The organism is Pseudomonas sp. B8(2017) (genome assembly GCF_002113575.1).
Lineage (GTDB): Bacteria > Pseudomonadota > Gammaproteobacteria > Pseudomonadales > Pseudomonadaceae > Aquipseudomonas > Aquipseudomonas putida_Z.
In genome coordinates, this window is the sequence record NZ_NEIO01000012.1 from 114962 (window position 1) to 164974 (window position 50013).

The following is a 50013-nucleotide window of genomic DNA, read 5'->3' on the forward strand; positions in this document are numbered from 1 at the left end:
CCCGATTCCGCCACCAGGAAGCGCCCTGGCTCGATCTCCATGCGCACGGGGTGGCCCAGCATCGCTTCGATCTCCTTGCGGGCCACGGCCCAGGTCCGGGCGTAGCGTTGCAGGTCGACCGGCTTGTCGCTGCTGCGGTACGGGGTGGAAAGGCCGCCGCCAATGGAGAACGCCTCGATGTCCACGCCCAGGCGGCCGATCAGCTCGATCATCGAGCGCGCCACTTGCTCCAGATGCTGGTAGTCCACCCCCGAGCCGATGTGCATGTGCACCCCTACCAGGTGCAGGCCATGGGTTTTCACGCAGGCCAGCGCTTCACCCAGCTCTTCGTGCCAGATGCCGTGCTTGCTGTTCTCGCCGCCGGTGTTGGTCTTGCGGCTGTGGCCATGGCCGAAGCCGGGGTTGATGCGGATCCACACGCGGTGGCCGGGCGAGCGTTCACCCAGTTGGCGCAGCATGTCGATGGAACCGGCGTTGACTTCGATCTTCGAGGCCACCACCCGCTCCAGGGTCGGCCGGTCCAGCGCGTCGCAGGTCAGCACCACGCCGGCAGGGTCGCCATCCACGCTGGCGCCCGCGGCAAAAGCCCGCTCCATTTCGCCCAGCGACACTGCGTCCAGCACCAGGCCGTGGGCGCGCATCAGGCGCAGCACATGCAGGTTGGGGTTGGCCTTCTGGGCGAAGCGCACGGTGTCGAACACCTTCAGCTGTTCGACACGCTCGGCGATGGTGCCGGCGTCGTAGGCCCACAGCGGCGAGCCGTGCTGGCGGACAGCATCGGCCAGAAGAGTGAAGGGTGCAGTCATGGGTGGCGCTACTCATATAAGGAAGACCACGAGAATGAGCCAAAGCAGGAATTCAGAAAAATAGCTATTTTTCTGTCAGCCATTCATATCTGATATGACCATTGCCGACTTGCCAGGTGTTGCCCGTGAAACTGTCCGTCCGCCATATCGAAGTGTTCCGCGCCATCATGGCCGCTGGCAGCGTCACCGGTGCGGCGCGCCTGCTGTTCACCTCGCAGCCCACCGTCAGCCGCGAACTGGCGCGGCTGGAGCAGGTAACCGGGCTGAACCTGTTCGAGCGCGAAGGTGGCCGCCTGGTGGCGACGGCTCAGGCGCTGCTGTTGATCGAGGAGGTTGAGCGGGCCTACGTAGGGCTGGAGCGCATAGACCGCTTTGCCCAGGCCATCCGCAATTTCGAGCAGGGCCGGCTGGCCATTACCTGCCTGCCGCTGTTTTCCCAGACCTTGCTGCCCAAGGCTTGCCAGCGCTTTCACCAGCAGCACCGGGGCGTGAGCGTGAGTATCTTGGCACAGGAGTCGCCGTTGCTGGAGGAGTCGCTGGTTGCCCAGCAGCATGACCTGGGCCTGACCGAGGTAGAACAGATACCGCGTGGCGCCTACGGCGAATTGCTGTTCAGCGCCAACATGGTGTGCGTGCTGCCCGACGGGCACCCGTTGCAGGCCAGGGCCGAGCTGGAGCTGAGCGATTTCCACGAGGTCGACTTCATCAACCTGGCCAGCCTGGACACCTACCGGCAGCGCCTGGACCAGCACTTTCGCGCGGCAGGGGTGAATCGCCGCACGGTCATCGAGACCACCAGTGCTGCCTCGGTGTGCGCCATGGTCAGGCAAGGCCTGGGGGTGGCGATCATCAACCCGCTGAGCGGGCTGGAGGCGGCGCAGGGCGGGTTGCCGATCCGGCGGTTGCGGGTGTCGGTGCCGTACCAGGTGATGCTGATCAGGCCGGACCACCGGCCGGCGTCGGCGGCAGTGGAGCCGTTTTGCCAGGCGTTGCGGGTGCAGGCTCGGGAGATGCAGCAGGCGCTGGCATGATCGTTGTGGGGGAACTGCCTTGCACAAAACCTAAAAACTGGCGCGATCACTGTGGGAGCGGGCAAGCCCGCGAAGCAGGCGACGCGATGGATGGCACCGGCTGTGCCGGTGTTCGCGGGCATGCCCGCTCCCACAGGGGCAGCGCCGGTATTCAGTCCGTCACAGCTCGCAGACGAAGGTGCCGGTCCCGGCCAGGATGTTCTCCAGGGTTTCCTTCACTTCATCCATGTCACTCAACTCGCTGGTCAGGTTGATCTCCAGCACTTCATCCCCCTTCAGCGCATCCCGGTCGCCGGCCGCCACTTCGATCAGCAGGCGCTTGGCGCTCAGGGTCACTTTCAGGCCATCCAGCGTCGACGGCTCGTCATCCAGGGTCAGGTCGACGGTGTCTTCGTCCGGGTAGCGGGTCAGCAGGAACATCTGACCCTTGTCGCTGTGGCAGCACAGGGTCGCCATGTTGTCTTCCTCGTCATCGCAAGGGGTGGCGAACAGCAGGGCAGTATTGATTTGCATGGACAAGGCTCGGATCAAAGGAAACGGAAGGGAATTCTGACAGTCTTGCCGACAGGCATAAACGTAAAGTTACCCCCCCTTGACCGAAATTGTCGCAGCGCTGCAAGCCTTGATGACCGATCAGTCGTTAAGCTTCGGCGAGCCCTGGGCGTGCCTGCGCACGTTCAACGCCTGGTTTTACCGTCCGCCTTGCCACGGGTTGGCTATCGTTGATCCGTACACGGCGCACGCAGCGACGCTTCAATTATTACAAAGCCCAAGCGGAGTACCACAGATGGCGTTCTTCACCGCAGCCAGCAAAGCCGACTTCCAGCATCAACTGCAAGCGGCCCTGGCGCAGCACATCAGCGAACAGTCCCTGCCACAAGTCGCGCTGTTCGCCGAGCAGTTCTTCGGCATCATCTCTCTGGACGAACTCACCCAACGCAGGCTTTCCGACCTGGCCGGCTGCACCCTGTCAGCCTGGCGCATCATCGAGCGTTTCGACCCCGAATACCCGCAAGTACGGGTGTACAACCCCGATTACGAACGCAATGGCTGGCAATCGACCCACAGCGTGGTCGAAGTGCTGCACCACGACCTGCCGTTCCTGGTCGACTCGGTACGCACCGAGCTCAACCGCCGCGGCTACAGCATCCACACCTTGCAGACCACCGTGCTCAGCGTGCGCCGCGGCGCCAAGGGCGAGCTGCTTGAACTGCTGCCCAAGGGCACCCAGGGCGAGGGCGTACGCCATGAGTCGCTGATGTACCTGGAGATCGACCGTTGCGCCAACGCCGCCGAGCTGACGGTCCTGGCCCGCGAGATCGAGCAGGTGCTGGCCGAGGTGCGGGTGGTGGTTGCCGACTTCGAACCGATGAAGGCCAAGCTGCGTGAAGTGGTGGCGGAGGTGGAGCAGACCGCCTTTGGCCCGGCGCAGCACGAAAAGGGCGAGGTGAAGGCTTTTCTCGAGTGGCTGCTGGACAACCACTTCACCTTCCTGGGCTATGAAGAATTCACCGTAAAGGGCGACGCCGATGGCGGCCAGATGGTCTACGACGAGCAGTCGTTCCTCGGCCTGCCGCGCCGCCTGCGCGTGGGCCTGACGAGCGACGAGCTGCGCATCGAAGACTATGCCGTGGCCTACCTCAACGAACCGTTGCTGCTGTCGTTCGCCAAGGCCGCGCTGCCAAGCCGCGTACACCGCCCGGCCTACCCGGACTACGTGTCGATCCGCCAGCTGGACGCCGATGGCAAGGTGATCAAGGAACACCGCTTCATGGGCCTGTACACCTCGTCGGTGTACGGCGAAAGCGTGCATGCCATCCCTTATATCCGGCAGAAGGTCACCGAAGTCGAGCGCCGCTCGGGCTTCGATCCCAAGGCCCACCTGGGCAAGGAACTGGCCCAGGTGCTGGAAGTGCTGCCGCGCGACGACCTGTTCCAGACCCCGGTCGACGAGCTGTTCAGCACCGTCATGTCGATCGTGCAGATCCAGGAACGCAACAAGATCCGCGTGTTCCTGCGCAAGGACCCGTACGGCCGCTTCTGCTACTGCCTGGCCTATGTACCGCGGGAAATCTACTCCACCGAAGTGCGGCAGAAGATCCAGCAGGTGCTGATGGAGCGCCTGAAGGCCAGCGACTGCGAGTTCTGGACCTTCTTCTCCGAGTCGGTGCTGGCCCGTGTGCAGCTGATTTTGCGGGTAGACCCGAAAAACCGCATCGACATCGACCCGCAGCAGCTGGAACGCGAAGTGATCCAGGCCTGCCGTTCGTGGCATGACGACTACTCGGCACTGGTGATCGAGAACTTCGGCGAAGCCCAGGGCACCAACATCCTCGCCGACTTCCCCAAAGGTTTCCCGGCCGGCTACCGCGAGCGCTTCGCCGCGCACTCGGCAGTGGTCGACCTGCAGCACGTGCTGAACCTGTCGGAAAGCAAGCCGCTGGCGATGAGCTTCTACCAGCCGCTGACCCAGGTCGGCGAGCGCACCCTGCACTGCAAGCTGTACCACGCCGACACGCCGCTGGCGCTGTCCGACGTGCTGCCGATCCTGGAGAACCTTGGCCTGCGCGTGCTCGGCGAGTTCCCGTACCGCCTGCGCCATGCCAGTGGCCGCGGCTACTGGATCCACGACTTCGCCTTCACATACAGCGAAGGCCTGAGCCTGGACATCCAGCAGCTCAACGACACCCTGCAGGATGCCTTCATCCACATCGTCCGCGGCGATGCCGAGAACGACGCCTTCAACCGCCTGGTGCTGACCGCCGGCCTGCCATGGCGCGACGTGGCGCTGCTGCGCGCCTACGCCCGTTACCTGAAGCAGATTCGCCTGGGCTTCGACCTGGGCTACATCGCCAGCACCCTGAACAACCACACCGACATCGCCCGCGAGCTGACCCGGTTGTTCAAGACCCGCTTCTACCTGGCGCGCAAGCTCACCCAGGAGGACCTGGATGACAAGCAACTGCGCCTGGAGCAAGCCATCCTGACCGCGCTGGACGACGTGCAGGTGCTCAACGAAGACCGCATCCTGCGCCGCTACCTGGACCTGATCAAGGCCACTCTGCGCACCAACTTCTACCAGCCGGACGCCAACGGCCACAACAAGTCGTACTTCAGCTTCAAGTTCAACCCCAAGCTGATCCCCGAACTGCCTAAACCAGTGCCCAAGTTCGAGATCTTCGTCTACTCGCCACGGGTCGAAGGCGTGCACCTGCGCTTTGGCAACGTCGCCCGCGGCGGCCTGCGCTGGTCCGACCGTGAGGAAGACTTCCGCACCGAGGTGCTGGGCCTGGTGAAAGCCCAGCAGGTGAAGAACTCGGTCATCGTGCCGGTCGGTGCCAAGGGCGGCTTCCTGCCGCGCCGCCTGCCGCTGGGCGGCAGCCGTGACGAGATCGCCGCCGAAGGCGTGGCGTGCTACCGCATCTTCATTTCCGGCCTGCTCGACATCACCGACAACCTCAAGGACGGTGGCGTGGTACCGCCGGCCAACGTGGTGCGCCATGACGATGACGACCCGTACCTGGTGGTGGCGGCCGACAAGGGCACCGCAACCTTCTCGGACATCGCCAACGGCATCGCCATCGACTACGGCTTCTGGCTGGGCGACGCCTTCGCCTCGGGCGGCTCGGCCGGTTACGACCACAAGAAGATGGGTATTACCGCGCGCGGCGCCTGGGTGGGCGTGCAGCGCCACTTCCGCGAGCGCGGCATCAATGTGCAGGAAGACCCGATCACCGTCATTGGCGTCGGCGACATGGCCGGCGACGTGTTCGGCAACGGCCTGCTGATGTCCGACAAGCTGCAACTGGTGGCGGCGTTCAACCACCTGCACATCTTCATCGACCCGAACCCGGAGCCAGCCGCAAGCTTTGCCGAACGCAAGCGCCTGTTCGACCTGCCGCGCTCGGCCTGGAGCGACTACGACACCAGCATCATGTCCGAAGGCGGCGGGATCTTCCCGCGCAGTGCCAAGAGCATCGCCATCAGCCCGCAGATGAAAGAGCGCTTCGCCATCGAAGCCGACCGCCTGACCCCGACCGAGCTGCTCAATGCGCTGCTCAAGGCACCGGTAGACCTGCTGTGGAACGGTGGCATCGGTACCTACGTCAAGGCCAGCACCGAGAGCCACGCCGACGTCGGCGACAAGGCCAACGACGCGCTGCGGGTCAATGGCAACGAACTGCGCTGCAAGGTGGTGGGCGAGGGCGGCAACCTGGGCATGACCCAGCTTGGCCGGGTCGAGTTCGGCCTGCATGGCGGCGCCACCAACACCGACTTCATCGACAACGCCGGCGGCGTGGACTGCTCCGACCACGAGGTCAACATCAAGATCCTGCTCAACGAAGTGGTGCAGGGCGGCGATATGACCGAGAAGCAGCGCAACCAGCTGCTGGGCAGCATGACCGACGAAGTGGCCGGCCTGGTGCTGGGCAACAACTACAAGCAGACCCAGGCGTTGTCGCTGGCGGCCCGCCGTGCCCGCGAGCGGATTGCCGAGTACAAGCGCCTGATGGCCGACCTGGAGGCCCGAGGCAAGCTGGACCGCGCCATCGAGTTCCTGCCGTCCGAAGAGCAGTTGGCCGAGCGCCTGGCCGCCGGCCAGGGCCTGACCCGCGCCGAGCTGTCGGTGCTGATCTCGTACAGCAAGATCGACCTCAAGGAACAGCTGCTCAAGTCGCTGGTGCCGGACGACGACTACCTGACCCGCGACATGGAAACCGCCTTCCCGCCGTCGCTGGTCAGCAAATTTGCCGAATCCATGCGCCGCCACCGCCTGAAGCGCGAAATCGTCAGCACCCAGATCGCCAACGACCTGGTCAACAACATGGGCATCACCTTCGTCCAGCGCCTGAAGGAGTCGACCGGCATGAGCCCGGCCAACGTGGCCGGGGCCTATGTGATCGTGCGCGACATCTTCCACCTGCCGCACTGGTTCCGCCAGATCGAGGCACTGGACTACCAGGTGCCGGCGGAAATCCAGCTGACCCTGATGGACGAGCTGATGCGCCTGGGCCGCCGTGCCACCCGCTGGTTCCTGCGCAGCCGCCGCAACGAGCAGGACGCCGGGCGCGACACCGCGCACTTCGGGCCGAAGATCGCGCAACTGGGGCTCAAGCTCGACGAGTTGCTCGAAGGCCCGACCCGCGAGCGCTGGATGGTGCGCTACCAGGGCTTCGTCGAGGCTGGTGTGCCGGAGTTGCTGGCGCGCATGGTGGCTGGCACTACCCACCTGTACACCCTGTTGCCGATCATCGAGGCCTCGGATGTTACCGGCCATGACCCGGCGCAGGTGGCCAAGGCGTTCTTCGCCGTGGGCAGCGCACTGGACCTGACCTGGTACCTGCAGGAAATCAGCAACCTGCCGGTGGAGAACAACTGGCAGGCGCTGGCCCGCGAGGCGTTCCGCGACGACATCGACCTGCAGCAGCGGGCGATCACCATCTCGGTACTGCAGATGGCCGATGCGCCGGAAGACATGGACGCCCGCGTGGCGCTGTGGGCCGAGCAGCACCGGGTGATGGTGGAGCGCTGGCGCGCCATGCTGGATGACCTGCGCAATGCCACCGGTACCGACTATGCGATGTACGCGGTGGCCAACCGCGAGCTGGTCGACCTGGCCATGAGCGGGCAGGCGGCAGTGGTGCCGTCCTGAGCCATGAGCTGAAATGAAAAGCCCCGGCAGTGATGCCGGGGCTTTTTTGTATGCCTGTGCTGGCCTCTTCGCGGGCATGCCCGCTCCTACAGGTCCCCACCAACCTTGAGTCTTGTGCGATACCTGTGGGAGCGGGCGCGCCCGCGAAGAGGCCGGTACAGGCTTACTTGAACCTGCGCTCCACCCCTTTTTCCACCAGAATCTTCGCCGAAATCTCCTCCACCGAAAAATGCGTGGAATTGATGTTGGGAATGTTTTCCCGGCGGAACAGGTTTTCCACCTCGCGCACTTCGAACTCGCACTGGGCAAAGCTGGAATAGCGGCTGTTGGGCTTGCGCTCGTGGCGGATGGCGGTGAGGCGGTCGGGGTCGATGGTCAGGCCGAACAGCTTGTTGTGGTGCTTTTTCAGCACCGCCGGCAGCTGCAGGCGCTCCATGTCGTCCTCGGTCAGCGGGTAGTTGGCGGCGCGGATGCCGAACTGCATGGCCATGTACAGGCAGGTGGGGGTCTTGCCGCAGCGCGATACGCCTACCAGGATCAGGTCGGCCTTGTCGTAGTAGTGAGTGCGCGCGCCATCGTCGTTGTCCAGGGCGAAATTCACCGCCTCGATGCGTTCCATGTAGTTGGAATTGCCGCCAATGGAGTGCGACTTGCCGACGGAATACGACGAATGGGCAGTCAATTCCTGTTCAAGCGGGGACAAAAACGAAGAAAAGATGTCGATCATGAAGCCATTCGAGGTAGCCAGGATCTCACGGATGTCCTGATTGACGATGGTGTCGAAGATGATCGGGCGTACACCATCACGCTCGGCCGCGGCGTTGATCTGCTGGACCATGGTCCGCGCCTTTTCCGGCGAATCGATGTAGGGACGGGTGAATTTATTGAACGGAATGCTCTCGAATTGAGCGAGCAGACTCTGGCCCAGGGTTTCGGCAGTGATGCCGGTGCCGTCGGAGATGAAGAACGCGGTTCGTTTCATTTGCGATCTGGGCCTTAAGCTGATGACGTTTCTTGGATATGATAAGTTCGGTTTGCCGAATGCGGCTGTCGGCATTCTCACTTATTTTCCAGGTACAGGCCACAAGCGTCCGGCCAAGTCAACGAAGGCAGGCGGGCGCCCTTGAGCTTTTCCAATACAGTTAGTGGAGAGATCACCTTGGTAGAGTACGTAGTTTCCCTCGATAAGCTCGGCGTCCATGATGTGGAGCATGTGGGGGGCAAGAACGCATCCCTGGGCGAGATGATCAGCAACCTCGCAGGTGCTGGTGTATCGGTGCCGGGCGGCTTTGCCACTACGGCGCAGGCGTACCGCGATTTTCTCGAACAGAGTGGTCTCAACGACCGTATCCACGCCGCGCTCGACGCACTCGACGTGGATGACATCAACGCCCTGACCAAGACCGGCGCGCAGATTCGCCAGTGGGTCATGGAAGCCGACTTCCCGGCCCGCCTGGATTCGGAAATCCGTACGGCCTTCGCCGAAATGGCTGCCGGCAACGACAACATGGCAGTTGCCGTGCGCTCCTCGGCCACCGCCGAAGACCTGCCGGACGCCTCGTTCGCCGGCCAGCAGGAAACCTTCCTCAACATCCGCGGCGTCGACAACGTGATCCGCGCGGCCAAGGAAGTGTTCGCCTCGCTGTTCAACGACCGTGCCATCGCCTACCGCGTGCACCAGGGCTTCGACCACAAGCTGGTGGCCCTGTCCGCCGGCGTGCAGCGCATGGTCCGCTCCGAAACCGGCACCGCCGGCGTCATGTTCACCCTCGACACCGAGTCGGGCTTCCGCGACGTGGTGTTCATCACCGGCGCCTACGGCCTGGGCGAAACCGTCGTGCAGGGTGCGGTCAACCCTGACGAATTCTACGTGCACAAACAAACCCTGGAGGCCGGCCGCCCGGCCATCCTGCGCCGCAACCTGGGCAGCAAGGCGATCAAGATGGTCTACGGCGAAGAAGCCAAGGCCGGCCGTTCGGTCAAGACCGTCGAAGTGGACCGCGCCGAGCGCGCGCGCTTCTGCCTGACCGATGCCGAGGTCAGCGAGCTGGCCAAGCAGGCCATGATCATCGAGAAGCACTACCAGCGCCCGATGGACATCGAATGGGCCAAGGACGGTGACGACGGCAAGCTGTACATCGTCCAGGCGCGCCCCGAGACGGTGAAGAGCCGCTCCAGCGCCAACGTCATGGAACGCTACCTGCTGAAAGAGAAGGGCACCGTACTGGTCGAAGGCCGCGCCATTGGCCAGCGCATCGGCGCCGGCAAGGTCCGCGTGATCAACGACGTATCGGAAATGGACAAGGTCCAGCCGGGCGACGTGCTGGTCTCCGACATGACCGACCCGGACTGGGAACCGGTGATGAAGCGCGCCAGCGCCATCGTCACCAACCGTGGCGGGCGTACCTGCCACGCGGCGATCATCGCCCGTGAGCTGGGCATTCCGGCTGTGGTCGGCTGCGGCAACGCCACCCAGGTGCTGAAAGACGGCCAGGGCGTGACCGTATCCTGCGCCGAAGGCGATACCGGCTTCATCTTCGAGGGCGAGCTGGGCTTCGACGTCAAGCAGAACTCGGTCGACGCCATGCCTGACCTGCCGTTCAAGATCATGATGAACGTCGGCAACCCGGACCGTGCGTTCGATTTCGCCCAGTTGCCCAACGCCGGTGTCGGCCTGGCGCGCCTGGAGTTCATCATCAACCGCATGATCGGCGTGCACCCCAAGGCACTGCTGAACTACGCAGGCCTGCCAGCCGACCTGAAGGACAGCGTCGACAAGCGCATCGCCGGCTACAACGACCCGGTCGGCTTCTACGTCGAGAAGCTGGTCGAAGGCATCAGCACCCTGGCTGCGGCCTTCTACCCGAAAAAGGTCATCGTGCGCCTGTCGGACTTCAAGTCCAACGAGTACGCCAACCTGATCGGCGGCAAGCTGTACGAGCCGGAAGAAGAAAACCCGATGCTGGGCTTCCGTGGCGCTTCGCGCTACATCAGCGAATCGTTCCGTGACTGCTTCGAGCTCGAGTGCCGTGCGCTCAAGCGCGTGCGCAACGAGATGGGCCTGACCAACGTCGAGATCATGGTGCCGTTCGTACGCACCCTGGGTGAAGCCAGCCAGGTCGTCGACCTGCTTGCCGAAAACGGCCTGGCCCGCGGCGAAAACGGCCTGCGCGTGATCATGATGTGCGAACTGCCGTCCAACGCCATCCTCGCCGAAGAGTTCCTGGAATACTTCGACGGCTTCTCGATCGGCTCCAACGACCTGACCCAGCTGACCCTGGGCCTGGACCGTGACTCCGGCATCATCGCCCACCTGTTCGACGAGCGTAACCCTGCGGTGAAGAAGCTGCTGGCCAACGCCATTGCCGCGTGCAACAAGGCTGGCAAGTACATCGGCATCTGCGGCCAGGGCCCGTCGGACCACCCGGACCTGGCCAAGTGGCTGATGGAACAGGGCATCGACAGCGTGTCGCTGAACCCGGACTCGGTACTCGAAACCTGGTTCTACCTGGCCGAAGGGCAGGGCGCGGTCTGATGCAGTAAAACGCGGGGGTACGTCTGGCGCACCCCCGCCTGGTTTTTTCCAGGGCGAGCTCCAGCAATGGATCCCGCCCTTTTTTGTGCACCAAGCAACCTTATGCAAAGCAGCAGCACTCTATTCCCCGTGGCCCTGCTCAGTGCCGAACGCCGCGGCGACCTCAGCGAAGACGTGTACCGGATCAAGGCCGGCAACAGCCCTGACCCCAGCGTCGAGCTGGCTGTCACCCGCCTGGGGCTGGCCGATCAGGGCCAGGCCCAGGGCGTGCCGGTCATTCTCCTGCACGGCAGCTTCTCCAACCGCCGCTTCTGGTACTCGCCCAAAGGGGTTGGCCTGGGGGCCTATCTCGCCCGCGCCGGCTTCGATGTGTGGATCCCGGAAATGCGCGGCCACGGCCTGTCGCCGCGTAACCATGACTGGAAGCACAACAGCGTTGCCGCCTATGCCCGCGATGACCTGCCGCTGATTGCCGCGTTCGTGCGCGAGCAATCGGGCCAGGCGCCGCACTGGGTCGGCCATTCCCTGGGTGGTACGACCCTGGCGGCAGCGCTGGGCGGTGGTTTTCTGCCTGCCGAGCAGGTGGCCAGCGTGGCGCTGTTCGGTACCCAGATCAGCCGCGTGTACTGGCCGTTGAAGGTGCCGCCGCTGGCCTGGGGGGCGAAGCTGCTGCTCAAGCGCTGGGGGCAGATTTCCGGGCCGCGTTTCAAGCGTGGGCCGGAGGATGAGCCGATCGGCCTGGCCCTGGAGAGCATGCGCTGGCATGGCCTGTTCGGGCGCTTTGGCGACAGGCAGAGCGACTGGTGGGCGGGGCTGGCCGAGGTGGATGTGCCGCTGCTGGCGGTGGCTGGTGCGGGGGACTTCCAGGACCCGGTGTGGGCCTGCCGCAAGCTGTTCGAGCAATTGGGCGGTGAGCGCAAGCAGTTTTTGCGGCTGGGGCTCGAGGAAGGCTTCGAGGCTTTCGGGCATGTCGACATGCTGGTGAGCAAGGCCGCGCAGGTGCAGGTGTGGCCGCTGGTGGAGCGTTGGCTGCGGGATCCGCTGGTGCCGGTGCATGAATCCACGGTGGCGGCGGAGCCTGTGCCCATCAGTTGATTCTGCTGTGTCTGGACTGGCCCTATCGCCGGCAAGCCAGCTCCCACAGGAGTACCACTAGCCTGAAGCCAGCGGGGTCCTGTGGGAGCTGGCTTGCCGGCGATAGGGCCGGTACAGGCAAAACACAACTGACTGCTTGGTCCCGGATGACTGCAATGGGCTCTACGGTGTAGCCTTGGCCGATACCCGCTTTCGTTGTGACTGACAGGAGCTTCCCATGCAGCATTACGTTACGCCCGACCTGTGTGATGCCTACCCGGACCTGGTGCAGGTGCTGGAACCGATGTTCAGCAATTTCGGCGGCCGCGATTCGTTCGGCGGCCAGATCGTCACCATCAAGTGCTTCGAAGACAACTCGCTGGTCAAGGAGCAGGTCGAACTCGATGGCAAGGGCAAGGTCCTGGTCGTCGATGGTGGTGGCTCGCTGCGCCGCGCACTGCTCGGCGACATGCTCGCCGAAAAGGCTGCCAAGAACGGCTGGGAAGGCCTGGTGATCTACGGCTGCGTGCGTGACGTCGACGTGCTGATCCAGACCGACGTCGGCGTGCAGGCCCTGGCCAGCCACCCGATGAAAACCGACAAGCGCGGCATCGGCGACCTCAACGTGGCAGTGACCTTCGCCGGGGTGACCTTCCGCCCGGGCGAGTACGTGTATGCCGACAACAATGGCGTGCTGGTCTCGCCAAGCCCGCTGAAAATGCCGGAGTGATGCGCCGCCCGCGCTGATGGAGCTTTGATGTTCGAGGAAGACAACGCGCAGTGGGGGCTGGTACACGCCCTGGTGCTCGATGGCAAAGGCGGCGCGCGCTCGATTGCCCGTACCGAGCTGGATGACCTGCAGCTGCAACCCGAGCAGAGCCTGTGGCTGCACTGGGACCGCAGCCATCCGCAAACCCGCACCTGGCTGCTGCACGACAGCGGCCTGAGCGCATTCGCCTGCGAGCTGCTGCTGGAAGAAAATACCCGGCCGCGCCTGCTGCCCATGGCCGATGAACAGTTGTTGCTGTTCCTGCGTGGGGTCAACCTCAACCCGGGTGCAGAGCCTGAAGACATGGTCTCGGTGCGCATCTTCGCCGAGGCGCAGCGGGTCATCTCGCTGCGCCTGCGGCCGTTGCGCGCCAGTGACGAGATTCTCCAGCAGCTCGAAGAGGGCAGGGGCCCGAAATCGGCTTCCGAGCTGTTGCTGCTGATGGGCGAACTGCTGACCGAAAAGGTCCAGGGCCTGGTCAGCGACCTGTCCGAACTGGTCGACCTGGAAGAAGAAAAGGTCGAATCCGACGAACGGTATACCCCAGAGAATGGCTGCCTGCAGCAGATCCGCCGGCGTGCCGCCGGTCTGCGGCGTTTCCTGGCGCCGCAGCGGGAGATCTACGCCCAGCTGTCGCGTAGCAAATGGAGCTGGTTCGTCGATGCCGACGCCGATTACTGGAACGAGCTGAACAACAGCCTGATCCGCTACCTCGAAGAGCTGGAACTGACCCGCGAGCGGGCCGCCCTGGTGCTGGAAAGCCAGGATCGCCGGCGCAGCGAGCGCATGAACCGCACCATGTACCGCTTCGGCATCATCACCTGCATCTTCCTGCCCATGAGCTTCATCACCGGGCTGCTGGGCATCAATGTCGGCGGCATCCCGGGGGCGGAAAACCCCTATGGCTTCCTGTTTGCCTGCATCGTCGTGCTGGGGCTGGCGGTGGGGCAGTGGTGGCTGTTCCGGCGGTTGCGGTGGGTATAGATGCTCATTGACCTGCACCGGCCCTATCGCCGGCAAGCCAGCTCCCACAGGTACACCACAGGTTTCAAGGCTTGTGGTACCCCTGTGGGAGCTGGCTTGCCGGCGATAGGGCCAGTGCAGGCAAGCGCCATTCATTTTGAAACACTCGTCCCAATGCGATGTGTGACCCATCGACCGGCCATCTCGTCTCTGACTGACACTGCGCGAGGTGCCCATGCACGATCCGTTTGAAGAATCCCTGCGCGACCTGCTCAAGGCGTCACCCTCCGGCAATGACCGGGACGACCGGGACGACGCCGCTTGCCTGGGTCGCGTGCTGAAAACCGCCAACCGCCAGGTTGGCGCGGGCGATCTGTTCAGCCTGCTTGGCCGCTGGAGCCAGGCGCTGCTGATCGCCGTGAACAATGGCGCGGCGCATGTTGCGCCGGTGCGTCGACACTCTTCCCGCAACGCTGCCAACGGCAGCAAAGCAGATAAGGCCGATTGAATATGGAACTCGATCTCTGGACCCAGAGCCTGGTCACCGCCATGACTGCCCTTTGGACCAAGGTAGCGAACTTCATCCCCAACCTGTTCGGCGCGCTGGTCGTGGTGCTGCTCGGTTTCGTGGTGGCCAAGCTGCTCGACACGCTGCTGTCCAAACTGCTGGCCAAGTTCGGCCTGGACCGCCTGATGGCCGGCACCGGCCTGACCAAGATGCTCGGCCGGGTCGGCATCCAGGTACCCATCTCCACCCTGATCGGCAAGATCGTCTACTGGTTCGTGCTGCTCATCTTCCTGGTCTCGGCCGCCGAGTCGCTGGGCCTGGAGCGGGTCTCGGCAACCCTCGACATGCTTGCCCTGTACCTGCCGAAGGTGTTCGGCGCAGCCCTGGTGCTGCTGGCCGGCGTGCTGCTGGCCCAGGTGGCAAACGGCCTGGTACGCGGCGCTGCCGAAGGCATCGGCCTGGAATACTCGGCAGGCCTGGGGCGTATCACCCAGGGCCTGGTGATCATCATCAGCATCTCGGTGGCCATCAGCCAGCTGGAGGTGAAAACCGACCTGCTGAACCATGTGATCGTGATCGGGCTGATTACCGTTGGTCTGGCCGTTGCGTTGGCAATGGGCCTGGGCAGCCGCGAAATCGCCGGGCAGATCCTGGCCGGCATCTACGTGCGCGAGCTGTACCAGGTGGGCCAGCAGGTGCGGATTGGCGAGGTCGAAGGGCATATCGAGGAGATCGGTACGGTCAAGACGACGCTGCTGACCGATGATGGCGAACTGGTATCACTGTCCAATCGTGAGCTGCTTGAACAGCGAGTCAATAGCCGCTAACCGCACAAAGCTGTTAATGTATGCCGCCGCGAAAATCGACCCACGGGGTCGCGCGGCGACATTGACCTGACTGTCGGCCAGATCCGTTTTGAATAAAGTTCATTCGCCGCCCATGCGTTATGACCCCCGCGAGCTCACCGACGAAGAGTTGGTGGCGCGTTCGCATGAGGAGCTGTACCACGTTACCCGCGCCTATGAAGAGCTCATGCGGCGCTACCAACGGACCCTGTTCAACGTCTGTGCGCGTTATCTGGGGAACGACCGTGACGCGGACGATGTCTGTCAGGAAGTCATGTTGAAAGTGCTGTACGGGCTGAAGAACTTCGAGGGTAAGTCCAAGTTCAAGACCTGGCTCTACAGCATCACCTACAACGAATGCATTACCCAGTACCGCAAGGAGCGCCGTAAACGTCGGTTGATGGATGCCTTGAGTCTGGACCCTGTTGAAGAGGCGTCCGAAGACAAGGCTCCGAAGCCGGAAGAAAAAGGCGGGCTGGACAAGTGGCTGGTGCATGTGAACCCGATTGACCGGGAAATCCTGGTGCTGCGTTTTGTCGCAGAGCTGGAATTTCAGGAAATTGCAGACATCATGCACATGGGCCTGAGCGCGACAAAAATGCGCTACAAGCGCGCGCTAGACAAGCTTCGGGAGAAATTTGCCGGCCTCGATGAAACTTAGTGGCGTGCAAATATCTCTAACGAACCGGCGAGTTCTGCTAGACTTGCCGTCGAGTTGTCCCCCTTGTTTGTGGTGGGACTGCTTAACTATCACCAGATGGGGATTTAACGGATGAAATTGAAAAACACCTTGGGCTTGGCCATTGGCTCGCTCGTCGCTGCTACTTCGTTCGGCGTTCTGGCTCAAGGCCAAGGCGCTGTGGAAATCGAAGGCAACGTTACCAAGCAGTACTACGACAGCGAACGTAACTTCAAGAACGACGGCACCAATCCTGGTGTTCGCCTGGGCTACTTCCTGACCGACGACGTTTCCCTGGACCTCGGCTACAACGAGACCCACAACGCTCGTGGTGAAGTCTTCAACAAAGACATCAAAGGTTCCAAGGCCAAGCTCGACGCCACCTACCACTTCGGTACCGTGGGCGACGCTCTGCGTCCGTACGTTTCCGCCGGTTTCGCTCACGAGAGCCTGGGCCAGGCCACTCGTAGCGGCCGCGACCACTCCACCTTCGCCAACGTTGGCGCTGGCGCCAAGTGGTACATCACCGACATGTTCTTCGCCCGTGCTGGCGTAGAAGCCATGTACAACATCGACAACGGCAACACCGAGTGGGGCCCGACCGTTGGTGTTGGTCTGAACTTCGGCGGTAGCCCGAAGCAAGCTGAAGTCGCTCCGGCTCCAGTTGCTGAAGTGTGCTCCGACTCCGACAACGACGGCGTTTGCGACAACGTCGACAAGTGCCCAGACACCCCGGCCAACGTTACCGTTGACGCTGATGGCTGCCCGGCTGTTGCCGAAGTCGTTCGCGTTGAGCTGGACGTCAAGTTCGACTTCGACAAGTCGGTCGTCAAGCCAAACAGCTACGGCGACATCAAGAACCTGGCTGACTTCATGAAGCAGTACCCACAGACCACCACCACCGTGGAAGGTCACACTGACTCCGTCGGCCCAGACGCTTACAACCAGAAGCTGTCCGAGCGTCGTGCCAACGCTGTCAAGCAGGTCCTGACCCAGCAGTACGGCGTGGAATCCAGCCGTGTTGACTCGGTTGGCTACGGCGAAACCCGTCCGGTTGCCGACAACGCCACCGAAGAAGGCCGTGCTGTCAACCGTCGCGTTGAAGCTCAGGTAGAAGCCCAGGCCAAGTAATTGGTTTGAAGCTTCATGAAAAACCCGGCCTCGGCCGGGTTTTTCTTTGCCTGGGATTTGTGTGGCGTGTGCCGGCCCCTTCGCGGGCTTGCCCGCTCCCACAGGCTCGTCGTATGCCGCAGGCTGTGTGCAATCTCTGTGGGAGCGGGCAAGCCCGCGAAGGGGCCTTTACAGGCACTGCATCATCCTGCTATTGCCACCAATTCCTGAACCACCTGTTCCCCAACCACCTCCCCAATCACCAAAATCGCCGGGCTACGCAAACCAAACCCCCGCGCATCCTCGACCATCCCCCGCACATCGCTCCTGCACTCCCGCTGCTGCGGCAACGAGGCATTCTCGATCATCGCCACCGGCGTCGCCGGTGCCATGCCCCCGTCCAGCAACCCTTGGCGCACCTGCTCCAGCCTGGCCACGCCCATGTACACCACCAGCGTCGTCCCGCCCTGGGCCAAGGCCGCCCAGTTCAGTTCGCTGTCGTCCTGGGTATGTGCCGTGACCAGCGTCACGCCCCGGCTCACACCCCGTGAGGTCAGGGAAATCCCGCATTGCGTGGCGCCAGCCAGGCCGGCGGTGATCCCGTTGACCACTTCCACCTCGATGCCATGCCCCTGCAACCACAGCGCCTCTTCACCACCACGGCCGAAGATGCACGGGTCGCCGCCCTTGAGCCGGACCACGCAGCGCCCTTGTCGCGCATGGCGCAGCATCAGGCGCTGGATGAACGCCTGCGGCGTGGAGCGGCAGCCGCCGCGCTTGCCCACGGCAATCACCCGGGCCTGCGGGCAATGCTCCAGCACCGCCGGGTTGACCAGGTCGTCGATCATCACCACAGCGGCTTGCTGCAATGCGCGTACAGCCTTGAGGGTGAGCAGTTCGGGGTCGCCAGGACCAGCACCAACCAGCCAGACTTTCGCATTCATCAGGGTTTCCTCATCGGCAAGGTGCGTTCAGCCCTTGAGCAGGGTGAGCAGCAATATCAGGTTGAACAGCAAGGACAGCAGGGCCAGGGTGCGCCAGACCTTCAACGGTTCGCGCTCCAGCAACGGCCGTGGCCGGCTGGGCAGTTCCTGGCGGTCGCCACGTTCGAGCAGCAGCAACCAGTGTTCGGCGGTTTCGAAGCGCTGCGCAGGGTCCGCTGCCAGTGCCTGCTGCAGGTTGTGCTGCAGCCATTCCGGCAGGTCGGGGCGGTAGCGCGCGGCGTTGACCGGTTGGCCGAAGCGCGGGCGCTGGAAAGCCTCCACCTCGCCGTAGGGGTAATGCCCGGTCAGCAGGTGATACAGCGTCACGCCCACGGCATACAGGTCCTGGCGTGGGCTGGGCGGCTGGCCGTCGAACGCTTCCGGGGCAATATATGACGGCGTGCCCGGCAACTCGTGCAGCGGGTCTTCGGACAGCCCCGGGCAGTAGGCCAGGCCGAAGTCCAGCAGGCGCAGCTGGCCATCGCTGCCCAGGTGCAGGTTCTCTGGCTTGATGTCGCGGTGCAGCAGGTTGCGCCGGTGCAGTACGCCGACCGCCTGCAGCAGCTGCCGGGCCAGCTCCAGCCACTGCGGCATGGGTAGCGGGCCGTGCTGGGCCAGCAGCGCTGCCAGGCTCTGGCCGGGGTATTCGCGCATCACGTAGTACAGGTGCTGGCGCTGGCTGGCGGTGTGCAGTTCGGGGAAGTGCCGGCCAGCGACCCGGCGCAGGAACCATTCTTCCAGCAACAGCCCTTGCGCCGCGCCGGGCTCCTGCTCGCGTGCGGCGGGCAGGGTCTTCAGCAGCCAGGCATGGCCCTGGGCATCGCGCACCCGGTACAGCAGCGACTGGCGGCTTTGCGAAAGCAGCTTTTCGGCTTGCCAGCCATCGATTACCTGGCCTTCACGCAGCGGGCCGGGCACTGGCCATTGCTGCAGTTGCGCCAAGGTGTCGCCCAGGTTGGCCGTGCCCAGTTGCTCGACCTGCACCAGCAAGGCACTGGCGTTGTCCTGGCTGCCGTTCAGGTGCGCGCTGGCGACCAGGGTGTCGACGGCCAGTTGCAGGTCGGGTTGCTCGCGCAGCACCGCCTGGATGTGCTGGTCGCCCAGGCTGGCCCATACGCCATCGCTCAACAGCAGGAAGCTCTCGCCCGGCTGCAGCTCACCTTCCAGATAATCCACCAGCAGGTGCTGGTCCAGGCCCAGCGCGCGCTTCAGTACATGCTGCATGCCTGGCTGGTCCCATACATGGTCTTCGCTCAGGCATTGCAGGCGCCCAGCGTGCCAGCGGTACACGCGGCAGTCACCCACGTGGGCCAGGGTAAAACGCCGGCCGCGCAGCACCAGCGCGCTGAGGGTGGTCAGCAGTGGCTGGCCACTGCCTTGGGCGCGCAACCAGCGGTTCTGCGCCAGCAGCAGGCGGTCGAGGGCCTGGGCCACGCTCCAGGTCGCGGGGGTGGCGTAGTAGTCCAGGGCCAGCGCCTGCAGGCTGGCACGGGCTGCCAGGCCGCCATCGGCACATTGACTGACGCCGTCGGCGAGGGCGAACAGGTAGCCTTTGCTGGCGGCCAGCTCCGGCGCCGGGGTAACCAGGCGCAGGGCGTCCTGGTTTTCCTCGCGCGGCCCGGTGGCGCTGGCCTGGGCAAAGTTCAGTTGCAGGCTCATGGCTGTGCCTCAGACCCGTGCCGCGGTAACCGCAGCCGAGCCCCAGGTGGTGCGCCAGCGCTGTTTCACGCCGTGCAGGCCGAACCAGGCCAGCAAGCCCAGGCTGGCGAACAGCCACAGCCCCAGCTGGTAGTCACCGGTGTGCTGCTTGATGGTGCCAAGCCCGGCGGCCAGCAGGAAGCCTCCGATGCCGCCGGCCATGCCGATCAGCCCGGTCATCACGCCGATCTCCTGGCGGAAGCGTTGCGGTACCAGCTGGAACACCGCGCCATTGCCGGCCCCCAGGCCGAGCATGGCGCTGACGAACAGGGCCAGTGCGGCGGCGGCGCTAGGCAGGTTGAAGCCGACTGCAGCGATGCAGATGGCCGCCACACTGTACATGCCCAGCAGGGTGCGGATGCCGCCGAAGCGGTCGGCCAGGGCGCCGCCGAGCGGGCGCATCAGGCTGCCGGCGAACACGCAGGCAGCGGTGTAGTAGCCGGCGGTGACCGGGCTCAGGCCATACTGGTCGCTGAAATAGCCGGGCAGGGCGCTGGCCAGGCCGATGAAGCCGCCGAAGGTGACGCTGTAGAAGAACATGAACCACCAGCTGTCACGGTCGCCCAGGGCCTTGAGGTAGTCAGCCATGGCTTTTGGCTTGGGCCGCTGCGGAGCATTGCGTGCCAGCAGGGCGAACACCAACAGGGCCAGCGACAGCGGGACCAGCGCGAAGCCGAACACATTGTTCCAGCCAAAGCCCGCAGCCAGCGCCGGGGCCAGCAGGGCGGCGAACACAGTGCCGGAGTTGCCGGCACCGGCAATGCCCATGGCTTTGCCTTGGTGCTGTGGCGGGTACCACTGCGAGGCCAGCGGCAGTGACACGGCAAACGAAGCACCGGCAAAGCCGAGGAACACGCCCAGCAGCAGCGCTTGTTCATAGCTGTGCACGCCCAGGTGCCAGGCAGCGGCGAGGGCGACGATGACCACCACCTGGCCGATCAGCCCGGCGGTCTTGGGCGACAGGCGGTCGACCAGCACGCCCATGGCAAAGCGCAGGATCGCCCCGGCCAGGATCGGCGTGGCCACCATCAGGCCCCGTTGTTGTGCACTCAGCTGCAGATCGGCAGCAATCTGCACCGCCAGTGGGCCAAGCAGGTACCAGACCATGAAGCTGAGGTCGAAGTACAGGAACGCGGCGAACAGCGTGGGCACATGCCCGGATTTCCAGAAGCTGGTACTCATCGAACACCTCACTCGGCAATGCAACGGAACGAAAAAGACGCCGCTACCCGCTCCACGTGGGTGGAGGGGAGAGCGACGTCTTTGTCGGGATCAAGTGGGCAACCGCCGTTGGCTACCGGTGATATTTGTTCAGCAAGAGATGGGCCAACTCTGAGAAGTTGCAGTCCCCTTGTAGGAGCGGCCTTGTGTCGCGATGGGCTGCGCAGCAGCCCCAGGATCTCAGCTTCGCGGCAGAGATTGCCGGGGCTGCTGCGCAGCCCATCGCGACACAAGGCCGCTCCTACAGGGACCGCGTGAAGCAGGTTGCTAGCCCAGCATCTCGTGCATGGCAATGATCTGCTCGGCCACCTGGATCAGCTTCTGCTGCCGGCTCATGGCCTGGCGGCGCATCAGGGTGTAGGCCTGTTCTTCGTTGCAGTCCTTCATCTTCATCAGCAAACCCTTGGCCTGCTCGATGCGCTTGCGCTCGGCCAGTTGCTGGTCGCGCGCAAGCAGCTGCGCCTTCAGCGCCTGGTCGCTTTCGAAGCGGGCCATGGCCACGTCCAGGATCGGTTGCAGCCGCGCGGCATGAATGCCTTCGACGATGTAGGCGCTGACCCCTGCCTGGATCGCCTGGCGCATCACCCCGGGGTCGTGCTCGTCGGTGAACAGCACGATCGGCCGCGGTTGGTCACGGCTGACCAGGACCACCTGTTCCATTACATCGCGGTCCGGTGAGTCGGTATCGATCAGCACCACGTCCGGGCGCACCGTTTCGACGCAGGCGGGCAGGTCGATGGTCATGTCTGGGGCTTCGATGACCTCGAAGCCGGCCTCGCTCAAGGCTGCCTTGAGGCGGCCGAGTTTGCTCTGGGTGTCGTCGATCAGCAGGATGCGCAACATGAACTGTCCCCCTCACGCGCCGACACGGGCATCGGGCAGGTCGCCCAGTGCATGCAGGCTGAAACTGCGGGCATAACCGTAGGGGTCACTGCCGTCCCAGCGGCTGCCATCGATCAGCAGGCTGCTGCGCATCGGCTGCTCGGGGCAGGCCACGCCGAGGCTTTGTGCCGCCTCGCCATACAGTGCCAGCTGCTGGACCTGGCGGGCCACGCCGAGGTAGTCGGGGTCGTCGCGCAGCAGGCCCCAGCGGCGGAACTGGGTCATGAACCACATGCCGTCGGACAGGTACGGCAGGTTGGCCCGGCCATGGTCGTGCAGGCGCAGGGCGTGCGGGTCTTGCCAGTGGTTGCCGAGGCCATCGTGGTAGCTGCCGAGCAGGCGTGGTTCGATACTTGCCAGCGGGGTGGCCAGGTAGGCGCTGCCGCTGAGCAGTTGCGCAGTGCTGCGGCGGTTCTCCGGGCTTTGCTCGATGAAGCGGCTGGCGGCGAGGACCGCCTTGATCAGCGCGCGGGCGCTGTTGGGGTATTGCTCGGCAAAGGCGCGGGCGCAGGCCAGGACCTTTTCCGGGTGGTCCGGCCAGATCGACTGGCTGGTGGCCAGGGTGAAGCCCTGGCCCGTGGCTACGGCATCGGCAGCCCAGGGTTCGCCCACGCAGAAACCGTCGATGCGCCCGGCCTGGATATGCGCGGCCATCTGCGCTGGTGGCACCACCACGCTGTCGACGTCGCGCAATGGGTGGATGCCCTGGCTGGCCAGCCAGTAATACAGCCACATGGCGTGGGTGCCGGTGGGGAAGGTCTGGGCGAAGGTGAGGCGTGCGCCATGCTGGTGCACCAGGCGCGCCAATGCTTCAGGGTTGGTCACGCCTTTGCGCTGCAGGGCCGGGGACAGGTTTATGGCCTGGGCGTTCTGGTTCAGCCCCATGAGCACGGCCATGTCGCTGGCCGGTACACCGCCGATGCCCAGGTGCACGGCGTACACCAGGCCATACAGGCAGTGCGCGGCATCCAGCTCGCCGCTGACCAGCTTGTCGCGCAGCCCGGCCCAGGAGCCCTGGCGCTTGAGGTTGAGGGTAAGGCCGTGCTGCTGGGCAAACCCCTGGGTGGCGGCGACTACCACCGAGGCGCAGTCGGTCAGGGCCATGTAGCCGATGTTCAGGCTGGGCTTTTCCGGCGCGTCGCTGCCGTTGACCCAGGCCAGGGGCGTTGCTCGGGGTACAGTGTTCACAAGGTTCCTCGCCCGTACTGATAAGGCTGTGGGCTTTTCCGGTGCAACCGATGTGCCATCTGGCAGCCTCCCTGTGGAGCAACTGCCTTGTGCCGCCTGCATTGGCCTCATCGCCGGCAAGCCAGCTCCCACAGATACAGCACAGGTTTCAGCCCTTGTGTTGTACCTGTGGGAGCTGGCTTGCCGGCGATGGGCTGCGCAGCAGCCCCACGATTTGCTGTCATGCCGGCCTCACGCTGGCTATAATCGCCCCCTCATTCACCCCGAGCCTTGCCCGCCCATGTATACCCTGGCCCGCCAGCTGCTGTTCAAGCTTTCTCCGGAAACCTCCCACGACCTGTCCCTGGACCTGATCGGCGCCGGTGGCCGTCTTGGCCTCAACGGTATGCTGTGCAAGCAGCCGGCGGCTTTGCCGGTCACGGTCATGGGCTTGAACTTCGCCAACCCGGTGGGCCTGGCGGCCGGCCTGGACAAGAACGGCGCGGCCATCGACGGTTTCGCCCAGCTGGGCTTCGGCTTCGTCGAAATCGGCACCGTCACCCCGCGCCCGCAGCCGGGCAACCCCAAGCCGCGGCTGTTCCGCCTGCCGGAGGCAACGGCCATCATCAACCGCATGGGTTTCAACAACCTGGGCGTTGATCACCTGCTCGGCCGGGTGCGGGCTGCGCGTTACAACGGGGTGCTGGGCATCAACATCGGCAAGAATTTCGACACCCCGGTGGAGCGTGCCGTCGATGACTACCTGATCTGCCTGGACAAGGTGTACACCGACGCCAGTTACATCACGGTCAACGTCAGTTCGCCAAACACCCCGGGCCTGCGCAGCCTGCAGTTCGGCGATTCGCTCAAGCAGCTGCTCGATGCCCTGGCCGAGCGCCGCGAGCAACTGGCCGGCACGCATGGCAAGCGCGTACCTCTGGCAATCAAGATTGCCCCGGACATGAGCGACGAAGAAACCGCCCTGGTGGCCGCCGCGCTGATGGAGTCGGGCATGGATGCGGTGATCGCCACCAACACCACGCTGGGGCGTGAAGGTGTCGAAGGGTTGCCGTACGGTGGCGAGGCGGGCGGCCTGTCGGGCGCGCCGGTGCTGGAGAAGAGCACCCATATCGTCAAGGTGCTGGCGGGCGAGCTGGGCGGCAAGCTGCCGATCATTGCCGCTGGCGGCATTACCGAAGGCCGCCATGCCGCCGAGAAGATCGCTGCCGGGGCGAGCCTGGTGCAGATTTATTCGGGCTTCATTTACAGAGGGCCAGCGTTGATTCGCGAGGCGGTGGACGCTATCGCTGCGATGCCGCGGTGACCTGGCCGGCCCATTCGCGGGCTCGCCCGCTCCCACAGGGTCCAGCGCACTGCTGAAGCCTGTGGGAGCGGGCGAGCCCGCGAAGAAGCCAGCGCGGATATGGATTCGAAGTCATAAAAAAGGGCCCCATCAAGGGGCCCCTGGGCCTTCGCCCGCCGCCCGGATAGGGCGTGCATGGTAAATCGAATTCAGTGTCCTCGTTCAGCCAACGGCGTGATTTTCGTTGAGTCTATGGATGCCAGCGGTGCCAGTCATTCCGTCCCAGTTATCACCGCGACCTTCACGCCAGCCGTTGATCCAGGCTTGGCGAACAGAAGGAAGATTGAAGGGGCAAAGTTCGCGGGATTTGCCGGTGACCCCGTATTGGTAGCCACGTGAATATGCTCTTTCCAACGGATCACGCTTAAGTCTTCTCATAGGGTGTTGCCCTCACTTGTTGACTGTAATGTCCCGTCGGCCTCTCCGAGGCCGGGCAGAGTCTTTCTGCCGGTGTGCGCTCGCTGCCGGCGTGGCGAGCTGAAAGTGCCACCTCGTTGCGAAGTGGCCTGAGACCAGTTCTATCGAATGCGAGTCACCGTGTGAATGATCGATTTGTCATAAGCACGTAACCTTTCCAAGGGTGAGGGGATAAGTAAATAAATGCGACTCAACCTTGTTTAGCGTTGAGCCCGCTATGATCAGGGTTTGCCGATCATTGACGCCATTTCGCCAGCGTTGCTCGCGGATGACAGTAATAATTTGAAATGCGACGAAGGGTCACATCGGCCCCGGTATCGCCAGAATTTTTCGTACTGCCTGATGATCTAAGCTGTCTTTGCCACTGGGCCAAGCACAGATCGGTCAGGCGGCCCGGCCTTTCACCGCACGCTCGCGTGCCGGGAAAGGCCACCCGCACGCCTGCTGGAAAGGTGTGCGGGCAAACATCGCGGGGCGATGCGTCGCCCCGTCAGTCAAATAGCCCAAGGCGCTGGATTACTCATGTCGGACCGTTTCGAACTTTACCTCACCTGCCCCAAAGGCCTGGAAGGCCTGCTTGCCGAAGAGGCGCGGGGCCTCGGCCTGGATGACGTGCGCGAGCACACCTCGGCCATTCGCGGCGCCGCCGACATGGAAACCGCCTACCGCCTGTGCCTGTGGTCACGTCTGGCCAACCGGGTGCTGCTGGTACTCAAGCGCTTCTCCATGAAGAACGCCGACGACCTCTACGACGGCGTGCACGCGGTCGACTGGGCCGATCACCTGGCAGCCGACGGCACCCTGGCGGTGGAGTTCAGCGGCCATGGCTCGGGCATCGACAACACTCACTTCGGTGCGCTGAAGGTCAAGGACGCGATCGTCGACAAGCTGCGCAACCGCGAAGGCCTGCGCCCGTCGGTGGAAAAGATCGACCCTGATGTGCGCGTGCACCTGCGCCTGGACCGTGGCGAAGCCATTCTCTCCCTCGACCTTTCCGGGCACAGCCTGCACCAGCGTGGCTACCGCCTGCAGCAAGGTGCCGCGCCGCTGAAGGAAAACCTGGCGGCGGCGGTGCTGATCCGCGCCGGCTGGCCGCGCATTGCCGCCGAAGGTGGCGCGCTGGCCGACCCGATGTGCGGTGTGGGTACCTTCCTGGTCGAAGCGGCGATGATCGCCGCGGATATCGCGCCCAACCTCAAGCGTGAACGCTGGGGCTTCAGTGCCTGGCTCGGCCATGTACCGGCGTTGTGGCGCAAGGTGCATGACGAGGCGCAGGCGCGGGCACAGGCCGGCCTGGCCAAGCCACCACTGTGGATCCGTGGCTACGAGGCCGACCCGCGGCTGATCCAGCCAGGCCGCAACAACGTCGAGCGTGCCGGCCTGGGCGACTGGGTGAAGATCTACCAGGGCGAAGTCAGCACCTTCGAGCCGCGCCCGGACCAGAACCAGAAAGGCCTGGTCATCAGCAACCCGCCCTATGGCGAGCGCCTGGGTGACGAAGCCAGCCTGCTGTACCTCTACCAGAACCTCGGAGAGCGCCTGCGCCAGGCCTGCATGGGCTGGGAGGCGGCGGTATTCACTGGCGCGCCGCAGTTGGGCAAGCGCATGGGCATTCGCAGCCACAAGCAGTACGCGTTCTGGAACGGCGCCTTGCCGTGCAAGCTGCTGCTGTTCAAGGTGCAGCCCGACCAGTTCGTTACCGGCGAGCGCCGCGAGGCGCAGCCTGAAGGCGCGGAAAGCCGCCAGCAGGCAGCACCGGCCAGCGAGCCGGCGCGCCTGTCGGAAGGGGCGCAGATGTTCGCCAACCGCCTGCAGAAAAACCTCAGGCAACTGGGCAAGTGGGCCCGCCGCGAGCAGGTCGATTGCTACCGCCTGTACGATGCCGACATGCCCGAGTACGCCCTGGCGGTCGACCTGTACCAGGATTGGGTGCACGTGCAGGAATACGCCGCGCCACGTTCGGTCGACCCGGACAAGGCCCAGGCACGCCTGCTCGACGCGCTGGCAGCCATCCCGCAGGCCCTGGGCATTTCGCCGCAGCGTGTGGTGCTCAAGCGTCGCGAGCGGCAGAGCGGCACGCGCCAGTACGAGCGCCAGGCAACCGAAGGCCGCTTCCAGGAAGTGAACGAAGGCGGCGTCAAGCTGCTGGTCAACCTCACCGACTACCTCGACACCGGCCTGTTCCTCGACCATCGCCCGATGCGCATGCGCATCCAGCGCGAAGCAGCCGGCAAGCGCTTCCTCAACCTGTTCTGCTACACCGCCACGGCCACCGCGCATGCGGCCAAGGGCGGGGCGCGCAGCACCACCAGCGTCGACCTGTCGAAAACCTACCTGGACTGGGCGCGGCGCAACCTGGCGCTCAATGGCTTCTCCGAGCGCAACCGCCTGGAGCAGGGCGATGTGATGGCCTGGCTGGAAGGCAACCGCGACAGCTACGACCTGATCTTCATCGACCCGCCGACCTTCTCCAACTCCAAGCGCATGGAAGGCGTGTTCGACGTGCAGCGTGACCACGTGCAGCTGCTGGACCTGGCCATGGCCCGCCTGGCGCCGGGTGGCGTGCTGTATTTCTCCAACAACTTCCGCAAGTTCCAGCTGGACGAGCACCTGATGGCGCGTTACGCGGTGGAGGAAATCACGGCCCAGACCCTGGACCCGGACTTCGCCCGCAATAACCGTATCCATCGCGCCTGGCGTCTGCAGCTTCGTTGAGGCGACGAGGTACATTGCGCGGCTAATGGCCAATAGCTATAACTGAGGGCAGGGCAAGATAATCCGCAGGACGCTGACGTGACGAGATGGGTGTATGTCAAAGGGTGGCGTGCGTGCGCGGTTGCTTGGCCTGTGCACAGAGGCGGTGTCCGCCTGGGCGGTGGCTCTGGTCGCCCTGGTCGTGGGCGGCCTGTTGACGGCCGTCCTGGCGTTAGCCACGCAAACCTTCTACAAGCAGCAGCTGCGCCAGCGCTTCGAGCTGCTGGCCAGCGAGCGTTTCAGCCGTATCGCCGAGCGGTTTGACGAACAGCAGCAGCGCCTGGACGGGCTGCGGCGGTTTTTCAGCTTTTCCAACGAAATCACCCCACACGAGTTCGACGGCTACGCCAGGCCATTGCTGCAGCGGACCCTGGCCTACGCCTGGGCGCCGCGTGTCGAAGCCGCGCAACGCGCCGAGTTCGAGCGCCAGGCCAGTGCGCATTCCGGCCCGGGCTATGTGATCCGCGACCAGGATGAGCAAGGCCAGTGGCGGCCATCCCCCCAGCGCGACCATTACTTCCCGGTGCTCTATACCCAGTCGGGTGAATTGCCCGGGTTGCCCTATGGGCTGGACCTCGCCGGCCAGGAAGTGCCCCTGGCGGCACTGGCGCGGGCGCTGGGACCGGGCAGCATGGCGGTGTCCGAGCCACTGCCCATGTTCGATACCAGCTCGGATGCGCGTGGCCTGCTGATGGTGGCGCCGGTGTTTTCCGATGCCAACCCCCACGGCGCGGCAGTGGGCTATGTGATGGCCTTGCTGAGCATGCGTGAGCTGGTCAGTGACGGGCGCCCGGTTTCGGCAGACGATAACCTGGTGGTGCGTATCGTCGACCCCACCGGGCTGCATGGCCCCGAGGTGATGTTCGATTCGCAGAACCCGGTCGCACCCCTGCCGCTGGCCACCAACCAGCTGTTGCACCTGGCTGACCACCACTTCCAGCTGAGTATCCGGCCGAGCCTGGCCTTCGTGCGTGCCAACCGTTCCTCCGCGGTGCTGGCGGTGAGCCTGCTGGGCGGCTTGTTGAGCCTGCTGCTCAGTGTCTTGCTCTACAGCTTGTTCAGCCAGCGCCAGCGCGCCTTGGCCCTGGTCGAGCAGCGCACCGCCGAGCTGCGGGTCAGCGAGCAATCCCTGCGGGGCACCCACAACCAGCTGCGCAGCGTGCTGGATGCAGCAACCCAGGTGGCGATCATCGCCACCAACCTCAAGGGCGTGGTCAGCACCTTCAACGCCGGCGCCGAGCGCATGCTCGGTTACCCCGCCAGCGAGGCGATCGGCCAGCTGCGCCTGGAGGACCTGGTGCTGCCCGAGGAGTTGAGCCTGCGTGCCCATGCCTTGAGCCTGCGTTACGGCCGGCCGATTGAAGGTGGCCAGGCCATGTTCGCCGAAACGGTGCAGGAGCATGGCGCCGAGCCGGGGGAATGGACCTTGCTGCGCGCCGATGGCAGCCAACTGGTGGCCAACATGCTGGTCACCGCCATGCTCGATGAACAGGGGTTGTGGATCGGTTACCTGGCGATCTGCATCGATGTCACTGAACGGCGTCGGGTGCATGAGGCGCTGGCGGCGCGTGACCGCCTTCTGGAAAAGCTCAGTGCCGAGGTACCGGGCGGCATCTACCAGTACCGCCTGGATGGCAACGGCCATTCCTGTTTTCCGTACGCCAGCATGGGCCTGTACGACATCTACGAAGTCGACCTGCAGCAGTTGCGCGAGGATGCAACGGCGGTGTTCGAGCGCATCCACCCGGATGACCTGGAGCGCGTGCGCCGCTCGGTGCGTTACTCGGCCGAACACCTGTCGCCCTGGCGCGAGGAATACCGGGTCTGCCTGCCGCGTGCCGGGCTGCGCTGGGTGCGTGGCGAGGCGACACCGGAGGTGGGCGAGCAGGGCTGCACCTTGTGGCATGGCTACCTGACCGACATCTCCGACCTCAAGGGCGTGGAGGAAGAGTTGCGTGCGCTGTCGGTGACCGATTCGCTGACCGGCATCCATAACCGCCGTTACTTCCAGGAGCGGCTCAAGCTCGAACTGGAACGGGCCCAGCGCGATGGCCAGGCACTGGCGGTGATCATGCTCGATATTGATCACTTCAAGCGCATCAACGACCATTTCGGCCATGCCGTCGGCGACCGCGTGCTGCGCAGCCTGTGCCTGCGTATCGGCCAGCGTTTGCGGCGTACCGATGTGTTCTGCCGGCTGGGCGGCGAGGAATTCATGGTGCTGTGCCCGGGCAGCGATGCCGAGCAGGCGCGGCTGCTGGCGCTGGAGCTGTGGCAAGGAGTGCGCAATGTGCCGGTGGAAGGCGTGGGCAGGGTGACCGCGAGTTTTGGTGTGGCGGGCTGGCGACCGGGGGAAGGGGCCGATGCCTTGCTGTTGCGGGCTGATGCAGGCGTGTATGCGGCCAAGCAGGCCGGGCGGGACCGGGTGGAGGGGGAGTTGGCCTGATCGTTTTTGGTTGTCGGTACCGGCCTCTTCGCGGGCTTGCCCGCTCCCACAGGTACTGCACCGTTATTGAACTTGGTGCAATACCTGTGGGAGCGGGCAAGCCCGCGAAGAGGCCGGTACTGGCTACCTATACCTATCAGTTGGCCGCTGTGCTGCCGGCCAGTTTCGGCTGGCGGTAAAGGTCCAGCAGCACCTGGTCGAGCACCTGCGAGGCGCCCCACGGTTTCGGATCGTTGAGGATCGCCGCCACCGCCCAGGTATGGCCGTTGCTGTCGCGGCTGAAGCCGGCAATTGCCCGCACGGTGTTCAGCGTGCCGGTCTTGATGTGCCCTTCGCCGGTCATGGCGGTGCGCTTCAGGCGCTTGCGCATGGTGCCGTCCATACCCACCAGCGGCATCGAGCTCATGAACTCGGCGGCATAGGGGCTCTTCCAGGCGGCCTGCAGCATCGCGGCCATCTCCCGGGTGCTGACCCGTTCGGCACGCGACAGGCCGGAACCGTTTTCCATCACCAGGTGTGGTGCGGTAATGCCCTTCTTCGCCAGCCACTGGCGCACCACGCGCTGGGCGGCGCGGGCGTCGTCACCGTCGGCATCGGTGCGGAACTGCGCGCCAAGGCTAAGGAACAGCTGCTGGGCCATGGTGTTGTTGCTGTACTTGTTGATGTCGCGGATCACTTCCACCAGGTCTGGTGAGAAGGCGCGGGCCAGCAGGCGAGCGCCCTTGGGCACGTTCTCGAAGCGGTCGCCACCCTGGATGCTGCCACCCAGCTCGTTCCAGATCGCGCGCACGGCACCGGCGGCGTAGGTTTGGTGGTCGAGCAGCGACAGGTAGGTCTGCGAGTTGCAGCCGTCACCCAGCTGGCCGCTGACCGTTACGCTGATGCCATCGGCCTGCTGCACCGGGTTGTAGCGCACATCACCCGAGCACTGTTTGGAGGCTACCGCCTTGACCTGGTTGTCGATGCGGATGCTGGCAATCGGCGGTTCGACCGCGATGGTGACCTTGCCGCCATCGTTGCGGGCCACGAAGCGCAGGGCCTTGAGGTTGACCAGCAGCGAGTCGGGCTTGACCAGGAACGGCTTGTTCTCATCACCGCCGTCGTCGTTGAACTGCGGCAGGTTGGGCTGCACGAAGTGGCTGCGGTCCAGCACCAGGTCGCCGGTGATGGTGCGCACGCCATTGGCGCGCAGGTCACGCATCAGCAGCCACAGCTTCTCCATGTTCAGTTTCGGGTCGCCGCCACCCTTGAGGTACAGGTTGCCGTTGAGTACACCGTTGCTCAGGGTGCCATCGGTGTAGAACTCGGTTTTCCACTGGAAGGTCGGGCCGAGCAGTTCGAGGGCGGCGTAGGTGGTGACCAGTTTCATGGTCGAGGCCGGGTTGACCGAGACATCGGCATTGAACACGGTCGGTGTGCCGGGGCCGTCCAGCGGCAGCATCACCAGCGACAGGGCAGAATCCTGCAGCTTGTTGGCTTTGAGGGCCTGCTGCACTTTGGCAGGCAGCGTGGTGTTGACGGCGGCGGCCTGGCTGGGCAAGGCGAGTGGCAACAGCAGGCCGGCAAGAACGAGGGGACGAAGCGTTTTGATCATGATCGATAAATACCCTACGGCGAGGGAAAAGGGCATTGGGGCTGTAAGGGATGATGGCCCCAGGGTGAAAGAATACGCATTATGCCCCAAGCGCAGCGACGATGCGCCACGTTCGACGGAAAAGCACCCCCAATAAAAAAGGCCACCCCTGAGGGTAATGCCTGTCAGTTTAGTAATTGGGGCCGCTTTGCGGCCCATCGCCGGCAAGCCGGCTCCCACAAGGATTGCGCAATTCCTGAGTTCTGCGCATACCTGTGGGAGCTGGCTTGCCGGCGATGGGCTGCGTAGCAGCCCCATTAACGCTATCTGACAGGCATTACCCTTGGGGTGGCCTTTTCAGCGATCGAGCCGGGCCGGTATTACTCGGCCTTGTTGATCGGCTTTTCCGGGTACCAGGCGTCCAGCAGCGGGCTGACTTCGATCTTGGTCAGTTCGCTACGGCCTTTGAGCCAGGCTTCAACGGCTGCACGCTGTTCTTCGCTGACCGAGCCACGTTTGACCGAGCACACCAGGCCGAAATCGTCACCGCCTACATAGTCCAGGCCATTGGCGTCCATGGCTTCTGCCAGGAACGCGTCGAGGAAAGCATCGATTGCCTGGTCATCCAGATCTTCCTTGAATTCCAGGTTCAGCTCGAAGCCCAATTCCTGAAACTCGTCGACACACAGCTTCTTGCGCAGACGACGGGAGCGGTTTGTGGCCATGAAACAATCCTCTTAGGTAATAACGCCGCGCAGTCTACCAGTTAACACGCCTGGCTGCCTGCCTGTGTGCAGGTGCCTGTGGCCAGTTCCTTGGCCAGGGCACGTTCTACCCGGCACATATGCCGCGCCAGCGCCTGGCGCCGCAGGCGTAACTGGTCGGGAGGCAAGCCGCTTGCCTCCAGGGCTTCGCAGGCCTTCATCAGCGCGGGGGCTTCCAGCATCCGCGCGGCGCTGAGCACCTTGTGCGCCTGTTCGGCAATGGCATCGCTGTCGTGCTGCGGATGCAATGCCATCAAGGTGGCCAGGTCGGCCTGCAGGCTCTGCTGCAACGCCTGCAGGAAGCGCTGGCGGTCGTTCGGGTCATGCCCGACCACTGTGGCCAGGCCGTCCAGGTGGTACAGCTTGCGCCGCGGTTTGTGCTGGCGGCGTGGGCGGATGCCGGCCAGGCGCTGGCTGAGCGTGCCCAGGCTGATGGGCTTGAGCAGGCAGTCGTCCATGCCGGCGCTCAGGCACTTTCGGCGTACCTCCGGCTGTGCGTTGGCGGTGTAGCCGAGAATGGTGCAGCGCGGCCGCTTGCCATGGCGTTCCTCGGTACGCACGGCGGTGGCCAGCTGGTAGCCGTTCATGTGCGGCATGTTGCAGTCGAGCACCAGCACATCGAAGTCGCCCGCCCGCCAGGTGGCCAGGCCTTCGCGACCGTCGCGGGCGCTGGTGTGCTCCAGCCCCAGGTAGCCAAGCTGCTGTGCCATCAGTTGCAGGTTGGCCGGGTGGTCGTCGATCACCAGCACGTTCAGCCGTGGGTCGGGCACATCGAGGTTTTCTATCAGCGGGGCCGGCTGCGCCGCAGCGTCAACCCGCTGCAGCGGCATTTTCAGGCGCACCTGGGTGCCGACATCCTCCAGGCTCTTGATGGTCAGGCTGCCGCCCATCATTTCGCACAGGTTGCGACAGATGGCCAGGCCCAGCCCGGTACCCGCGCGGGCGCTCTGGCTATGCGGGTTGGCCTGGATGAACGGGTTGAACAGGCGTTGCAGGTCGTCGGCGTGGATACCGATGCCACTGTCGCGCACTTCCAGCTCCAGCACGGCGGGGGTAGTGCTGCCGTCGTCCACCAGGCCGACGCAGATGCGCACCTGGCCATGCTCGGTGAACTTGATGGCGTTGCTCACCAGGTTGGACAGGACCTGCTTGAAACGCAGGGGGTCGAGCAGGGCATGGCAGCGTGCGGCCGGTGCGATCATCACCTCCAGGGCCAGGCCTTTCTGCCGCGCCTGGCCTTCGAAAATACGCCCCACCGATTCGACCAGGGCCGCCAGGTCGACGGCCTCCGGGGCGAGGGACAAGTGCCCCGACTCGATGCGCACGATGTCGAGGATATCGCCGATCAGGCCCAGCAGGTCCTTGGCCGAGTGGTGGGCCAGTTCCAGCGCGCAACGGTCTACCCGGCCTTGGTCGGCACGCTTGACTGCCAGTTCGAGCATGCCGATGACCGCATTCATCGGGGTGCGGATTTCGTGGCTGATGGTGGCCAGGAACGTGCTTTTGGCGCGGTTCGCATCGTCGGCCTGCTGCTTGGCCTGGCGCAGCTCCATGACCAGATGGCGGCGCTCGCTGATGTCGATCCAGCCACCGATGATGCCTTGCACCTCACCCAGTGAGTCGCGGTACGGCAGGATCCAGTGGTAGATGGTCATCTCCCGGCCCTGGATCCGTAGTGGCCGGTCCATGATCAGTGGCGAGCCTTCGGCCATCACCTTCAGGTAGTCGGCATGGATCTGCCGGGTCTGCTCGAAATCGGCGAACAGGCTCCCCTCCAGGTTCTTGCCGATGACCTCTTCGGAGCGGGCTTGCACGGCTTCCAGATAGCTGTAGTTGCAGCTTTGCAGGCGGCCCTCGCGGTCACGCACGTACATGGGGTGGGGCGTGCCGTTGAGCAGGGCGCGCATGAACGCCAACTGGTCGTTCAGCGCCCGTTCGGCGCGTTGCCGCTGGCGAATCTGCAGGCGTAGGCGGGCGTTCCACAGCAAGGCCAGCAGCAACAGCACGGCGGTGCCCAGTACCACCTGTATCGCCAGCCGGCGGTAGCCCTGGTCGTTGCCATCCTCGTGCAGGCTGAAGCCGCGCCAGCGGTTGTTGATGACCCCCAGTTCTTCCGGCGAGATGCTCAGCAGCGCCTTGTCGAGGATCGACACCAGCGCCTGTGACGGGGCACTGGTGGCCATGGCGAAGTTGGCGGGTTCGCTGCCGACGGTAGCCCGGATGACCAGTTCGGGGTTGCCGGCCAGCGCGTGGTTGGCGTCGATCAAGGTGGTGATCACTGCATCGACGGCACCGCTGTTGAGCAACGCCATGGAATAGAACGAACTTTCGGTCTCGACCCAGCCGATTTGCGGATAGTGCCGCGACAGCATGGCGTCCATGGCACTGTAGCGGGTAATGGCGATGCGATGACCCTGCAGCTGTTCCAGCGAGGTGAAGGGTTGTTTGTCCTTGCGGCTGACCAGCACATAGGCGCTTTCCAGGTAGGGCTGGCTGATTTGCAGGTCGTCTTCGTTCACCCCGCCGGTGGCCAGTGCGGCGATGACATCGGCGCGGCCATCCTTGAGGCGGGCAATCATGTCGGCAAGGCCGCTGGCGCGCTGCACTTCGAAACGCAAGCCGGTGCGCAGGCGAAGGAGCTCGAGCAGGTCGGCGGTGATGCCGCGAAAATGCCCCGAACCATCGAAGTAGGAGACCGGTGCAGCGGTGTCATCGATTGCCACGCGCATCACCGGGTGGCCCTTCAGCCATTGTTCTTCGGTGTCGGTCAGTTGCAGCTTGCGGTCGGTCAGCAGCAGGTCGCTACCGGCGCTCCAGCGCTTGAAGATACTGGCGCGTATGGCCGAGGTCTGTCTGTCCAGGGTGGCGTTCACCATCTCCATCAGCACCCTGTCCTCGTGGCGCAGGGCAAAACCGAAGCCGATGGCTTCGTGCTTGCCGAAACTGGCCATGCGCAGGCGCGGCAGGTGGCCGCGATTGAGCTGGTAGTGGGTGGAAATGGTATCGCCGATGAACACGTCGGCCTGGCCGAACGCCACGGCACTCAGGGCCTGGCTGGACGAGCCGAAGGCCAGCAGCTCGGCCTTGGGGTAGGCGCTTTTCACCTCCTGCCGGGGCAGGTAGTGGTAGAGCATGCCCAGGCGCATGCCGGCCAGGCCCATGTCCAGCGCCCGGCTTTCGTCCTCGCGCGTTACCAGCACCGGTTGATCGATGGCATAGGGGTGCGACAGGGCCAGGCCATCGCTGGCCGCTTCGTAGCCATTGGAGCTGCCAAGCAGGTCGATGTCGCCCTGCCGGAGCGCCTCCACCGCCGCTTGCCGGCTGGAAAAGCGCAGCACTCGCACGGGCAACTGCAGGGCCTTGCCGATCAGGCTCGCGTACTCGGCGGTAAGGCCCTGGTAGTCGCGGCCCCCACTGGTGATGTCGAACGGCGGGTAGTCCGGTGCCGAGGTACCCAGCACCAGTTCCTGACGGCCTTCGAGCCATTGCCGTTGTTCGCTGGTGAGGGCAGGCAGTGCCGGCCTGGCCGATGAGCGTGCCAGCAATGTATAGGACGAAGCTTCGTGATGGGTAGCCTGTGCCGCGCCGCTGAACAGGAGCAGGGTGAGCAGCAGGCGAACGATAAGGTGCGCCATGACTACCCTCAGACCAGCGCGTTGCGTTTGGCCATTTCAATCAGGTCGACCAGCGTATTGACCTGAAGTTTGTGCATGAGGCGCTTCTTGTAGGTACTGACGGTCTTGCTGCTGAGGAACATGCCCTTGGCAATTTCCTTGTTGCTGCGGCCTTGGGCGAATAGTTGCAGTACCATCAGTTCGCGGTCATTTACCTGGCGGAAAAGTTGCAAGTCGGCATCTGTCGCCTGGTCATGCTTGATTGCCTGGCTGGGGAAGTAGTTGTAACCGGCCAGCACGGCCTTGATTGCACTGAGCAGTTCGCTCAGGTCTTCCTGCTTGCACACGTAGCCTGCAGCACCCGAGTGCATGCAGCGTACGGCAAACAATGCGGGAGACTGCGCGGTCAGTACCAGCACCTTCATGGGCAGGGCCATGGCCTGGAACCGGGCAAGCACCTCCAGCCCATCCAGCTTGGGGATGCTGATGTCGAGGATGACCAGGTCGGGCGCGGTTTCGCGAATCATCTGCATGGCGTCAACGCCGTTGTCCGACTCGCCGACAACCTTGTAATTCTGGTTTTCCAGCAACATACGAACGGCCAGGCGGATGACGGGATGGTCGTCGACGATAAATATGGAATGCATGTTCAACTTCCCTGCGGGCTATTGAGGGTGACAGGCGGCACCTTATCGCAGTTGGAAGTCGTCAGGCATGCGAGGAAGGGCTATTAGCCCTATATGGGAAATGGCTTACAAGATAAAACAAAACGGGCTACGAGACAGGCGCGTTTAACTCGATGTCAAAGCGTGATTGGTAACTTTTCATTTATTTTTATTCGTGCTGTTTAACTTGTCGCCAGTATATGTAGGAAGTTTCCCACAATACACGGTGCAGCTTCGGGCAATGCCCGGGCTGCACCGGCAGGGCTCAGGTCGGGCTGGAGCGCCCGGTCATTTCCCGGGCCATTTCGCTGGCATAGCTGTCGGTCATCCCGGCGATGAAGTCGATCATGCGCAGGAAGGCGCTGTGCAGCGAGCCGTGTGGGTCGGGGGCATTGTTGCCGATAAGGTCCAGTACCCGGCGGCTCTTGAACGACGGCGTACGTCCGCCGTGCTGTTCGAGGGCGGCGCCGCAGAAGGTGTTCAGCAGAATCTCCAGCGTGGTGTAGGCGCCGATCTCATGCAGGGTCTTGCGCTTGTCCTGGAAGATCTTGTTGCGTGCCATGTCCTTGGCCTGCAGCACGCAGCGCTTGGCCGGGCCGTGCATGTGTTCGACCAGGTCGCCCGCCAGCTGGCCGGCCAGCAAGGCTTGCTGCTGTTCGACGAAGGCGCGGGCGGCAGCGTTGGTCAGGTGCTCGATGGCCTTGCCACGCAGGATCGCCAGCTTGCGCCGCCGGGAGTCACCTGGGCCGAGCTGGCGGTAGGTTTCCGGCAGGTCATCGCCGACCAGGTCGAGCAGCAGCGCTTCGACTTCGGCGTACTGCAGCAACTCCATTTCCAGGCCGTCTTCCAGGTCGATCAGCGCGTAGCAGATGTCATCCGCAGCCTCCATCAGGTATACCAGCGGGTGGCGCGCCCAGCGCTGGTGTTCCAGTTGCGGCAGGCCGAGCTTGCGGGCGATCTGTTCGAGCAGCGGCAGTTCGCTCTGGTAACTGCCGAACTTGTGCTTCTTGTAGCCCAGGGCGTCGGCGTGGCGTGCGCTCCACGGGTACTTCAGGTAAGTGCCGAGGGTGGCATAGGTCAGCCGGGTACCGCCGTCGAACTGGTGGTATTCCAGTTGGGTGAGTACGCGAAAGCCTTGGGCGTTGCCTTCGAAGTTGAGGAAGTCGGCGCGCTCGTCGTCGCTCATGTCGTCCAGCCAGCCACGCCCCGCGGCCTGCTGGAACCAGTGGCGGATGGCGTCTTCGCCGGAGTGGCCGAACGGTGGGTTGCCGATGTCATGGGCCAGGCAGGCCGACTGCACGATCATCCCCAGGTCGCTGGGGGCGCACCAGTCCGGCAGGCTGTCGCGCAGGGTTTCGCCGACGCGCATGCCCAGCGAGCGGCCGACGCAGCTGACTTCCAGCGAGTGGGTCAAGCGTGTGTGGATATGGTCGTTGCTGGAAACCGGGTGCACCTGGGTCTTGCGCCCGAGGCGGCGGAAGGCACCGGAGAAGATGATGCGGTCGTGGTCCTTGTGGAAGGGGCTGCGCCCGAGTTCATCGGCGCTGTACAGGGCTTTGCCCAGGCGTTCGCGGGTGAGCAGGGTGTGCCAGTCCAAGGCGCGGTCTCCTGTGGATCGAGGGGTATAGCTTCCGGTGTCCGGAAGGGCAGCGCAAGGGGTAAGCCTGTAATGCCTTATCGCCGGCAAGCCGGCTCCCACAGGGATTGCACATGGCTTGAGGCCGATGCGGTCGAGGTGGGAGCCGGCTTGCCGGCGATAGGGCCGGTGCAGTCGACGGAAAACGCTCAGGGGCGGCGGCTGCCTTGCAGGTACAGGCGCAGCAGCGGCAGCAGGCTGGTGCCCAGGCGCAACAGCCGCGCCAGGTTGCCGCTGCGCACGCCCTTGCCGGTGAGGAAACCCAGCGCCACCACGGCGCCAATCCCCCACAGCGGCGCATGCTTGATGCCCAGCCCGTCGTGCAGCGAGCTGCCCATGCCGCGCACACGGCGCAGTGGCTCAAGCAACTGCGCGGACTCGTGGTGGATTTCCTGGCGGTGCATTTCCATGCGCAGGCGCAGCAGCGCCTTGCGCAGTTCGCGCGGGTTTCGGGTGTTTGGCAGTTCTGGCAGGCTCATGGCAACAGGCGCTCCCGGTCCTTGGCAAGTTCCTCGAGGGTGGCGCCGAAGGGCGACGACTGGTCGAACACCGCTGCCTTCAGGCGCAGGCCGCAATACAGCGCGGCGATGCCGTAGAACACGCACAGACCGATGATGCCGGCCAGGCGATAGCTGTCCCACAGCAACACCAGCAACAGCCCGGACAGCGCCGTCAGCAGCAGCAGGGCGAATACCAGGGCCAGGCCGGCGAACAGCAGCAGGCTCAAGGTGCGGCCCTTCTGCTCCTGCAACTCGATGCCAAACAGTTCGATATGGCTGTGCAGCAGCCCCAGGGCAGCAGCGCCCAGGCGCCTGCCCGAGGCGCTGGCGCCGTTGGCGTCGTTCTCCATGGGAACCCCTTAGCGCCGGTTGGCCAGCAGGCCGATCAACAGGCCGACGCCAGCGGCAATGCCGATCGCCTGCCATGGTTTTTCCTGCACGTACTGTTCGGCACTGCCCAGTGCTGCCTGGCCGCGCTCGCGCACCGAGTCCTGGGTCAGCTGCAGGCTTTCGCGGGCCTGGGCCAGGCGTTCGTGGATCTGTTCACGCAATTCGTCAGCCTGGTCGCCGGCCAGGTTGGCGGTGTCGGCCAGCAGCTTCTCGGTGTCGCGGACCAGTGCCTGGAAGTCAGCCATCAATATCTCTTGTGCAGTCTTTGCCGATTTGCTGGCCATGGGTGTCTCCCTGTCGATGAATGTTGGTAGTTCGAGTGATAGCACGCGCGGAAGGTTCAAGTGCCGGCGCTGGTATGGGCCTTGCTAAGGCTTTGCCACGTTGCGGGGCGCTCCAGGCAGATATTGCGCCGATTAGGGGCGCCAGCGCAGCGGATACCGATAAACCTTAACCCAATCCACGACAAACCCAAGAAAAAACCACGCAGGCTCCGCCCGTATCACCGAAACAGGGCAGGGGGCTGGCACCGATTCGGTGCAGGGATGCAGGTTCTTGAACTGTCCTGGTGCCTTTTTCAGCAGGTCTGCCTATTTCATGGAAAACATGCACAGCGCGATGGACTCCCTGGTCCATGGTTCCAACACCCTGTTCATTCTCATGGGCGCCATTCTGGTGCTGGCCATGCACGCCGGCTTCGCGTTTCTCGAAGTGGGCACGGTGCGCCACAAGAACCAGGTCAACGCCTTGTCGAAAATTCTCAGCGACTTCGCTATCTCGGCATTGGTGTACTTCTTCATCGGCTACTGGATCGCCTACGGCGTCAACTTCTTCCAGCCAGCGGCGGCGCTGGCGGCCGACCATGGCTATGCGCTGGTCAAGTGCTTCTTCCTGCTGACCTTTGCCGCGGCGATCCCTGCGATCATCTCCGGGGGCATCGCCGAGCGGGCGCGCTTCGTGCCGCAACTGTGTGCCACGGCGTTGATCGTGGCGTTCATCTACCCGTTCTTCGAGGGTGTGGTGTGGAACGGCAACCTGGGCGTTCAGGCCTGGTTGCAGGCACGCTTCGGCGCGCCGTTCCATGACTTTGCCGGCTCGGTGGTGGTGCATGCCATGGGTGGTTGGCTGGCGCTGGCGGCGGTGCTGCTGCTGGGCGCGCGCCGCGGGCGCTACCGCGATGGCCGGCTGGTGGCGTTTGCGCCGTCGAGCATTCCTTTCCTGGCATTGGGGTCGTGGATCCTGATCATCGGCTGGTTCGGCTTCAACGTCATGAGTGCCCAGACCTTGCAGGGTGTCAGCGGCCTGGTGGCGATCAACTCGCTGATGGCCATGGTCGGTGGCACCCTGTCGGCCTTGCTGGCCGGGCGTAACGACCCGGGCTTCCTGCATAACGGGCCGCTGGCCGGGCTGGTAGCGGTTTGTGCCGGTTCCGACCTGATGCACCCGATTGGTGCGCTGGCCACCGGCCTGGTGGCGGGCGCGCTGTTCGTCTGGACCTTCACCGCGGCGCAGAACCGCTGGAAGATCGACGATGTGCTGGGTGTGTGGCCGTTGCATGGCCTGTGCGGTGTCTGGGGTGGCATGGCCTGCGGTATCTTCGGCCAGGAGGTGCTGGGTGGCATGGGCGGTGTCAGCCTGGTCAGCCAGTTGCTGGGCAGCCTGATGGGCGTGGTGGTGGCATTGGCCGGCGGTTTTGCCGTGTATGGTGCAATCCGCGCGCTGCACGGGCTGCGCTTGAGCCATGAGCAGGAGTTCCAGGGCGCGGACCTGTCGCTGCACCGTATCGGCGCCACCAGCCAGGATTGAGCCAGGTCAGGTGCACGGACGGCAGGACGGACCTAGAATAGGTTTCTCCCTGCCAAACCGGACTTGCCCCCATGCTGCCTGAATGCCAACTGTTCGGCACCCTCGGCTGCCACCTGTGTGAAGTGGCCGAGGCCGTGCTGATGCCCTTCGTCGACCATGGCCTGCTGGTGGAGCTGGTCGATATTGCCGAGAACGAAGCCCTGTTCGAACGCTATGGCCTGATCATTCCGGTGCTGCGCCGCTGTGACAATGGCGGCGAGCTGCACTGGCCGTTCGATGCCGAACAGGTGGTGGCGTTTCTCGCGCAGTAATCGCACAAGGGGAGGTCTGTCCCTGCTCCATGCAGTGTGGTGCGTTGTGATGATCCGCTGCCGGCACGTTGAGGCCGGCATCCTTCACCGGTCATCAGGAACCCAGCCATGCGTATTTCCCCCCATTTCACCCTTGATGAAATGACCGTTTCGCAGCTCGCCGCCAGGGAAGGGCTCGACAACAATCCTCCAGCCGAAGCCCGTGCCAACCTGCAGTTGCTGTGCAATGCACTGGAGCAGGTGCGCGCGCTGTTCGGTGCACCAGTCATCGTCAGCAGCGGCTATCGCAGCCCCGCAGTCAACCAGCGCATTGGCGGGGCGCTGACGAGCAAGCATCTGCAGGGGCTGGCAGCTGACTTCACGGTGATTGAAGTGAGCCCGCGCGAGGTGGTGCGCCGGATCAGCGAAAGCGCCATCCCCTTTGACCAGTTGATCCTCGAATTCGATGACTGGGTGCACCTGGCCGTGTCGCGTAGCGCCCCCCGGCGCCAGGTGCTGACCATCCGCAAAGGCACCGGCTATCTGCCGGGCCTGCAATGAAGCGCATTGACGGCGCCAAGGGGATGTTCGTATGCTGTATATAAATACAGTGTCGAGGTGAAGCCATGCTCAATGTCGAGCAACTCAAGTACAGCGTCAACCGCATGCCCGTCGAGCGGGTGGCCGACGCTGTTCTGGAACTGCGCCTCGAAGGCCTGGTGACCGACGACCGTACGCCGTTCGGCAAGGTCCACTTCAATACCTGCTTCGCCGAGATCGAGGCCCTGTTCCAGCGTGCCGGCTACCACCGTGGGCTGGACGTGGTTGGGTACCAGGGGTTGCTGTATGCCCTCTACGACCCTGGGCGCTGGGAGCCGGTGCAGGTGTTGCGCTGGCTGAAGGAGCGCTGCGAGGCCATTGCCCAGGCTGGTTGAGGGCGCGGGCTTGGGGGATAATGCGCGGCCGTGAACGTTTCGAGCCCTGCCATGACCACGCCTTTCGACCCCGCCCGCCAGCAAGCCAGCACGGTGTGCCTGCCCCCCGGTAACTGGGCGACGGTGCTCGACTGCCTGTGTGACCATTTCAAGGCCATCGACCGCGCCCAGTGGCTCGACCGCTTTGCCCGTGGCCGGGTGCTGGATGCCGAGGGGCGGGCGGTTTCTGCCGAACTGCCTTACAAGCGCGGTATGCGTTTGCACTACTTCCGTGAGGTGCCGAACGAGCGCCCGATCCCGGTGCAGGAGACTGTACTGCATGTGGATGAGCACCTGGTGGTAGCCGACAAGCCGCATTTCCTGCCAGTGACGCCGACTGGCGAATACGTCGAACAGACCTTGCTGCGCCGCCTGATCCGCCGCCTGGGCAACCCGCACCTGGTGCCGTTGCACCGTATCGACCGGCATACCGCCGGGCTTGTGCTGTTTTCCGCCAACCCGCAGAGCCGCAGTGCCTACCAACGGCTGTTCCCCGAACGACGTATCGACAAGCGCTACCAGGCCATTGCCGCGGCCATGCCGCAGCACGACTTTCCGCTGGTGCACAAAAGCCGCCTGGTTCATGGCGAGCCGTTTTTCCGCATGCATGAGGTAGCGGGGGAGGCCAACAGCGAAACCCTGGCCGAAGTGCTGGAGAAGAATGGCGAGCTGTGGCGTTACGGGCTGTCGCCGGTGACTGGCAAGACCCATCAGTTGCGTGTGCACATGGCGGCATTGGGGGCGGGGATCTGCAATGACCCGTTCTATCCGCAGTTGGTCAACGAAGAGGATGACTACCAGCGGCCGCTGAAGTTGCTGGCGCAGAGCCTGCGCTTTGCAGACCCGCTGAGCGGGGAAGAGCGCTACTTCGAGAGCTGCTTGCAGCTGGATTGGTAGTCTGGACGGGGTCGTTGTAGGAGCGGCCTTGTGTCGCGATGGGCCGCTCCTACAGGGCCCTAGCGGTTGAACCGCTCCACCAGCGAGTACTGGGTGCCCGCCGTGCTGGTCAGCTCTTCGCTGAGCAGCGCCGAGTGCTGGGCCTGTTCGGCAGTCTGGTCGGCCAGGTCGGCGATGGTGCTGATGTTGCGGCTGATCTCGTCAGCCACGGCAGTCTGCTCCTCGGTCGCTGCAGCAATCTGGGTGGCCATGTCGGTAATGTTGGCCACCGCTTCACTGATGCCCACCAGCGCCTCGTCGGCCTGCATCACACGGTCGACGCCTTCCTGCGCCTGGCGATGGCCGGTTTCCATGGTCAGCACGGCATTGCTGGCGGTTTGTTGCAGCTTGGCGATCAGGCCGTGGATCTGCCCGGTGGATTCGGCGGTGCGCTGGGCCAGCTGGCGTACTTCGTCGGCCACCACGGCAAAGCCTCGGCCCATTTCACCGGCACGTGCCGCTTCAATGGCCGCGTTCAGCGCCAGCAGGTTGGTCTGGTCGGCGATGCCCTTGATCACATCGACCACGCCACCAATCTCGTCGCTGTCCTTGGCCAGTTGCGTCACCGTCTGGCCGGTCTCGCCCACCGCCGCCGACAGGCGCTCGATGGCCTCGCGGGTTTCACCGGCAATCTGCCGGCCCTGGCTGGTCAGGCGGTTGGCTTCCTGGGTGGCATCGGCGGTGCGCTGCACGTGGTTGGCCACTTCCTGGGTGGTGGCGGCCATCTGGTTGACCGCAGCGGCAACCTGCTCGGTCTCCACCCGCTGGCGTTCCAGGCCCGAAGAACTCTTGTGCGCCAGCTCGTCGGACTGGCGCGCCTGTTCGCTGAGGTGTTCGGCGCTGTCTTGCAGGCGGGTCAGGCAGGTTTTCATGCGCGCGTCCTGGCTGAGCATGGCCATTTCCAGGCGCGCCTGCACGCCACGGCTGTCGGTGTACATCTGCGCGATCAGCGGGTCGGAAGTGGTCTGTTCGGCCAGGCGCAGCAGGCGCTTGAGGCCGCGCTGCTGCCAGCTCAGGCCCAGCAGGCCCAGCGGTACGGAAAGCCCGGCAGCCAGGGCGAAGCCCCAGGAATGGCCCAGCCAGTTGCCGATCAGGAAGCCCACCTGGCTGATCAGGATGAACGGCAACCAGTCCTGCAGCACCGGCAGCCACTTGTCCCGGCGTGGTACCGGCGGCTTGCCCTGGTTGATGCGCTGGTACAGCGCCTCGGCGCGGCGGACCTGCTCGGCGGTAGGCTTGACCCGCACCGACTCGAAGCCGACCACCTGGTTGTTGTCGAAGATCGGCGTGACATAGGCGTTGACCCAGTAGTGGTCGCCGGACTTGCAGCGGTTCTTGACGATACCCATCCACGGCTGGCCCTGCTTGAGGGTTTGCCACATGTGGGCAAACACCGCTGGCGGCACATCGGGGTGGCGCACCAGGTTGTGCGGCGCACCGGTCAGCTCTTCGCGGGTGAAACCACTGATCTCGATGAAGGCATCGTTGCAGTAAGTGATCACACCTTTGGCATTGGTGGTGGAGATCAACCGCTGCTGGGCAGGGAAAGTCCGTTCTCTCTGGGTAATCGGCTGGTTGTTACGCATGGGTTGATAGTCCGCAGGGCTTTCGACAGGTATCGGCAAGCCGCTGGTTTTATTGAATGAATAATTAATGTGCTTGATCTGTGGCAATAAGCCATCACTTGATCTGGGTTAGCCAGCGAGCACGTTCAAGCAAGTTGGCGTCATTATTGCGTTTTTACTGCTGTTTCATGACGTATGAGTCGAATGATGACCGATTAGCTAGCCAAGAGCCAGCATCGGATAGCTGAACAGGGTGAAGTGCACCAGGTTCAGGCCGAAATGGCAGAGCACCGCCGCCGCCACGCCGCCCCAGCGGTACGCCAGTCCGTAGCCGACACCGGCAAGGGTGGCCAGGTACACCCATTGCCAGCCGGCCCCCAGGTGGGCCAGGCCGAACAGCAAGGCGGCGGCGAACAATGCCAACCCTTGGTGGCGCAGCAGCCGTTGCAGGCCGGCCTGGATGTAACCGCGGAACAACAGTTCTTCGGTCAGGCTTACCAGCAGCAGGTTGTTCAGCAGCCACAGCCAGGCCTGGTCGGGCCATTTCGGGGCCCAGGCCAGCATGCCTAGTGCCCAGGCGCCGCCCAGGCAGGCGAGCAGGGTGAGGGGCAGGGCGTACAGCAGGCTGGTCGCCAGGCCCTGGCTGCGCCACAGGAACAGCCAAGGGCAGGCCAGCAGCAGCCAGGCGCCGATCAGCGGTTTGTCCAGGTTCAGGTACATCGTGAAGGGCAGGGCGCCGGGGCTGAGGATGACGCCGTCGATCACCTTGGCTGCGTTGAAGCCGGGCAGCCAGTGCAATGCCAGGGCGATGGCCAGGAGGATGAACAACGTGTGGCCGAGGGCTTGTTGCCAGCGCTGGGGGCGGCGAGCGAGCAAGGCGCTGGCAAGCAGGGCGAAAAAGGTGGGCAGGGTGGTGATGCCGAGGTTGCCCTGGCTCAGGGCGAGGGTGTAGCCGAGTGCCAGGAGTAAAAGTGCGATCAGGTGGAAGCGAGGCACGAGTGGTCCTTCTCGTTGAACAATATTGGGGCCGCTGCGCGGCCCATCGCCGGCAAGCCAGCTCCCACAGGGATAGCATCAAGGCTGAGGGCTGTACTTACCTGTGGGAGCTGGCTTGCCGGCGATGGGCTGCACAGCAGCCCCAAGCATACCCGCCTCAGCCCGCAATCAGCTGGCGCAACACATAATGTAATATCCCCCCCGCCTTGAAGTACTCCACCTCATTCACGGTATCGATCCGGCACAGCACCTCGATCTGCTCCTGCTGCCCGTCCTCGCGGGTGATGCGCAAGGGCAGGCTCATGCCCGGGCGGATCTGTGCGCCGTTCAAGCCAAGCACATCGATCTTCTCCTTGCCGGTCAGCCCCAGTTGCTTGCGGTTGTGCCCGGCCTTGAATTGCAGAGGCAGTACGCCCATGCCTACCAGGTTGGAGCGGTGAATGCGCTCGAAGCTTTCCGCCAGTACCGCCTTGACCCCCAGCAGGTTGGTGCCCTTGGCCGCCCAGTCGCGGCTCGAGCCGGTGCCGTATTCCTGGCCGGCGATCACCACCAGCGGAGTGCCTTCCTGCTGGTAGCGCATGGCCGCGTCGTAGATCGACAGCTTCTCGCCACTGGGCACGTGCAGGGTGTTGCCACCTTCTTCGCCCGCCAGCATTTCGTTGCGGATGCGGATGTTGGCGAAGGTGCCGCGCATCATCACTTCATGGTTGCCACGCCGCGAGCCGTAGGAGTTGAAGTCGCGGGGCTCCACGCCCTGCTCACGCAGGTAGCGCCCGGCCGGGCTGTCGGCCTTGATGTTGCCGGCCGGGGAAATGTGGTCGGTGGTCACCGAGTCACCCAGCAGCGCCAGAATTCGCGCACCCTGGATGTCGGTGATCTGCGGGGGTGGTCCGCCGATGTCGTCGAAGAACGGCGGGTGCTGGATATAGGTGGAGTCGGCCTGCCACACGTAGGTGGCCGCCTGCGGTACCTCGATGGCCTGCCACTGTGCATCGCCGGCGAACACCTCGGCATATTCCTTGTGGAACATCGCCGTGTCGACCTTGGCCACGGCAGCGGCGATTTCCTGTTGGCTGGGCCAGATATCGCGCAGGTACACCGGCTGGCCATCCTTGCCGGTGCCCAACGGGTCGCGGGTCAGGTCCAGGCGCACGCTGCCGGCCAGGGCATAGGCCACCACCAGCGGCGGCGAGGCCAGCCAGTTGGTCTTGACCAGCGGGTGCACGCGGCCTTCGAAGTTGCGGTTGCCCGACAACACCGAAGCCACCGTGAGGTCGGCGCTGCCGATGGCTTTTTCGATCGCTTCATCCAGCGGGCCGGAGTTGCCGATGCAGGTGGTGCAGCCATAGCCGACCAGGTCGAACCCCAATCGGTCCAGATAGGTGGTGAGCCCGGCGGCCTTGAAGTAGTCGGTGACCACCTTGGAACCCGGCGCCAGCGAGCTCTTGACCCAGGGTTTGCGTTGCAGGCCTTTTTCCAGGGCCTTTTTCGCCACCAGCCCGGCGGCCATCATCACGCTGGGGTTGGAGGTGTTGGTACACGAGGTGATCGCGGCAATCACCACGGCGCCATTGCGCAGGGTGTGGGTCTGGCCTTGATGGCTGTAGTCGATCTCCCCCGCCTGGTCGGCGTTGCCTACCGCCACGCCGCCGCCACCTTCGCTTTCCAGGCGGCTGACCTCTTTGGCCAGCGGCTTGGGTTGCAGTTCGATGAAGTGGTCGAAGGCCTGGCTGACCTGGCCCAGGGCTACCCGGTCCTGCGGCCGCTTGGGCCCTGCCAGGCTGGCCTCGACCTCATGCATGTCCAGCGCCAGGCTGTCGCTGAACAGTGGCTCCTGGCCGGGCTGCCGCCACAGGCCCTGGGCTTTGCAGTACTGCTCGACCAGTTGCACGGTCGCTTCGGGGCGGCCGGACAGGCGCAGGTAGTCCAGGGTCACCTGGTCGACCGGGAAAAAGCCGCAGGTGGCGCCGTATTCCGGGGCCATGTTGGCGATGGTCGCACGGTCGGCCAAGGGCAGCTCGGCCAGGCCATCACCATAGAACTCGACGAACTTGCCCACCACGCCCTTCTTGCGCAGCATCTGCGTCACCGTCAGCACCAGGTCGGTGGCGGTTATGCCTTCGCCCAGCTTGCCGGTCAGCTTGAAGCCGATCACTTCGGGGATCAGCATCGACACCGGCTGGCCGAGCATGGCTGCCTCCGCTTCGATGCCGCCCACGCCCCAGCCCAGCACGCCCAGGCCGTTGATCATGGTGGTATGCGAATCGGTACCGACCAGGGTGTCGGGGAAGGCGTAGGTGCGGCCATCGGCCTCACGGGTCCAGACGGTGCGGCCGAGGTATTCGAGGTTGACCTGGTGGCAGATGCCGGTGCCCGGCGGTACCACGCGGAAGTTGTCGAAGGCGCTCTGACCCCAGCGCAGGAAGGCGTAACGCTCGCCGTTGCGCTGCATTTCGATGTCGACGTTCTCGCTGAAGGCCTGCGGCGTGCCGTAGCGGTCGACCATCACCGAATGGTCGATCACCAGGTCCACGGGTGACAGCGGGTTGATCCGCTGCGGGTCGCCGCCGGCCTTGGCCATGGCTGCGCGCATGGCGGCCAGGTCGACCACGGCCGGCACACCGGTAAAGTCCTGCATCAGCACCCGCGCCGGGCGGTACTGGATCTCGCGGTCGGAGCGTCGCTCGCCCAGCCATTGGACGAGGGCGCGCAGGTCGTCGCCGGTGACGGTCTTGCCGTCTTCCCAGCGCAGCAGGTTTTCCAGCAGCACCTTCAGCGACATGGGCAGGCGCTGCAGGTCGCCCAGTTGGCGGGCGGCTTCGGTGAGGCTGAAGTAGTGGTAGGTCTTGTCGCCGACCTGTAGGGATTTGAGGGTATTCAGGCTATCGAGCGAGGGCATTGCCAACTCCTTCTGCGCCGGTGCCTGGCAAGATCTGCCGGTGGCACCGCTCTGTATCGATCCGCACGGCACGGACCTGGCTGAAAGGTCAGGTTAGACCGCTTTGCGCCACCTGACCCTTTTCTGGACCGGCGGGGCGTGTCGCAGGTTCCGATCTTCCTTTATCATCGCCGCCCTGCCGGCGCCTGTGGCGCGCCAGCCGAAGTGGAGTGAGAGATGAATACCCTGTTCATGCATTGCCGGCCCGGTTTCGAGGGTGAGGTGTGCGCCGAAATCAGCGAACATGCCGCCCGCCTGGGTGTTGCCGGCTATGCCAAAGGCAAGCCGCAAAGTGCCAGTGCCGAGTTTGTCTGTAGCGAGGAGGGCGGTGCCGAGCGGTTGATGGGGGAACTGCGCTTCAACCAGCTGATTTTCCCGCGGCAGTGGGCCCGTGGCGGTTATGTCGAACTGCCGGAAAGCGACCGCATCAGTGTGCTGCTGGCGCACCTGGCCGGGTTCCCGGTATTCGGTAGCCTGTGGCTGGAGGTGCTGGACAGCAACGAAGGCAAGGAACTGTCTACCTTCTGCCGCAAGTTCGAGGTGCCGCTGCGCAAGGCTTTGGAAAAGGCCGGCCGCCTGGTCGACGACCCCAGCCGCCCACGCCTGCTGCTCACCTTCATCAGCGGCCGCCGGGTATTTGCCGGTGTTGCCCCGGCCAACAACAGTGCGCTGTGGCCCATGGGCATCCCGCGCCTGAAATTCCCCCGCGAGGCACCCAGCCGCTCGACGCTCAAGCTGGAAGAGGCCTGGCACCAGTTCATCCCGCGCGAGCAGTGGGAGCAGCGCCTGGGCGATGACATGACCGGTGTCGACCTGGGGGCCTCGCCGGGTGGCTGGACCTACCAGCTGGTGCGCCGGGGCATGCTGGTGACCGCCATCGACAACGGGCCGATGGCCGAAAGCCTGATGGACACCGGCTTGGTCCAGCACCTGATGGCCGATGGTTTCACCTGGCAACCGAAGCAGCCGGTGGACTGGATGGTGTGCGATATCGTCGAGAAACCGGCGCGTACTACCTCGCTGATCGAGACCTGGCTGGGCGAGGGGTTGTGCCGTGAAGCTGTGGTCAACCTGAAGCTGCCGATGAAACAGCGCTATGCCGAAGTACGCCGGCTGCTCGACCGCATGGAGGCGACCTTCAAGGCGCGCAAGATCAAGGTTTCGATTGCTTGCAAGCAGCTGTATCACGACCGCGAGGAAGTGACCTGCCATCTGCGCCGGTTGGACTTGAAGCCGCGCTAGCACAGCGAACCGCTTTGCTCTTGCTCTTGCTCTTGCTCTTGCTCTTGCTTCGGCTTTTGCTTCTAAGCGCGCGATAGTTCAGGCGCCGCCGATTGCGACTTCAGGAGGCCGAGCGAAGGGACTGCGGAGGGAGGTGACGGGCATGGATGCCCGTCAAGCGCTGAGGCCCCATGGATGGGGCCTGCAGCGCGTACTCCCGGGAGCAGGCCCGTAGCGAGGG

The 50013-nt window shown here is 64.3% G+C and carries 39 protein-coding genes (1 of these 39 running past the window's edge); 19 read left to right on the forward strand and 20 right to left on the reverse strand.

The window, feature by feature from the left end:
- Window positions 1–806: the 5' portion of a diaminopimelate decarboxylase gene (lysA, locus tag CAG22_RS17840; protein ID WP_085705879.1), read on the reverse strand. Its footprint begins 427 nt before the window's first position; 806 of the gene's 1233 nt are visible here — the first part of the coding sequence; it begins with the start codon at window positions 804–806; its stop codon lies off the left edge, out of view.
- Between the two features lie 125 nt (window positions 807–931).
- Between lysA and CAG22_RS17845 the strand changes: the two genes are divergently transcribed.
- The gene (locus tag CAG22_RS17845) at window positions 932–1837 is read left to right on the forward strand and encodes a LysR family transcriptional regulator (RefSeq protein ID WP_015269490.1); all 906 of its coding nucleotides are present in this window, start codon (window positions 932–934) and stop codon (window positions 1835–1837) included.
- A gap of 159 nt (window positions 1838–1996) precedes the next feature.
- On the opposite strand, the gene CAG22_RS17850 is transcribed toward CAG22_RS17845, so the two are convergent.
- Window positions 1997–2350, reverse strand: a complete 354-nt coding sequence (locus tag CAG22_RS17850; protein WP_013971664.1) for a hypothetical protein — start codon at window positions 2348–2350, stop codon at window positions 1997–1999.
- 274 nt (window positions 2351–2624) lie between these two features.
- On the opposite strand from CAG22_RS17850, the gene CAG22_RS17855 reads away from it, so the two are divergent.
- Window positions 2625–7490 carry an NAD-glutamate dehydrogenase gene (locus CAG22_RS17855; RefSeq protein WP_085589292.1) on the forward strand — a complete coding sequence of 1622 codons (4866 nt, stop codon included), beginning with the start codon at window positions 2625–2627 and terminating at the stop codon, window positions 7488–7490.
- Window positions 7491–7653: 163 nt separating this feature from the next.
- Here the strand turns inward: CAG22_RS17855 and CAG22_RS17860 are convergent, their stop codons facing one another.
- Window positions 7654–8472, reverse strand: coding sequence for a pyruvate, water dikinase regulatory protein (locus CAG22_RS17860; protein ID WP_024086557.1), 819 nt, complete (start codon window positions 8470–8472; stop codon window positions 7654–7656).
- Between the two features lie 177 nt (window positions 8473–8649).
- On the opposite strand from CAG22_RS17860, the gene ppsA reads away from it, so the two are divergent.
- From ppsA to CAG22_RS17900, 8 genes are all read left to right on the forward strand, one after another.
- Window positions 8650–11025 (forward strand): phosphoenolpyruvate synthase, encoded by a 2376-nt coding sequence (ppsA, locus tag CAG22_RS17865; RefSeq protein WP_075044190.1) that lies wholly within the window; start codon window positions 8650–8652, stop codon window positions 11023–11025.
- Window positions 11026–11127: 102 nt separating this feature from the next.
- Window positions 11128–12120: an alpha/beta fold hydrolase gene (locus CAG22_RS17870; protein ID WP_256582439.1), complete on the forward strand. Its 993-nt coding sequence runs from the start codon at window positions 11128–11130 to the stop codon at window positions 12118–12120.
- Between the two features lie 217 nt (window positions 12121–12337).
- Entirely contained in the window at window positions 12338–12829 is a 492-nt protein-coding gene (gene rraA, locus CAG22_RS17875; protein ID WP_021785500.1) for a ribonuclease E activity regulator RraA, read from the forward strand.
- A gap of 27 nt (window positions 12830–12856) precedes the next feature.
- Complete coding sequence (locus CAG22_RS17880; RefSeq protein ID WP_063913854.1) at window positions 12857–13852, forward strand: zinc transporter ZntB; 996 nt, start codon at window positions 12857–12859, stop codon at window positions 13850–13852.
- Window positions 13853–14066: 214 nt separating this feature from the next.
- Entirely contained in the window at window positions 14067–14339 is a 273-nt protein-coding gene (locus tag CAG22_RS17885; RefSeq protein WP_004376140.1) for a hypothetical protein, read from the forward strand.
- A 2-nt stretch (window positions 14340–14341) separates the two neighbouring features.
- The gene (locus CAG22_RS17890) at window positions 14342–15166 is read left to right on the forward strand and encodes a mechanosensitive ion channel domain-containing protein (protein ID WP_004376138.1); all 825 of its coding nucleotides are present in this window, start codon (window positions 14342–14344) and stop codon (window positions 15164–15166) included.
- Between the two features lie 112 nt (window positions 15167–15278).
- Window positions 15279–15845: an RNA polymerase sigma factor SigX gene (sigX, locus tag CAG22_RS17895; RefSeq protein ID WP_003248665.1), complete on the forward strand. Its 567-nt coding sequence runs from the start codon at window positions 15279–15281 to the stop codon at window positions 15843–15845.
- Between the two features lie 111 nt (window positions 15846–15956).
- Window positions 15957–16994, forward strand: a complete 1038-nt coding sequence (locus CAG22_RS17900) for an OmpA family protein (RefSeq protein WP_004376136.1) — start codon at window positions 15957–15959, stop codon at window positions 16992–16994.
- A gap of 182 nt (window positions 16995–17176) precedes the next feature.
- Here the strand turns inward: CAG22_RS17900 and cobA are convergent, their stop codons facing one another.
- From cobA to CAG22_RS17925, 5 genes are all read right to left on the reverse strand, one after another.
- Window positions 17177–17917, reverse strand: coding sequence for a uroporphyrinogen-III C-methyltransferase (cobA, locus tag CAG22_RS17905; protein ID WP_085589385.1), 741 nt, complete (start codon window positions 17915–17917; stop codon window positions 17177–17179).
- 27 nt (window positions 17918–17944) lie between these two features.
- Window positions 17945–19615, reverse strand: a complete 1671-nt coding sequence (locus CAG22_RS17910) for a bifunctional protein-serine/threonine kinase/phosphatase (RefSeq protein ID WP_085705881.1) — start codon at window positions 19613–19615, stop codon at window positions 17945–17947.
- A 9-nt stretch (window positions 19616–19624) separates the two neighbouring features.
- Window positions 19625–20836, reverse strand: coding sequence for a NarK/NasA family nitrate transporter (locus tag CAG22_RS17915; RefSeq protein WP_085664968.1), 1212 nt, complete (start codon window positions 20834–20836; stop codon window positions 19625–19627).
- A gap of 306 nt (window positions 20837–21142) precedes the next feature.
- Window positions 21143–21718 (reverse strand): ANTAR domain-containing response regulator, encoded by a 576-nt coding sequence (locus CAG22_RS17920; RefSeq protein WP_085693049.1) that lies wholly within the window; start codon window positions 21716–21718, stop codon window positions 21143–21145.
- Between the two features lie 12 nt (window positions 21719–21730).
- Window positions 21731–22945 carry a CmpA/NrtA family ABC transporter substrate-binding protein gene (locus tag CAG22_RS17925; RefSeq protein WP_085705882.1) on the reverse strand — a complete coding sequence of 405 codons (1215 nt, stop codon included), beginning with the start codon at window positions 22943–22945 and terminating at the stop codon, window positions 21731–21733.
- A 280-nt stretch (window positions 22946–23225) separates the two neighbouring features.
- On the opposite strand from CAG22_RS17925, the gene CAG22_RS17930 reads away from it, so the two are divergent.
- Entirely contained in the window at window positions 23226–24248 is a 1023-nt protein-coding gene (locus CAG22_RS17930; RefSeq protein ID WP_025338291.1) for a quinone-dependent dihydroorotate dehydrogenase, read from the forward strand.
- Window positions 24249–24449: 201 nt separating this feature from the next.
- Here the strand turns inward: CAG22_RS17930 and rmf are convergent, their stop codons facing one another.
- Complete coding sequence (gene rmf / locus CAG22_RS17935) at window positions 24450–24665, reverse strand: ribosome modulation factor (protein ID WP_003248687.1); 216 nt, start codon at window positions 24663–24665, stop codon at window positions 24450–24452.
- A gap of 561 nt (window positions 24666–25226) precedes the next feature.
- Here rmf and rlmKL point away from each other — a divergent pair.
- Window positions 25227–27419, forward strand: coding sequence for a bifunctional 23S rRNA (guanine(2069)-N(7))-methyltransferase RlmK/23S rRNA (guanine(2445)-N(2))-methyltransferase RlmL (gene rlmKL / locus CAG22_RS17940; protein WP_085617191.1), 2193 nt, complete (start codon window positions 25227–25229; stop codon window positions 27417–27419).
- Between the two features lie 94 nt (window positions 27420–27513).
- Entirely contained in the window at window positions 27514–29904 is a 2391-nt protein-coding gene (locus CAG22_RS17945; protein WP_085589395.1) for a diguanylate cyclase, read from the forward strand.
- Window positions 29905–30040: 136 nt separating this feature from the next.
- Here CAG22_RS17945 and dacB read toward each other — a convergent pair whose 3' ends face one another.
- The 8 genes from dacB to CAG22_RS17985 form a co-directional block, all read right to left on the reverse strand.
- Window positions 30041–31498, reverse strand: coding sequence for a D-alanyl-D-alanine carboxypeptidase/D-alanyl-D-alanine-endopeptidase (dacB, locus tag CAG22_RS17950; RefSeq protein ID WP_025338294.1), 1458 nt, complete (start codon window positions 31496–31498; stop codon window positions 30041–30043).
- A gap of 359 nt (window positions 31499–31857) precedes the next feature.
- A complete protein-coding gene (locus tag CAG22_RS17955; RefSeq protein WP_004376110.1) occupies window positions 31858–32202 on the reverse strand; it encodes a YggL family protein in 345 nt (114 codons plus the stop codon).
- A 41-nt stretch (window positions 32203–32243) separates the two neighbouring features.
- Window positions 32244–35876 (reverse strand): ATP-binding protein, encoded by a 3633-nt coding sequence (locus CAG22_RS17960; protein ID WP_085705883.1) that lies wholly within the window; start codon window positions 35874–35876, stop codon window positions 32244–32246.
- Between the two features lie 8 nt (window positions 35877–35884).
- Window positions 35885–36502 (reverse strand): response regulator transcription factor, encoded by a 618-nt coding sequence (locus CAG22_RS17965; RefSeq protein ID WP_085705884.1) that lies wholly within the window; start codon window positions 36500–36502, stop codon window positions 35885–35887.
- 283 nt (window positions 36503–36785) lie between these two features.
- Window positions 36786–38117: a deoxyguanosinetriphosphate triphosphohydrolase gene (locus CAG22_RS17970; RefSeq protein WP_013971681.1), complete on the reverse strand. Its 1332-nt coding sequence runs from the start codon at window positions 38115–38117 to the stop codon at window positions 36786–36788.
- 188 nt (window positions 38118–38305) lie between these two features.
- Complete coding sequence (locus tag CAG22_RS17975; protein ID WP_085705885.1) at window positions 38306–38635, reverse strand: hypothetical protein; 330 nt, start codon at window positions 38633–38635, stop codon at window positions 38306–38308.
- Window positions 38632–39006 (reverse strand): phage holin family protein, encoded by a 375-nt coding sequence (locus CAG22_RS17980; protein ID WP_085589401.1) that lies wholly within the window; start codon window positions 39004–39006, stop codon window positions 38632–38634. The genes CAG22_RS17975 and CAG22_RS17980 overlap by 4 nt, the downstream gene beginning before the upstream one ends.
- A 9-nt stretch (window positions 39007–39015) precedes the next feature.
- A complete protein-coding gene (locus tag CAG22_RS17985; protein WP_075044200.1) occupies window positions 39016–39330 on the reverse strand; it encodes a YqjD family protein in 315 nt (104 codons plus the stop codon).
- Window positions 39331–39643: 313 nt separating this feature from the next.
- Between CAG22_RS17985 and CAG22_RS17990 the strand changes: the two genes are divergently transcribed.
- From CAG22_RS17990 to CAG22_RS18010, 5 genes are all read left to right on the forward strand, one after another.
- The gene (locus tag CAG22_RS17990) at window positions 39644–40852 is read left to right on the forward strand and encodes an ammonium transporter (RefSeq protein WP_025338299.1); all 1209 of its coding nucleotides are present in this window, start codon (window positions 39644–39646) and stop codon (window positions 40850–40852) included.
- 71 nt (window positions 40853–40923) lie between these two features.
- Window positions 40924–41163: a glutaredoxin family protein gene (locus CAG22_RS17995; RefSeq protein ID WP_019096182.1), complete on the forward strand. Its 240-nt coding sequence runs from the start codon at window positions 40924–40926 to the stop codon at window positions 41161–41163.
- Window positions 41164–41271: 108 nt separating this feature from the next.
- Window positions 41272–41703 (forward strand): D-Ala-D-Ala carboxypeptidase family metallohydrolase, encoded by a 432-nt coding sequence (locus tag CAG22_RS18000; RefSeq protein ID WP_085664995.1) that lies wholly within the window; start codon window positions 41272–41274, stop codon window positions 41701–41703.
- A 65-nt stretch (window positions 41704–41768) separates the two neighbouring features.
- Entirely contained in the window at window positions 41769–42077 is a 309-nt protein-coding gene (locus tag CAG22_RS18005; protein WP_004376097.1) for a hypothetical protein, read from the forward strand.
- A 51-nt stretch (window positions 42078–42128) separates the two neighbouring features.
- On the forward strand, window positions 42129–43013 hold the full coding sequence (locus CAG22_RS18010; protein WP_085589406.1) for a pseudouridine synthase: 885 nt from the start codon (window positions 42129–42131) through the stop codon (window positions 43011–43013).
- A gap of 59 nt (window positions 43014–43072) precedes the next feature.
- Here CAG22_RS18010 and CAG22_RS18015 read toward each other — a convergent pair whose 3' ends face one another.
- The 3 genes from CAG22_RS18015 to acnA all read right to left on the reverse strand — a co-directional run bounded on the left by CAG22_RS18015 (window position 43073) and on the right by acnA (window position 48512).
- Complete coding sequence (locus CAG22_RS18015; protein WP_025338303.1) at window positions 43073–44638, reverse strand: PAS domain-containing methyl-accepting chemotaxis protein; 1566 nt, start codon at window positions 44636–44638, stop codon at window positions 43073–43075.
- A gap of 198 nt (window positions 44639–44836) precedes the next feature.
- A complete protein-coding gene (locus tag CAG22_RS18020; RefSeq protein ID WP_085705886.1) occupies window positions 44837–45613 on the reverse strand; it encodes a CPBP family intramembrane glutamic endopeptidase in 777 nt (258 codons plus the stop codon).
- Window positions 45614–45770: 157 nt separating this feature from the next.
- A complete protein-coding gene (gene acnA, locus CAG22_RS18025) occupies window positions 45771–48512 on the reverse strand; it encodes an aconitate hydratase AcnA (protein ID WP_085705887.1) in 2742 nt (913 codons plus the stop codon).
- 216 nt (window positions 48513–48728) lie between these two features.
- On the opposite strand from acnA, the gene rlmM reads away from it, so the two are divergent.
- Window positions 48729–49793: a 23S rRNA (cytidine(2498)-2'-O)-methyltransferase RlmM gene (gene rlmM, locus CAG22_RS18030; RefSeq protein ID WP_085589413.1), complete on the forward strand. Its 1065-nt coding sequence runs from the start codon at window positions 48729–48731 to the stop codon at window positions 49791–49793.
- The last annotated feature ends 220 nt before the right edge of the window (window positions 49794–50013 follow it).

Excerpts from the sequence above, each read along its gene's own strand:
- CAG22_RS17985 (WP_075044200.1), bottom strand. The coding sequence starts at position 39,330 with ATGGCCAGCAAATCGGCAAAGACTGCACAAGAGATATTGATGGCTGAC.
- rraA (WP_021785500.1), top strand. The coding sequence starts at position 12,338 with ATGCAGCATTACGTTACGCCCGACCTGTGTGATGCCTACCCGGACCTG.
- CAG22_RS17850 (WP_013971664.1), bottom strand. The coding sequence starts at position 2,350 with ATGCAAATCAATACTGCCCTGCTGTTCGCCACCCCTTGCGATGACGAG.
- rlmM (WP_085589413.1), top strand. The coding sequence starts at position 48,729 with ATGAATACCCTGTTCATGCATTGCCGGCCCGGTTTCGAGGGTGAGGTG.
- CAG22_RS17890 (WP_004376138.1), top strand. The coding sequence starts at position 14,342 with ATGGAACTCGATCTCTGGACCCAGAGCCTGGTCACCGCCATGACTGCC.
- acnA (WP_085705887.1), bottom strand. The coding sequence starts at position 48,512 with ATGCCCTCGCTCGATAGCCTGAATACCCTCAAATCCCTACAGGTCGGC.
- CAG22_RS17995 (WP_019096182.1), top strand. The coding sequence starts at position 40,924 with ATGCTGCCTGAATGCCAACTGTTCGGCACCCTCGGCTGCCACCTGTGT.
- CAG22_RS17965 (WP_085705884.1), bottom strand. The coding sequence starts at position 36,502 with ATGCATTCCATATTTATCGTCGACGACCATCCCGTCATCCGCCTGGCC.
- CAG22_RS17910 (WP_085705881.1), bottom strand. The coding sequence starts at position 19,615 with ATGAGCCTGCAACTGAACTTTGCCCAGGCCAGCGCCACCGGGCCGCGC.
- CAG22_RS18000 (WP_085664995.1), top strand. The coding sequence starts at position 41,272 with ATGCGTATTTCCCCCCATTTCACCCTTGATGAAATGACCGTTTCGCAG.
- CAG22_RS17900 (WP_004376136.1), top strand. The coding sequence starts at position 15,957 with ATGAAATTGAAAAACACCTTGGGCTTGGCCATTGGCTCGCTCGTCGCT.
- CAG22_RS17915 (WP_085664968.1), bottom strand. The coding sequence starts at position 20,836 with ATGAGTACCAGCTTCTGGAAATCCGGGCATGTGCCCACGCTGTTCGCC.
- CAG22_RS17930 (WP_025338291.1), top strand. The coding sequence starts at position 23,226 with ATGTATACCCTGGCCCGCCAGCTGCTGTTCAAGCTTTCTCCGGAAACC.
- CAG22_RS17920 (WP_085693049.1), bottom strand. The coding sequence starts at position 21,718 with ATGTTGCGCATCCTGCTGATCGACGACACCCAGAGCAAACTCGGCCGC.
- CAG22_RS18015 (WP_025338303.1), bottom strand. The coding sequence starts at position 44,638 with ATGCGTAACAACCAGCCGATTACCCAGAGAGAACGGACTTTCCCTGCC.
- cobA (WP_085589385.1), bottom strand. The coding sequence starts at position 17,917 with ATGAATGCGAAAGTCTGGCTGGTTGGTGCTGGTCCTGGCGACCCCGAA.
- CAG22_RS17960 (WP_085705883.1), bottom strand. The coding sequence starts at position 35,876 with ATGGCGCACCTTATCGTTCGCCTGCTGCTCACCCTGCTCCTGTTCAGC.
- CAG22_RS18010 (WP_085589406.1), top strand. The coding sequence starts at position 42,129 with ATGACCACGCCTTTCGACCCCGCCCGCCAGCAAGCCAGCACGGTGTGC.
- CAG22_RS17990 (WP_025338299.1), top strand. The coding sequence starts at position 39,644 with ATGGAAAACATGCACAGCGCGATGGACTCCCTGGTCCATGGTTCCAAC.
- CAG22_RS17880 (WP_063913854.1), top strand. The coding sequence starts at position 12,857 with ATGTTCGAGGAAGACAACGCGCAGTGGGGGCTGGTACACGCCCTGGTG.
- CAG22_RS17855 (WP_085589292.1), top strand. The coding sequence starts at position 2,625 with ATGGCGTTCTTCACCGCAGCCAGCAAAGCCGACTTCCAGCATCAACTG.
- CAG22_RS17945 (WP_085589395.1), top strand. The coding sequence starts at position 27,514 with ATGTCAAAGGGTGGCGTGCGTGCGCGGTTGCTTGGCCTGTGCACAGAG.
- CAG22_RS17860 (WP_024086557.1), bottom strand. The coding sequence starts at position 8,472 with ATGAAACGAACCGCGTTCTTCATCTCCGACGGCACCGGCATCACTGCC.
- sigX (WP_003248665.1), top strand. The coding sequence starts at position 15,279 with ATGCGTTATGACCCCCGCGAGCTCACCGACGAAGAGTTGGTGGCGCGT.
- rmf (WP_003248687.1), bottom strand. The coding sequence starts at position 24,665 with ATGAGAAGACTTAAGCGTGATCCGTTGGAAAGAGCATATTCACGTGGC.
- CAG22_RS17955 (WP_004376110.1), bottom strand. The coding sequence starts at position 32,202 with ATGGCCACAAACCGCTCCCGTCGTCTGCGCAAGAAGCTGTGTGTCGAC.
- CAG22_RS17870 (WP_256582439.1), top strand. The coding sequence starts at position 11,128 with ATGCAAAGCAGCAGCACTCTATTCCCCGTGGCCCTGCTCAGTGCCGAA.
- rlmKL (WP_085617191.1), top strand. The coding sequence starts at position 25,227 with ATGTCGGACCGTTTCGAACTTTACCTCACCTGCCCCAAAGGCCTGGAA.
- CAG22_RS17975 (WP_085705885.1), bottom strand. The coding sequence starts at position 38,635 with ATGAGCCTGCCAGAACTGCCAAACACCCGAAACCCGCGCGAACTGCGC.
- CAG22_RS17980 (WP_085589401.1), bottom strand. The coding sequence starts at position 39,006 with ATGGAGAACGACGCCAACGGCGCCAGCGCCTCGGGCAGGCGCCTGGGC.
- CAG22_RS17885 (WP_004376140.1), top strand. The coding sequence starts at position 14,067 with ATGCACGATCCGTTTGAAGAATCCCTGCGCGACCTGCTCAAGGCGTCA.
- dacB (WP_025338294.1), bottom strand. The coding sequence starts at position 31,498 with ATGATCAAAACGCTTCGTCCCCTCGTTCTTGCCGGCCTGCTGTTGCCA.
- CAG22_RS18005 (WP_004376097.1), top strand. The coding sequence starts at position 41,769 with ATGCTCAATGTCGAGCAACTCAAGTACAGCGTCAACCGCATGCCCGTC.